Origin of the sequence: Hydrogenophaga sp. ZJX-1, from assembly GCF_048590325.1 — a bacterium.
Classification (GTDB): Bacteria; Pseudomonadota; Gammaproteobacteria; order Burkholderiales; family Burkholderiaceae_C; genus Hydrogenophaga.
This window is the reverse complement of the sequence record NZ_JBMBRA010000007.1, coordinates 55677-111410: the sequence shown is the minus strand read 5'-3', so window position 1 is coordinate 111410 and position 55734 is coordinate 55677. Positions and strand designations below refer to the sequence as shown.

At 67.0% G+C, this 55734-nt stretch carries 52 protein-coding genes (2 of these 52 running past the window's edge); 30 read left to right on the top strand and 22 right to left on the bottom strand.

Features of this window, described 5'->3' with window-relative positions:
• Window positions 1–262: the 5' portion of a tRNA epoxyqueuosine(34) reductase QueG gene (gene queG / locus ACN5W5_RS19300; RefSeq protein WP_420050081.1), read on the bottom strand. Its footprint begins 830 nt before the window's first position; the window shows 262 of its 1092 coding nt (coding positions 1–262); its start codon is at window positions 260–262; its stop codon lies beyond the left edge, outside the window.
• A gap of 54 nt (window positions 263–316) precedes the next feature.
• Between queG and tsaE the strand changes: the two genes are divergently transcribed.
• Window positions 317–850, top strand: coding sequence for a tRNA (adenosine(37)-N6)-threonylcarbamoyltransferase complex ATPase subunit type 1 TsaE (gene tsaE, locus ACN5W5_RS19295; protein ID WP_420050080.1), 534 nt, complete (start codon window positions 317–319; stop codon window positions 848–850).
• Window positions 847–2265: an N-acetylmuramoyl-L-alanine amidase gene (locus ACN5W5_RS19290; protein ID WP_420050079.1), complete on the top strand. Its 1419-nt coding sequence runs from the start codon at window positions 847–849 to the stop codon at window positions 2263–2265. The genes tsaE and ACN5W5_RS19290 overlap by 4 nt, the downstream gene beginning before the upstream one ends.
• Here ACN5W5_RS19290 and ACN5W5_RS19285 read toward each other — a convergent pair whose 3' ends face one another.
• On the bottom strand, window positions 2266–2928 hold the full coding sequence (locus ACN5W5_RS19285; RefSeq protein WP_420050078.1) for a DedA family protein: 663 nt from the start codon (window positions 2926–2928) through the stop codon (window positions 2266–2268).
• Between the two features lie 39 nt (window positions 2929–2967).
• Between ACN5W5_RS19285 and mutL the strand changes: the two genes are divergently transcribed.
• The gene (mutL, locus tag ACN5W5_RS19280; RefSeq protein WP_420050077.1) at window positions 2968–4950 is read left to right on the top strand and encodes a DNA mismatch repair endonuclease MutL; all 1983 of its coding nucleotides are present in this window, start codon (window positions 2968–2970) and stop codon (window positions 4948–4950) included.
• A 16-nt stretch (window positions 4951–4966) separates the two neighbouring features.
• The gene (locus tag ACN5W5_RS19275) at window positions 4967–5674 is read left to right on the top strand and encodes a GNAT family N-acetyltransferase (protein WP_420050076.1); all 708 of its coding nucleotides are present in this window, start codon (window positions 4967–4969) and stop codon (window positions 5672–5674) included.
• Here ACN5W5_RS19275 and ACN5W5_RS19270 read toward each other — a convergent pair.
• The 3 genes from ACN5W5_RS19270 to ACN5W5_RS19260 all read right to left on the bottom strand — a co-directional run bounded on the left by ACN5W5_RS19270 (window position 5646) and on the right by ACN5W5_RS19260 (window position 8848).
• Window positions 5646–6779 (bottom strand): ABC transporter permease, encoded by a 1134-nt coding sequence (locus tag ACN5W5_RS19270; protein ID WP_420050075.1) that lies wholly within the window; start codon window positions 6777–6779, stop codon window positions 5646–5648. The genes ACN5W5_RS19275 and ACN5W5_RS19270 overlap by 29 nt on opposite strands.
• Window positions 6776–7720: an ABC transporter ATP-binding protein gene (locus ACN5W5_RS19265; protein ID WP_420050074.1), complete on the bottom strand. Its 945-nt coding sequence runs from the start codon at window positions 7718–7720 to the stop codon at window positions 6776–6778. The genes ACN5W5_RS19270 and ACN5W5_RS19265 overlap by 4 nt, the downstream gene beginning before the upstream one ends.
• A 135-nt stretch (window positions 7721–7855) precedes the next feature.
• The gene (locus tag ACN5W5_RS19260; RefSeq protein WP_420050073.1) at window positions 7856–8848 is read right to left on the bottom strand and encodes an HlyD family secretion protein; all 993 of its coding nucleotides are present in this window, start codon (window positions 8846–8848) and stop codon (window positions 7856–7858) included.
• Between the two features lie 100 nt (window positions 8849–8948).
• Between ACN5W5_RS19260 and ACN5W5_RS19255 the strand changes: the two genes are divergently transcribed.
• The 13 genes from ACN5W5_RS19255 to ACN5W5_RS19195 all read left to right on the top strand — a co-directional run bounded on the left by ACN5W5_RS19255 (window position 8949) and on the right by ACN5W5_RS19195 (window position 24956).
• Window positions 8949–9791, top strand: coding sequence for an alpha/beta hydrolase (locus ACN5W5_RS19255; RefSeq protein WP_420050072.1), 843 nt, complete (start codon window positions 8949–8951; stop codon window positions 9789–9791).
• Window positions 9792–9976: 185 nt separating this feature from the next.
• Entirely contained in the window at window positions 9977–11320 is a 1344-nt protein-coding gene (gdhA, locus tag ACN5W5_RS19250) for an NADP-specific glutamate dehydrogenase (protein WP_420050071.1), read from the top strand.
• 107 nt (window positions 11321–11427) lie between these two features.
• Entirely contained in the window at window positions 11428–12672 is a 1245-nt protein-coding gene (locus tag ACN5W5_RS19245; RefSeq protein ID WP_420050070.1) for a Bcr/CflA family efflux MFS transporter, read from the top strand.
• Window positions 12662–13648 (top strand): tRNA (adenosine(37)-N6)-dimethylallyltransferase MiaA, encoded by a 987-nt coding sequence (gene miaA / locus ACN5W5_RS19240; RefSeq protein ID WP_420050069.1) that lies wholly within the window; start codon window positions 12662–12664, stop codon window positions 13646–13648. The genes ACN5W5_RS19245 and miaA overlap by 11 nt, the downstream gene beginning before the upstream one ends.
• 61 nt (window positions 13649–13709) lie before the next feature.
• Entirely contained in the window at window positions 13710–14354 is a 645-nt protein-coding gene (locus tag ACN5W5_RS19235; protein WP_420050068.1) for an ABC transporter ATP-binding protein, read from the top strand.
• A 434-nt stretch (window positions 14355–14788) separates the two neighbouring features.
• Window positions 14789–15706, top strand: coding sequence for a carbohydrate porin (locus ACN5W5_RS19230; RefSeq protein ID WP_420050067.1), 918 nt, complete (start codon window positions 14789–14791; stop codon window positions 15704–15706).
• Window positions 15707–15881: 175 nt separating this feature from the next.
• Window positions 15882–16967 (top strand): LacI family DNA-binding transcriptional regulator, encoded by a 1086-nt coding sequence (locus ACN5W5_RS19225; protein WP_420050066.1) that lies wholly within the window; start codon window positions 15882–15884, stop codon window positions 16965–16967.
• 274 nt (window positions 16968–17241) lie between these two features.
• The gene (locus ACN5W5_RS19220) at window positions 17242–18522 is read left to right on the top strand and encodes an ABC transporter substrate-binding protein (RefSeq protein WP_420050065.1); all 1281 of its coding nucleotides are present in this window, start codon (window positions 17242–17244) and stop codon (window positions 18520–18522) included.
• A 71-nt stretch (window positions 18523–18593) separates the two neighbouring features.
• Entirely contained in the window at window positions 18594–19502 is a 909-nt protein-coding gene (locus tag ACN5W5_RS19215; RefSeq protein ID WP_291188574.1) for a carbohydrate ABC transporter permease, read from the top strand.
• Window positions 19503–19504: 2 nt separating this feature from the next.
• Window positions 19505–20341, top strand: a complete 837-nt coding sequence (locus ACN5W5_RS19210; RefSeq protein WP_177139395.1) for a carbohydrate ABC transporter permease — start codon at window positions 19505–19507, stop codon at window positions 20339–20341.
• 39 nt (window positions 20342–20380) lie between these two features.
• Complete coding sequence (locus ACN5W5_RS19205; protein ID WP_420050064.1) at window positions 20381–22018, top strand: alpha-glucosidase; 1638 nt, start codon at window positions 20381–20383, stop codon at window positions 22016–22018.
• A gap of 29 nt (window positions 22019–22047) precedes the next feature.
• Window positions 22048–23187, top strand: coding sequence for an ABC transporter ATP-binding protein (locus ACN5W5_RS19200; protein ID WP_290972518.1), 1140 nt, complete (start codon window positions 22048–22050; stop codon window positions 23185–23187).
• Between the two features lie 125 nt (window positions 23188–23312).
• Complete coding sequence (locus tag ACN5W5_RS19195; RefSeq protein WP_420050063.1) at window positions 23313–24956, top strand: alpha-D-glucose phosphate-specific phosphoglucomutase; 1644 nt, start codon at window positions 23313–23315, stop codon at window positions 24954–24956.
• A 22-nt stretch (window positions 24957–24978) separates the two neighbouring features.
• On the opposite strand, the gene ACN5W5_RS19190 is transcribed toward ACN5W5_RS19195, so the two are convergent.
• Complete coding sequence (locus ACN5W5_RS19190; RefSeq protein ID WP_420050062.1) at window positions 24979–26004, bottom strand: phosphotransferase enzyme family protein; 1026 nt, start codon at window positions 26002–26004, stop codon at window positions 24979–24981.
• Between ACN5W5_RS19190 and ACN5W5_RS19185 the strand changes: the two genes are divergently transcribed.
• The 3 genes from ACN5W5_RS19185 to ACN5W5_RS19175 all read left to right on the top strand — a co-directional run bounded on the left by ACN5W5_RS19185 (window position 26003) and on the right by ACN5W5_RS19175 (window position 30737).
• A complete protein-coding gene (locus ACN5W5_RS19185; RefSeq protein WP_420050061.1) occupies window positions 26003–26311 on the top strand; it encodes a hypothetical protein in 309 nt (102 codons plus the stop codon). The genes ACN5W5_RS19190 and ACN5W5_RS19185 overlap by 2 nt on opposite strands.
• A gap of 86 nt (window positions 26312–26397) precedes the next feature.
• On the top strand, window positions 26398–28812 hold the full coding sequence (locus ACN5W5_RS19180; protein ID WP_420050060.1) for an AAA family ATPase: 2415 nt from the start codon (window positions 26398–26400) through the stop codon (window positions 28810–28812).
• The gene (locus ACN5W5_RS19175) at window positions 28809–30737 is read left to right on the top strand and encodes a UvrD-helicase domain-containing protein (RefSeq protein ID WP_420050059.1); all 1929 of its coding nucleotides are present in this window, start codon (window positions 28809–28811) and stop codon (window positions 30735–30737) included. Before ACN5W5_RS19180 ends, ACN5W5_RS19175 begins: the two co-directional genes overlap by 4 nt.
• Before the next feature lie 427 nt (window positions 30738–31164).
• On the opposite strand, the gene ACN5W5_RS19170 is transcribed toward ACN5W5_RS19175, so the two are convergent.
• The 7 genes from ACN5W5_RS19170 to ACN5W5_RS19140 form a co-directional block, all read right to left on the bottom strand.
• Window positions 31165–31452, bottom strand: coding sequence for a hypothetical protein (locus ACN5W5_RS19170; protein ID WP_420050058.1), 288 nt, complete (start codon window positions 31450–31452; stop codon window positions 31165–31167).
• Between the two features lie 555 nt (window positions 31453–32007).
• The gene (gene fusA, locus ACN5W5_RS19165) at window positions 32008–34068 is read right to left on the bottom strand and encodes an elongation factor G (protein ID WP_420050057.1); all 2061 of its coding nucleotides are present in this window, start codon (window positions 34066–34068) and stop codon (window positions 32008–32010) included.
• A gap of 182 nt (window positions 34069–34250) precedes the next feature.
• Entirely contained in the window at window positions 34251–35408 is a 1158-nt protein-coding gene (locus ACN5W5_RS19160) for an ROK family protein (RefSeq protein WP_420050200.1), read from the bottom strand.
• Window positions 35409–35536: 128 nt separating this feature from the next.
• On the bottom strand, window positions 35537–35989 hold the full coding sequence (locus tag ACN5W5_RS19155) for an RbsD/FucU family protein (RefSeq protein ID WP_420050056.1): 453 nt from the start codon (window positions 35987–35989) through the stop codon (window positions 35537–35539).
• A gap of 9 nt (window positions 35990–35998) precedes the next feature.
• Complete coding sequence (locus ACN5W5_RS19150; protein WP_420050055.1) at window positions 35999–36805, bottom strand: ATP-binding cassette domain-containing protein; 807 nt, start codon at window positions 36803–36805, stop codon at window positions 35999–36001.
• A complete protein-coding gene (locus tag ACN5W5_RS19145; RefSeq protein WP_210828063.1) occupies window positions 36805–37764 on the bottom strand; it encodes an ABC transporter permease in 960 nt (319 codons plus the stop codon). The genes ACN5W5_RS19150 and ACN5W5_RS19145 overlap by 1 nt, the downstream gene beginning before the upstream one ends.
• 242 nt (window positions 37765–38006) lie before the next feature.
• On the bottom strand, window positions 38007–39011 hold the full coding sequence (locus tag ACN5W5_RS19140) for a sugar ABC transporter substrate-binding protein (RefSeq protein ID WP_420050054.1): 1005 nt from the start codon (window positions 39009–39011) through the stop codon (window positions 38007–38009).
• 139 nt (window positions 39012–39150) lie between these two features.
• On the opposite strand from ACN5W5_RS19140, the gene ACN5W5_RS19135 reads away from it, so the two are divergent.
• The 7 genes from ACN5W5_RS19135 (at window position 39151) to ACN5W5_RS19105 (ending at window position 47128) form a co-directional block, all read left to right on the top strand.
• Complete coding sequence (locus ACN5W5_RS19135) at window positions 39151–40164, top strand: PfkB family carbohydrate kinase (protein ID WP_420050053.1); 1014 nt, start codon at window positions 39151–39153, stop codon at window positions 40162–40164.
• Between the two features lie 115 nt (window positions 40165–40279).
• Complete coding sequence (zwf, locus tag ACN5W5_RS19130; RefSeq protein WP_420050052.1) at window positions 40280–41755, top strand: glucose-6-phosphate dehydrogenase; 1476 nt, start codon at window positions 40280–40282, stop codon at window positions 41753–41755.
• Window positions 41755–42447, top strand: a complete 693-nt coding sequence (gene pgl, locus ACN5W5_RS19125; RefSeq protein WP_420050051.1) for a 6-phosphogluconolactonase — start codon at window positions 41755–41757, stop codon at window positions 42445–42447. Before zwf ends, pgl begins: the two co-directional genes overlap by 1 nt.
• 14 nt (window positions 42448–42461) lie before the next feature.
• Window positions 42462–44297 carry a phosphogluconate dehydratase gene (gene edd, locus ACN5W5_RS19120; protein WP_420050050.1) on the top strand — a complete coding sequence of 612 codons (1836 nt, stop codon included), beginning with the start codon at window positions 42462–42464 and terminating at the stop codon, window positions 44295–44297.
• A 14-nt stretch (window positions 44298–44311) separates the two neighbouring features.
• A complete protein-coding gene (locus ACN5W5_RS19115) occupies window positions 44312–44947 on the top strand; it encodes a bifunctional 4-hydroxy-2-oxoglutarate aldolase/2-dehydro-3-deoxy-phosphogluconate aldolase (protein WP_420050049.1) in 636 nt (211 codons plus the stop codon).
• A gap of 116 nt (window positions 44948–45063) precedes the next feature.
• Window positions 45064–46704: a glucose-6-phosphate isomerase gene (gene pgi / locus ACN5W5_RS19110; protein WP_420050048.1), complete on the top strand. Its 1641-nt coding sequence runs from the start codon at window positions 45064–45066 to the stop codon at window positions 46702–46704.
• A 55-nt stretch (window positions 46705–46759) separates the two neighbouring features.
• Window positions 46760–47128: a methylglyoxal synthase gene (locus tag ACN5W5_RS19105; RefSeq protein WP_420050047.1), complete on the top strand. Its 369-nt coding sequence runs from the start codon at window positions 46760–46762 to the stop codon at window positions 47126–47128.
• Between the two features lie 48 nt (window positions 47129–47176).
• Here ACN5W5_RS19105 and ACN5W5_RS19100 read toward each other — a convergent pair whose 3' ends face one another.
• The 6 genes from ACN5W5_RS19100 to ACN5W5_RS19075 all read right to left on the bottom strand — a co-directional run bounded on the left by ACN5W5_RS19100 (window position 47177) and on the right by ACN5W5_RS19075 (window position 50360).
• On the bottom strand, window positions 47177–47605 hold the full coding sequence (locus tag ACN5W5_RS19100; protein ID WP_420050046.1) for an ACT domain-containing protein: 429 nt from the start codon (window positions 47603–47605) through the stop codon (window positions 47177–47179).
• Window positions 47606–47627: 22 nt separating this feature from the next.
• The gene (locus ACN5W5_RS19095) at window positions 47628–47915 is read right to left on the bottom strand and encodes a hypothetical protein (protein ID WP_420050045.1); all 288 of its coding nucleotides are present in this window, start codon (window positions 47913–47915) and stop codon (window positions 47628–47630) included.
• Between the two features lie 184 nt (window positions 47916–48099).
• Window positions 48100–48651: a DUF4256 domain-containing protein gene (locus ACN5W5_RS19090; RefSeq protein WP_420050044.1), complete on the bottom strand. Its 552-nt coding sequence runs from the start codon at window positions 48649–48651 to the stop codon at window positions 48100–48102.
• Window positions 48652–48945: 294 nt separating this feature from the next.
• The gene (locus ACN5W5_RS19085; RefSeq protein ID WP_420050043.1) at window positions 48946–49626 is read right to left on the bottom strand and encodes a glutathione S-transferase family protein; all 681 of its coding nucleotides are present in this window, start codon (window positions 49624–49626) and stop codon (window positions 48946–48948) included.
• The gene (locus tag ACN5W5_RS19080) at window positions 49623–49883 is read right to left on the bottom strand and encodes a hypothetical protein (RefSeq protein ID WP_420050042.1); all 261 of its coding nucleotides are present in this window, start codon (window positions 49881–49883) and stop codon (window positions 49623–49625) included. The genes ACN5W5_RS19085 and ACN5W5_RS19080 overlap by 4 nt, the downstream gene beginning before the upstream one ends.
• Before the next feature lie 48 nt (window positions 49884–49931).
• Window positions 49932–50360, bottom strand: a complete 429-nt coding sequence (locus tag ACN5W5_RS19075) for a DoxX family protein (protein ID WP_420050041.1) — start codon at window positions 50358–50360, stop codon at window positions 49932–49934.
• 79 nt (window positions 50361–50439) lie between these two features.
• Between ACN5W5_RS19075 and ACN5W5_RS19070 the strand changes: the two genes are divergently transcribed.
• The gene (locus tag ACN5W5_RS19070; RefSeq protein ID WP_420050199.1) at window positions 50440–51324 is read left to right on the top strand and encodes a LysR family transcriptional regulator; all 885 of its coding nucleotides are present in this window, start codon (window positions 50440–50442) and stop codon (window positions 51322–51324) included.
• Window positions 51325–51436: 112 nt separating this feature from the next.
• Here the strand turns inward: ACN5W5_RS19070 and ACN5W5_RS19065 are convergent, their stop codons facing one another.
• The 3 genes from ACN5W5_RS19065 to ACN5W5_RS19055 all read right to left on the bottom strand — a co-directional run bounded on the left by ACN5W5_RS19065 (window position 51437) and on the right by ACN5W5_RS19055 (window position 54212).
• Window positions 51437–52795 carry an MATE family efflux transporter gene (locus tag ACN5W5_RS19065; protein ID WP_420050040.1) on the bottom strand — a complete coding sequence of 453 codons (1359 nt, stop codon included), beginning with the start codon at window positions 52793–52795 and terminating at the stop codon, window positions 51437–51439.
• Entirely contained in the window at window positions 52792–53499 is a 708-nt protein-coding gene (locus ACN5W5_RS19060) for an SDR family oxidoreductase (protein ID WP_420050039.1), read from the bottom strand. The genes ACN5W5_RS19065 and ACN5W5_RS19060 overlap by 4 nt, the downstream gene beginning before the upstream one ends.
• Window positions 53500–53618: 119 nt before the next feature.
• On the bottom strand, window positions 53619–54212 hold the full coding sequence (locus ACN5W5_RS19055) for a TetR/AcrR family transcriptional regulator (protein ID WP_420050038.1): 594 nt from the start codon (window positions 54210–54212) through the stop codon (window positions 53619–53621).
• A gap of 158 nt (window positions 54213–54370) precedes the next feature.
• Between ACN5W5_RS19055 and ACN5W5_RS19050 the strand changes: the two genes are divergently transcribed.
• Window positions 54371–55033, top strand: coding sequence for a TetR/AcrR family transcriptional regulator (locus tag ACN5W5_RS19050; RefSeq protein ID WP_420050037.1), 663 nt, complete (start codon window positions 54371–54373; stop codon window positions 55031–55033).
• Window positions 55030–55734: the 5' portion of a Bug family tripartite tricarboxylate transporter substrate binding protein gene (locus tag ACN5W5_RS19045; RefSeq protein ID WP_420050036.1), read on the top strand. The gene runs 273 nt beyond the window's last position; 705 of the gene's 978 nt are visible here — the first part of the coding sequence; the start codon lies at window positions 55030–55032; the stop codon falls past the right edge of the window. Before ACN5W5_RS19050 ends, ACN5W5_RS19045 begins: the two co-directional genes overlap by 4 nt.

The window sequence follows — 55734 nt, the reverse complement described above, 5'->3', positions numbered from 1 at the left end:
GCGTGTCGCGCGGCAGGTAGTCCATGCGCGCGGTGATCACGCTCACGGTGCCCGGCACCAGCTCGGCCGGGCGCGCGCGCCTGAGGCCGTGGCTGGCCATGTAGCCCATGTCACCGTGAAATCCGGCCTGCAACCAGGCGTTCAAACCCGGTTCGGCCGCAGAAAGATCCACCCCGGTCACGCCGATTTGTGAAAATGCAAGCTCTTGGCCCCAGGCCTGAATCTGTGAGACGAGTTGAGCAGCAACAAAACCGGTTTTCATGTTCCGCCCATTGTAGAAACGGGTTCGGGAACGCCGCACGTCTCGCCAGCGGAGATGGGTGGGGCTGTGCCCGTGCTGCAGCTTCACTGGGACAGCGAAGAAGACACATTGGCTTTTGCCAGCCGCCTGGCCACCTGCCCGGCCCTGGCCCACGCCACGATCACGCTGCACGGCGACCTGGGCGCGGGCAAGACCACCTTCGTGCGCCACCTGCTGCGTGCCCTGGGTGTGAGCGGGCGCATCAAGAGCCCGACCTATGCGGTGGTCGAACCGCACAGCAGCATCGACTGCCCTTTCATGCCCGACGACGAAGTCCTGCACATCTGGCATTTCGATTTTTACCGTTTCACCGACCCGCGAGAATGGGAAGATGCGGGTTTTCGCGAACTTTTTGCCAGCCCCGGCCTCAAGCTGGTGGAGTGGCCCGAGCGTGCGGCCGACACCCTGTCCACCGTGGACGCTGACATCCAGATCGAGCCCGACGCCATGAACCCCGCATTCAGCGACGAAGCCGACAGCGCACGCCGCGTTCGTTTCACCGCCTACACCCCCACTGGCCGGCACCTGCTGGAAACACTGAAGGCATGACACAGAGCAAAAACGGCCCGAACCGCCGCGCCCTGCTGCAGGCCGGCTCGCTGGTGCTGCTGCTGGGCACGCAGCAGATCGCGCGAGGCGCCAGCGTGGTGGCGGTGCGCATCTGGCCCGCACAGGACTACACGCGCGTGACCATCGAGTCCGATGGCGAACTCAAGGCGCGCCAGACCACTGTGAACGTTCCTCCACGCCTGACGCTGGACATCGAGGGCATCGACCTCGTGAACGGCATGCGCGAGCTGGTGGGCAAGCTCAAGCCGGACGACCCCAACATCGCGGGCATCCGCGTCGAGCAGCGCAAGGGCAAGCTGGTGCAATTGCACATCGATCTCAAGCAAGCCATCCAGCCCCAGGTGTTCAATTTGCAGCCGGTGGCGGCCTACCAGCACCGCCTGGTGTTCGACCTGTACCCGGTCCACGCGCCCGACCCGCTCGAAGAACTGATTGCCCAGCGCATGAAGGAGCTGGACGAAGCCAGCGCACGCGCCGCGCGCCTGCTGGGGATCGAAACCGATGCGCTGGACAGCCCGGCCGGCACCGATGATCCCCTGGGCGAGCTGCTCGCGCGCAACGGCCATGTGCCGCTGGACAAGCCAGCAACCGCCACGTCCAACATCCCCCCGACCACCACCGGGAAAGCGCCCGCAAAGGCCGCTCCGCGGCCAGCCCTCGGGAGCATCACCGACCGCCTGATCATCGTCGCGCTCGACCCCGGCCACGGGGGCGAAGACCCCGGTGCCATCGGCCCCGGTGGGACCAAGGAAAAGGACGTGGTACTCAAGGTGGCCCATCGCCTGCGCGACCGCATCAACGCCACCCGTGTCAACGGCAACCCCATGCGCGCCTACCTCACGCGCGACGCCGACTTCTTCGTGCCCCTGGGCACGCGGGTGAAAAAGGCGCAGCGCGTCAAGGCCGACCTGTTCATCAGCCTGCACGCCGACGCCTTCATGACACCCCAGCCCCAGGGCGCCAGCGTGTTCGCGCTCAGCACCAAGGGCGCAAGCAGCGCCGCGGCGCGCTGGATGGCGAACAAGGAAAACGCGGCCGATCTGGTGGGCGGCATCAACGTCAAGGCCAAAGACGCCACCCTGCAGCGCGCCCTGCTCGACATGAGCACGACTGCCCAGATCAAGGACAGCCTCAAGCTCGGCAGCGCGATGCTGGGCGAAGTGAAACGTGTGGGCAAGCTGCACAAACCGCGCGTGGAGCAGGCGGGATTTGCCGTGCTCAAGGCGCCCGACATCCCGAGCGTGCTGGTCGAAACCGCCTTCATCAGCAACCCGGACGAAGAGCGGCGACTCAACAGCGATAAATACCAGACCGACCTGGCCGAGGCCCTGCTCAAGGGCATCGTCAAATACTTCAGCGCCAACCCGCCGCTGGCGCGGTCGCGGCAGTTCTGATCAGGGCGCCGCAGCGGCCCGCGCTTTTTCGGCCCGCGCTGCCCGCCAGCCGCCGAAGATCGCGATCAGCCCCGGCACGAAGATCAGCGCCCAGATGATCTTGGACAGGTTGGCCTGCACCCAGGGCAGGTTGCCAAAGAAGTAGCCGGCGGCGGTCAGGCCGATCACCCAGACCACCGCGCCCACCACGTTGTAGGCGGTGAACTTGCTGCGCGTCATCTCGGCCACGCCCGCCACAAAAGGCGCGAAGGTGCGGATGAAGGGCATGAAGCGCGCCAGGATGATGGTCACGCCGCCATAGCGCTCGTAGAAGTTGTGCGCCTGGTTGAAGGCGTTCTTGTTGAAGAAGCGCGAGTTCTCCCACTGGAACACCTTGGGACCGAAATAGCGCCCGATGCTGTAGTTGGTCTGGTCACCCAGGATGGCCGCCAACAACATCAGGCCGGCCGCCAACGGCCAGTCCATCACCCCGGCGCCGCACAGCGCGCCGACGATGAACAGCAGCGAGTCGCCCGGCAGGAAAGGCATGACCACCAGGCCGGTTTCCACAAAGATGATGGCAAACAGCAGCGCGTACACCCAGGCGCCGTAGGTTTGCACGAAGACCTGCAGGTGTTTGTCCACATGCAGCACGAAGTCGATCAGGGTCAGAACAATTTCCATGGGGATGGATTATCCAGTCCCGACGCCTACAATTTCCGAGTGAACGCATCCATCTCCCTCCCGACCCGCCGCCCGATCCTCGAACTCCCCGACGAACTGATCAGCCAGATCGCGGCCGGCGAGGTGGTCGAACGGCCCGCCTCGGTGGTGCGCGAACTGGTGGACAACGCGCTGGACGCCGGCGCCACCCAGGTCACCGTGCGCCTGCAGGCCGGTGGCGTGCGGCTCATCAGCGTGGAAGACAACGGCTGGGGCATCCACCGCACCGAGCTGCCCACCGCGCTCAAGCGCCACGCCACCAGCAAGATCGCCAGCCTGGGCGACCTGGAATCGGTGCACACCATGGGCTTCCGTGGCGAGGCGCTGGCCGCCATCTGCTCGATCGCCGAGGTCTCGGTGCTCACGCGCACGGACAGCGGCGACGAACCGCACGGCTGGCTGCTCGACGGCCGCAGCGGCGAGCTGCAGCCCACCGCGCGCGGCCCGGGCACCACGGTCGAGGTGCGTGAACTGTTTTTCGCCACGCCGGCGCGGCGCAAGTTCCTGAAAACCGACGCCACCGAACTCGCCCACTGCATCGAAGCCGTGCGCCGCCATGCGCTGGCGCGGCCCGAGGTGGGCTTTGCGATCTGGCACGACGGCAAGCTGGTGGCGCAGTGGCGCGCCGTGGCGGCCGACCTCGCCGGTAGCGGGCTGCTGGACGCGCTTCGCCAGCGCCTGGCCGACGTGCTGGGCGAAGACTTCATTCAGCAGGCGGTGGCGGTCAACTGGCCGGCCGACGCCGTGCCGGGCGAAATGGCCCTGGCCGATGGCGTGCAGCGCCTGCGCGTCTGGGGTTTTGCCGGCGTGCCCGACGCGGCGCGCTCGCGCAGCGACTGGCAATACGCCTACGTGAACGGCCGCTTCGTGCGCGACAAGGTGATCGGCCACGCCGCGCGCAGCGCCTATGAGGACGTGCTGCACGGCCACCGCCAGCCGGTCTACGCGCTCTACGTGAGCCTGGACCCGACGCGGGTGGACGTGAACGTGCACCCGACCAAGATCGAGGTGCGTTTCCGCGACAGCCGCGAGGTGCACCAGGCCGTGCGCCACGCGGTGGACGCTGCGCTGGCCGTGCCGCGTTCGGCTGCCGCTGCCAGCGCGCAAGCTGCGTTGCCGCATGGCGAAGCCGGCGCGAGCCCGTCCCCTTCGGCAGGCGCGTGGACGCCACCCGAGCGCCTGCCCTCCACGCTGGGGGGGGCGCAGAATGCGCTGCCGTTCCAGCGCCACGCGCCACCCGACGCCATCGGCCAGCGGGTGAGCGACCTCGGGGCTTTGTGGGGCAACAGCGCCCAGGGCGCCGCTCCCGGGTTCGATGCGACGAGCACGTCGACCCGCATGTTGCAGGCAGACGGAATACGCAGCGAGCCGGCCGAAATCCCTCAACTGCCCGATGGCGACTGGCCGCTCGGTCGCGCCATCGCGCAGCTGCAAGGCATCTACATCCTGGCCGAAAACGCCCAGGGCCTGGTGGTGGTGGACATGCACGCTGCGCACGAGCGCATCGTCTACGAACGCCTCAAGCAGCAGATGGACAACGAGCAACTGGCCAGCCAGCCGCTGCTGATCCCGGCCACCTTCGCCGCCACGCCCACCGAAGTGGCGACCGCCGAAGACAGCGGCGTGGTGCTGGCCATGCTGGGTCTGGAGGTGGTGCCGTTTTCACCCAGGACGCTGGCGGTGCGCGCCGTGCCGACCACGCTGGCACAAGGCGACCCGGTGGAGCTGGCGCGCAGCGTGCTCGCCGAGCTGGGCCAGCACGACGCCAGCACCGTGGTGCAACGCGCCCGCAACGAGTTGCTGGCCACCATGGCCTGCCACGGCGCGGTGCGCGCCAACCGACGCCTGACGCTGGACGAGATGAACGCGCTGCTGCGCCAGATGGAAGTGACCGAGCGTTCCGACCAGTGCAACCACGGCCGCCCGACCTGGCGCCAGGTCAGCATGCGCGAGCTGGACGCGCTGTTCCTGCGCGGACGCTGAACCCAGGACATCCCCGATGCACCCACTGCTCGACAACGTCTTCTGGCACGCCATGGTCGGCCCGCAAGCGCATTGGGCCGTCGGCTCGGGCAACGCGCGCCGTTACGCTCCGGGCTTTTCGCCCATCGTCGGGTTTGCCGACCCCGAGCGCCCCGACTTCGACGCCTTGGCGCCCCACTGCGGCCCCGACGAACATTTCTACTGCGCCGGCTGGTCAGGCCCTGCGCCCGCGGGCTGGGCGGTCGAGGCCGAGACCACCATGCACAAGATGGTCTGGGCCGGCGAGGCCCCCGCGCGCGACGAAGCGCCCGACGCCCGACCCATCACCAACGAACACCTGGACCAGGTGCTGGCGCTGGCCGATCTCACCCGCCCGGGACCGTTCGGCCCGCGCACCATCGAGCTCGGCGAGTACTTCGGCCTGTTCGACGGCGAACGCCTCATGGCCATGGCCGGCGAACGCAGCTTTGCCGGCGCGCTGCGCGAGGTCAGCGGCGTCTGCACCCACCCGGACTTCCAGGGTCGCGGGCTGGCCAAACGCCTGATGCTCAAGCTCGTCGCGCACCAGATCGCGCGTGGCGAAACCCCGTTCCTGCATGTGATGAGCGACAACACCGGCGCCCTGGGCCTGTACCAGCGCATGGGTTTTCGCACCCACCGCGAAGTGGTGGTCCGCGTCATCGCGCGGCATTCAGTCAATCCAGGGTCTGCCGGTAGCGTTTGAGCGCCACCGCGCCGGCGATCGCCAGAAACAGCAACATGGGCCAGAGGTCGGCCCAGAGCTGCGGCGCCTGGTTGCCCTTGAGCATGATGCCGCGCACGATGCGCAGGAAGTGCGTCAGCGGCAGGCCCTCGCCGAGCCACTGCGCCCAGACCGGCATGCCGCGGAACGGGAACATGAAACCCGAGAGCAGCATGGACGGCAGGAAGAAAAAGAAGGTCATCTGCATCGCCTGCAGCTGGTTGCGCGCGATGGTCGAAAAGGTGAAACCCACCGCCAGATTGGCCACCATGAAGACACCGATCATCGCCATCAGCAACACGAAACTGCCCACCATGGGCACCTCGAACAGCAGCCAGGCCGCGCCCAGGATCACGCCGAGCTGCACATAGCCGATCACCACGTAGGGCAGGATCTTGCCCACCATCACCTCCAGCGGCCGCACCGGTGTGGCGAGCAGGTTTTCCATCGTGCCGCGCTCGCGTTCGCGCGTCATGGCCAGCGAGGTCAGCATCACCATGGTCATGGTGAGGATGGTGCCGATCAGGCCAGGCACGATGTTGTAGCGCGACAGGCCCTCGGGGTTGTAGCGCCGGTGGATTCTCAGCTCGAACGGCGCCGCGCCCTTCTGCAGCGTCTGCAGCGGGCCGGTGAGATCGTGGCGCAGGGCCAGGTTCGTCATCTCGCCGAGCGCGGCGATCGCGTTGCCCGAGGCCGAGGGGTCGGTGGCGTCCACCGAGACCAGCACCGCCGGGCGCTCGCCGCGCACCACGTCGCGCGAAAAACCGGGCGGGATCACGATCATGAACTGCACCTCGCCCGCGGCCACCAGGGCGTCGGCCTCGGCTTGGCTGGTGCCCTGGTGCACCACCTTGAAATAGCCGGTGTTCTGCAGCGAGGCCACCAGGCTGCGCGCCAGCGGGCCGGCGTCGGCCGCGACCACCGCCGTGGGCAGGCCCTTGGGGTCGGTGTTGATGGCGTAACCGAACAGCACCAGCTGCATCACCGGCACGCCCACCGCCATGGCGAAGGTGAGCCGGTCGCGCAGCATCTGCTGGAATTCCTTGATGAACACGGCCCAGGTGCGCGCGGGCGAAAACCACTTCATGGTTGATCCGTCCGATCGTTGCCGAAGTTGTCCTGCGCCTGGTCGATCAGGCTGATGAACACGTCCTCCAGGTTGGCCCGAGCCTCGCGCAGCACCACGCCGCTCTCGCCCTGGAAAGCGCCCAGCGACTGCGCCAGCAGCGCGGCGTCGCGCCCGGCCACGTGCAGCGTGTTGCCGAAGGCGACGACGTTCTGCACGCCCGGCAAGGCGCGCAGGCGTTCGCTCAGGTCCTGCACGGCAGCGCCTTCTAGCGCCCAGACGCTCAGGCCCGCCGCGTCCACGATCTCGCGCTCGTTGCCGCGCGCGAGCACCTTGCCGTAGGCGATGTAGACCAGGTCGTGGCAGCGCGCGGCCTCGTCCATGTAGTGGGTGGACACCAGCACCGTGATGCCCTGCGCGGCCAGGCGGTGGATCTGGTCCCAGAAGTCGCGCCGCGCCTTGGGGTCCACACCGGCCGTGGGCTCGTCGAGCAGCAGCAGGCGCGGCCCGTGGATCAGGCAGGCGGCCAGCGCCAGGCGCTGCTTCCAGCCGCCCGAGAGCGTGCCAGCGAGCTGGCGCTGGCGCGCCTGCAGGCCCAGCTGCTCCAGCGCCCGGTCCACCGCCGCGCGGCGCCCGGGCAGCTCGAACAGGCGGGCCACGAAGTCCAGGTTTTCGCGGATCGAGAGGTCGTCGTAGAGGCCGAACTTCTGCGTCATGTAGCCCACCTGGCGCTTGATGGCGGCGGCCTCGCGGCGGAAGTCCAGCCCCAGGCACTGCCCCTCGCCCGCGTCGGGGCGCAGCAGACCGCAGAGCATGCGGATGGTCGTGGTCTTGCCGCTGCCGTTGGGGCCGAGGAAACCGCAGATGCGGCCCTGGCCCACCTGCAGGGTCACGTCGTCCACCACGGCGCGACCGTCGTAGCGCTTGGTCAGGCCGCGCACGTCGATGGCGAGCGGGTCCATCTCAGCGGTCCATCCTGTCGGAGCGCCGTCCGTGGCGCCGGAGAAGGTGCAAGCCAAGGACACCGCCGGGCCGGCTTTGCCGGACGGCTGGTGTCGCCCCCTGGAGGGGGTCGCGCGCAGCGCGGCGGGGGAGTTTCATCGCGATTCCAGGCGGGTCACGTCCAGCGGCTGGCCGGGGTGCAGGCGGTTGGCGTCGGCCGGGCGTGGCGCCGCTTCCACCAGGAACACCAGCCGGGCGCGCTGGGCGTTGGAGTAGATCACCGGCGGCGTGAATTCCGGGCCACTGGCGATGCGCGTGATGCGCGCCGGAATCGCCTCGCCGCAGCCGTCGCAGGCCAGGGCCACCCACTGCCCGGTGGCGAGCGCGCCGACCTCGGTCTCGGGCACGTAGAACCGGGCCTTCACGCCGCCCGGCGGCAACAGCGACAGCACCGGCTGCCCCGGCGCCACGGTTTCGCCGACGCGGAAAAACACCTCGGCCACCTGGGCATCGGTGGGCGCGGACTGCTGCTTCTGGGCCAGCCGCCAGTCGCTCTGGCGCAGCACCTGGCGCGCGGCCTCGGCCTGGGCCTCGGCGGCGTCGGTTTCGTCGCTGCGCGCCGGCAGGGCCGCCACGCGCAGGGCGGCCTCCAGTTCGGCCACCCGGCCGTTCGCCTGGTCGAGTGCGGCTTTGGCGGCGTCCTGGCTGGCCTGCGATACAAAACCCTGGGCCACCAGATCCCGCTGGCGCGCCCAGGCGGTCTGCGCCAGCGCGGCCTGCGCACGGGCCTGCGCCAGCTGGGCGCGGGTGACGGCCACCTCGTCGCTGCGCCGGCCTTTGGTGGTGTTGGCGGCCTGGGCCAAGGTGCCGGCCAGGCGCGCCCGGGCTTCGGCCTGCGCCGCCTGTTCGGCCTGCGCGTCGAGCGCGAACAAGGTGTCGCCCTGCCGGACCCGGTCACCCGCCCGCACGGTCAGTGTGTCGAGCCGCCCACCCACCGGGGACGACACGTGCACATAGTCGCCCTCGACATAACCCGACCAGCCCGCCGGCGGCGCCTCACCGCAGGCCAGCAGCCCGGCAACCAGGGCCAGCGCCGCGGCCAGGCCCGGTGCGCGGCGGATGAAACGGGGAAACACGCTGTCGGTCATGGGCTGGTCGTCCGTTGGGGTCCAGGCGGAGGGTAGGCGCTCCGCGGGCTTTGTTCATTCTGCCTTGAACTTTTCGGGTCGGGTCGCATCACTCCTTGCCATGAAGCGCCTGCTGATCGTCCTTTTTGCTGCGGCCGCTGTGCTGACCGGCTGTGCCACCCTCGACCAGCGGCAGCGCGCCTGGATCTTCCAGCCCTCGGACCGCAGCTGGTGGCGCGGGGACGAGGCCGCGGCCGGCATGGACGATGTCTGGATCAACTTCCAGTCGCAGGAAACCGGGCAGCCGGTGAAGCTGCATGGCCTGTGGCTGGCCCACGAAAACTTCACCACGCGAGCGAATGCCCCCGTGCTGCTCTACCTGCACGGCGCGCGCTTCAACGTCACTGGCTCAGCCTTCCGCGCGCGCCGCATGCAGGAACTGGGCTTTTCGGTGCTGGCGATCGACTACCGGGGCTTCGGCAAGAGCTCGTCCGGGCTGCCCTCGGAAACCATAGCCTACGAAGACGCCCGGGCCGCATGGGACTGGCTTGGACAACAGTACCCCGGTCGACCGCGCTACATCTTCGGCCACTCGCTGGGGAGCGCCATCGCCATCGAACTCGCGGCCCAGGTGGGCGACGAAGCAGGCACGCTGGTCGAGGGCGGTTTCACGTCCATCCCCGACGTGGTCAGCACCTTCAAGTGGGGCTGGCTGCCGGTGGGGCCGCTGATCACCCAGCGTTTTGAAGCGGTCAAGCGCGTGCCGGTGATCGGCTCTCCGCTGCTGGTGGTGCACGGCGGGGAGGACCGGCTGATCCAGCCCGAACTGGGGCGCCGCCTGTTTGAGGCCGCCACCGGACCCAAGGCCTTCGTGCTGGTGGAAGGCGGCTCGCACCACAACACCAACTCGGTGGGCCAGCCGCAGTACCGGGTGGCCCTGACCGACCTGTTCGGACTCCCCTAGCGCTGCACCGCCGGCCGCACAGGCCGGAACCCACGGGTCCATGCCAAGGCACCAAATCAGTGCCTACGGTTATATCGACCATGGCACGCACCAATACAGCACTCAAAGCACCCAATCAGTGCCATATCACTGGGCGAAATACCGATTTCGCATAATTCAACGCACTTTTTTGGAGCATTTAACGCATGAAGTACGCCTCGGTCCACGACTTTCTGTCCCACGTCGCCCTGCGCAATCCCGGCCAACCCGAGTTCCTGCAGGCCGTCACGGAAGTGATGGAAAGCCTCTGGCCCTTCATCTCGGCCCACCCGAAGTACGCCGAACAAGGCCTGCTCGACCGCCTGGTTGAACCGGAACGCATCGTGATTTTCCGCGTGTCCTGGCTGGACGATCACGGCCGCGTGCAGGTCAACAAGGGCTACCGGATCCAGCACAGCATGGCCATCGGCCCCTACAAGGGCGGCCTGCGCTTCCACCCCTCGGTCAACCTGTCGGTGCTGAAGTTCCTGGCCTTCGAGCAGACCTTCAAGAACGCGCTGACCACGCTGCCCATGGGTGGTGGCAAAGGCGGCTCGGACTTCGACCCCAAGGGCAAAAGCCCGGCCGAAGTGATGCGTTTCTGCCAGGCCTTCGCCAGCGAGCTGTTCCGCCACGTGGGCGCCGACACCGACGTGCCGGCCGGCGACATCGGCGTGGGCGGTCGTGAGGTCGGCTTCATCGCCGGCATGGTCAAGAAGCTGAGCAACCGGGCCGACTGCGTCTTCACCGGCAAGGGACTCGCTTTCGGCGGCTCGCTGGTCCGCCCGGAAGCCACCGGCTACGGCACGGTGTACTTCGCGCAGGAGATGCTCAAGACCCAGGGCAAGTCGTTTGACGGCCTGCGCGTGAGCGTCTCCGGCTCGGGCAACGTGGCCCAGTACGCGGTCCAGAAAGCCCTGGAGCTCGGGGCCCGGGTGATCACCGTGTCCGACTCCAGCGGCACCATCGTGGATGAAGCCGGCTTCACCGCCGAGAAGCTCGCCATCCTGATGGACGTGAAGAACCACCACTACGGCCGCGTGAGCGACTACGCCGAACGCACCGGCGTGAAGTTCGAAGCCGGGGTGCGGCCCTGGCATGTGCCGGTGGACGTGGCCCTGCCCTGTGCGACCCAGAACGAGCTGGACGGGAACGATGCCCGCACGCTCATCGGCAACGGCGTGCTCTGCGTGGCTGAGGGCGCCAACATGCCTTCCACCATCGAGGCCGCCAAGGCCTTCGAGGTGGCCGGTGTGCTGTACGCCCCGGGCAAGGCCAGCAACGCCGGCGGCGTGGCCACCTCCGGTCTGGAGATGAGCCAGAACGCGCTGCGCCTGTCCTGGCCACGCGAGGAGGTGGACGGTCGCCTGCTGCAGATCATGCAGGGCATTCACGCCGCCTGCCTGGCCCACGGCAAGCGCGCCGACGGCAGCGTGAGCTACATCGACGGCGCCAACATCGCCGGCTTCGTGAAGGTGGCCGACGCCATGCTGGCCCAGGGCGTCATTTAGCGCGTCCCGCGGCGGGTGAAACGCCGGCCCGTCCAGGCCCCTGGCTGCCGCGCTCTGACACCATTGCTTCTGCTACCCTCGACTGGATGTCCGCCAAGCCCTCTTCCATGTCGCCAGGCCTGATCGTGCTGGTGCTCTCGCTGCTGCTGGGTCTGCAACCCGTCACCACCGACCTTTACCTGCCCGCCCTGCCCGCCATGACCCAGGGCTTTGGCGCGGCGATGTCGCAGGCCCAGCTCACGCTGACCGCGCTGCTGCTGGCTTTCGGCCTGTCGCAGATGGTGTGGGGGCCACTGTCGGACCGCTTCGGCCGCCGGCCGGTGCTGCTGGTGGGCATGCTGCTCTACGTGGTGGCCTCGGTGGGCAGCACGTTTTCCGCCTCGATGGACCAGCTCATCGTCTGGCGCGCGCTGCAGGGCGTGGCGATGGGCGCGGGCGTGATGTGCGCACGCGCCATCGTGCGCGATCTCTACGCCCCGGTGGACGGTGCCCGCATCATGTCCAAGGGCCTCACCGGTCTGGGTGTGATCGCCTGCGCGAGCGCGCCGCTGGGGGGCCTGCTGGCGCAGTATCTGGGCTGGCGCGTGGCGCTGATGGCGGTGGCCGTGTTCGGCGCCGGCACGCTGCTGCTGGTGGCCCTGCGCTTCGAGGAAACCCTGGCACGGAAGAACCCGCGCGCGCTGGAGCCGATCACGCTGCTGCGCACCTGGTGGACCATCCTGCAGAACCCCACCTTCTGGGCTTTCACGCTGCTGGCCACCACGTCCTACGGCGGCCTGTTCACCTTCCTCGCCGCGTCTTCGTTCGTCTTCATCCAGGTGCTGGGGCTGTCGCAGCCGGCCTATGGCCTGGCCATGTTCACCATGTCGCTGAGCTACATCCTCGGCACCTTCATCTGCCGCCGCCTGCTGCCACGCCTCGGCGTGCGCAAGACGGTGGCGCTGGCGGGCGCCTGCACCCTCACCGCCGGCACCAGCATGGGCCTGCTCGCGCTGGCGGGCGTGCAGCACGTGGCCGCCATCATGGTGCCGTTCTACCTTTTCATGCTGGCCCACGGCGTGCACCAGCCCTGCGGCCAGAGCGGCGCCGTCGGGCCGTTCCCGCAGGCCGCGGGCGCGGCCTCGGCGCTGAGCGGTTTCATGATGATGATCGCGGCCTTCTTCATGGGCGGCTGGTTGGGCAGGAGCCTGGCGGCCATCGCCCAGGGCCAGGGCAGCGTGCTGCCGCTGACCAACGGCGTCTGGTTCTGGAGCGTGCTGATAGCGGCCACGGCCTGGACGCTGGTGCAGCGCTTTGGTGAGATGAAGACGCCACCGGTGCGCACCACCGCCGGAGCAACGAATGCCAGCTGAACGGCCGCGTTGCCTGGCCATTGCCGGGCCCACCGCCAGCGGCAAGAGCGCCGCTTCGCTGGCCATCGCACAGCGCTGGCCGGTGGAGATCATCAGCGTCGACTCGGCCCTGGTCTACCGCGGCATGGACATCGGCACCGCCAAGCCCACGCCCGCCGAACGGGCCCAGGTGCCGCACCACCTGATCGACACCACCGATCCATTGGAGTCCTACAGTGCCGCCGGCTTCGTGGCCGACGCCACGCGGATGATCGGCGAGATCCAGGCGCGCGGGCGCACGCCGCTGCTGGTGGGCGGCACCATGCTGTATTTCAAGGCGCTGATGCAGGGCCTCAACCAGATGCCGCGCGCCGACGCCGCCGTGCGCCAGGCCATCGAGGCGCGCGCCGCCCAGCTCGGCTGGCCCGCGCTGCACGCCGAACTCGCGAGCGTGGACCCGGTGACGGCGGCGCGCCTGTTCCCCAACGACTCGCAGCGCATCCAGCGCGCGCTCGAAGTTTTCGAGGTCTCGGGCCAGCCGATCTCGGCCTTCCAGACCGGGCCGGACGCGTCCACGCCGACCAGCCCGATCGCGCCCGGCGCCCTGCTCTCGCTCGAACCGCAGGACCGCGCCTGGCTGCACGCGCGCATCGCCCAGCGTTTCGACGCCATGCTGGCGGCGGGCTTCCTGGACGAGGTGCGGGCGCTGCGCGCGCGCGGCGACCTGCACCCCGATCTGCCGTCCATGCGCTGCGTCGGTTACCGCCAGGCCTGGGAGGCGCTGGACGCCCACGGTGAAACACCCAGCGCGCCCCAGCTCGCCGAGCTGCGCGACCGCGGCATCTTCGCCACGCGCCAGCTCGCCAAACGCCAGATCACCTGGCTGCGCTCCATGCCGGAACGCGTGGTCGTGGCCTGCGACGCGCCCGATGCGCTGGAACAGGTGCTGCAATGGGCCAGCCGCTGGCTGGACGCACCAGCCGGGGAAGTCGCATGAGCGCCGCCCGGCCGCTCCGAAGGCGCTCAGCCCCGCAGTGCGCAGCACGGAGGGCCGTCCAGTGAGCCTCGTCATCCACAACCTGAGCAAACGCTATGGCGACACGCCCGTGTTCAGCCAGGTGAACCTGCGCGTCGAGCCGGGCGAGTTCATCGCCATCGTCGGCGAATCCGGCGTGGGCAAATCCAGTCTGTTGAACTGCATGGCCGCGCTGGACGACTGGAGCGAGGGCACGATCACGCACGACGGCGTGGACCTCGGCACGCTGGGCGAGGTGCAGCGGGCCCACTGGCGGCGCGAAAAGCTCGGTTTCGTGTTCCAGGCGTTTCACGTGTTGCCGCACCTGGACGTGGCGCAGAACGTGGGGCTGCCGCTGCTGCTGCTGAAGCGCCCGGACCCGGCGCGCGTGGCGCAGATGCTCGAAGCGGTGGGCCTGGGCGGACTCGGCGAGCGCCTGCCGGCCCAGCTCTCCGGCGGGCAGCTGCAGCGCGTGGCGATCGCGCGCGCCCTGGTGCACCGCCCCAGCCTGCTGCTCGCCGATGAGCCCACCGGCAACCTCGACCCTTCCACCGCAGCGCAGGTGATGGGCGTGCTGCAGCAGCAGGCGGCCGACAGCGGCGCGGCGCTGGTGCTGGTGACGCACTCCGAGACGGCCGCTGCGCGGGCGCAGCGCGTGCTGCAACTCACCGCGACAGGCTGCCACTGAGGCCGACCCGGTCGCCTTGACCACGTCGCGCTCAGCGACCTCACAGGCTCCCGTCCCCGCTGTCGCCAGCCACCAACCCGCACGGGCGCGGCGCGGCGGCCCTCGCGCTGCCGTGCCCCATCGGTCGGGGTTTTCCAGCGCCCCTTCCCGTTTCACCCCCTTCATCGCCCAAATACATCAAGTGCATTGATGTACCTTTATTGCATTGCAAACCATTGCACCACTGGGGTTTACCTTGCTGTTGCGAGTCCGCTTCAAATCGAGTTACGTACCTGGAACAAGCACATTTCAAGGGTTAATACCAAATTGCAAACGTTTGCATCGATGCTCGAATAACGCCACTTTCCAGTTGGGTTTTGTTCTATTGATATGAAACTCAGATACCGGAAAGGTGTTTGTCTGTTCACCCCATTCCTACATCCGGAGCCAAGTCCATGCACAACGTTTTCAAACTGGCCGCTGTTGCCGCCCTCTGTTCCTCCGCCGTTGCGGCCCACGCCGAGCTGTCGCTCGATGCCAACCTCGAGCTCGACACCACCTACACCAACGCCGTCGATGCTCCGGCCAGCAACGCCCGTGAAAGCGACCTGGGCATGGGTGGCCGCGTGGAGTTCAACGTCGGCGCCAAGGCCACCAACGGTGACGCCTTCGTGGCCGCCCGTGCTTCGCTGCTGTTGAAGAAAGACGGCGACACCGGCATGGACGACATGTGGGTGCAGTTCGGCAACGCCGGCATGGACCTCAAGCTCGGCCGCTTCGAAGCCTACGACCTCTTCCCCGTGGGCAAGGACACCGTGGTCGAATACGCCGGCTACACCCCCTACCAGGCCAACATGCTGCGCGGCCGCAAGGGCCGCGACGTCGCCCACGGTGCCCTGGGCGTGAACGCAGCGCCCGGCCTGCGCTTTGAACTGGGTCTGGTCTACAGCAAGGACGAGGGCGAAGCCCGCGGCATCCGTCCGGCTGTGGGCTACACCACCGGCCCGCTGACCCTGCGCGCCGGCGTGGAGTCGGTCAAGGTCGTGGGCAGTGACGCCAGCACGGAAAACGGCGTCGGCCTCTCGGTCGGCTACGCCCTGAGCAAAGACAGCAACATCAATGTCAACTTCGCCAAGAAGGAAGACGACAAAACCATCGGCATCAACGCCATCATCGGAGCCGCCGGCATCGGCCTGATCCACGGCAAGGGCGCCACCTCGGCCGACAAGGTCACCACCGTCTACGCCGCCTACAGCCTGCCGCTGTTCGGCGTGAAGGGCGCCACCATCACCCCCGCCCTGAGCTACTCCAAGGGTGGCACCGGCACCGACGACCAGGTGGCCGTCCGCGCCCGCATCAACTACGCGTTCTGATCGGGGGGGATCCCCGTTTTTTTTCCGGTGGGCCGGGTCGGCATGGCGCCGGGCCGCCCACCGCCACCGTTCTCTCAGGCAATCAGTTCGCCCGGACGCCGCAAGGCCTCCGGGCTTTTTTGCGCCCTCTGGTCCGGCGGGCCGGTGCTGGCGAACGCAATGGAATAATCGGTCCATGCCCACCCCGCCCCGCGCCAAGCCGCCCGCCAGCCCGCTGCCCACCGTTACCGCCGCCCCGGCCACACCCGGCGCCGACAAGGGACGCCGACGCATGCAGATGACCGACATCGCCCGCATGGCCGGCGTCTCCGCCTCCACCGTCTCGCGTGCGCTCAGCGGCAGCCCGCTGATCCCGGAAGCCACGCGCACCCGCATCACCGAACTCGCCCGTTCGCTGAACTACCGCGTCAACGCCGGAGCCGCCAGCCTGCGCAAGGGCGATGTGCAGACCATCGGGGTCGTGCTCCTGAGTGACAGTGCGCAGATGATCTCGGACCCCTTCCTGCTGGGCATCCTGGGTTCGCTCACCGACGCGGTGAACGAACAGGGCATGAACCTGCTGCTCTCGCGCCTGCACGAGGACAGCAAGGACCGCATGCGCTCCATGGTCGAGTCGGGCCAGGTGACCGGCCTGATCGTGATCGGCCAGCTGATCCTGCACGAACACCTCAACGAGCTGGCGCATCTCGGCATTCCCATGGCGGTCTGGGGTGCGGCCCTGCCCGACGCGTCCTACCCGGTGGTCGGCAGCGACAACCGGCTGGGCGGCTACCTCGCCACCCGCCACCTGATCGAACAGGGTTGCCGGCGCATCGCCTTCTTTGGCGACACCAGCCACCCCGAAGCCGGCCAGCGCTTCCAGGGCCACGCCCAGGCGATGGAAGAAGCCGGTATCGAACTCGACCCGCGCCTGCGGCAGCACTTCCTGTTCGGTGACGCGCGCCTGCGGGAATCCATTGACGGCTGGCTCAACCAGCGGCTGGATTTCGACGCCATCTTTGCCTGCAGCGACGTCACGGCCATCTCCCTCATGGGCGCGCTGCGCGAGCGCAACATCGCCGTGCCCTCGCAGGTGCGTGTGGTCGGCTACGACGACATCCTGCTCGCCTCCCACGTCCACCCACCGCTGACCACTGTCCGCCAGCCCATCGAGCAGGCGGGCCGCGCGCTGGTCGACCTCATGTTCGAGTCCGTCGCCGGCGCCCCGCGCCGCAACATCGTGCTGCCGACCGAACTGATGGTGCGCGAGAGCAGCCTCTAGGTTCATCCCGCTGACCCGCGGGACCGACCGACCACCAACATCCTCGCCGTCCTCGCCGTCCCCGGCGCCGACGGCGTCTCTGCGCACGCCGATCGCCCCGCGCCGGGCAACACGCTCTGTTACCGCGTTACGTACCCCACACGACGCGCTGGACTAGGGAAATCCCCATCATGCAATCGATTGCATTGATGATCCAATGACCCCACTGCCCATGAAACATGTGAACGGCACAGCGGCAGTTCCACCGAGACACAACCATCTACGAGGCAAGCCCATGAAACCATCTTTCCGCTCCTTGACCGCCACGGCCGCTGCCCTGGCCCTGACCGCCCCGCTGTGGATCTCGGGCGCCCACGCCGCCACCGTCACCATCTCCTGCGGTTCGGTCGGCCAGGACTATGAAAACTGCAAGAACATGACGGCCGACTGGGCAAAGAAGACCGGGCACGAAGTCAAGCTCTTCACCATCCCGAACTCCACCACCGACATCCTGGCCCTGTTCCGCCAGCTGTTCGCCGCCAAGTCGCCGGACCTGGATGTGGTCAACGTGGACGTGGTGTGGCCCGGCGTGATCAAGGACCACCTGCTGGACCTCAAGCCCTACAGCAAGGGGATCGAGAAAGAGCACTTCCCGGCCATCGTGGCCAACAACACCGTGGACGGCAAGCTGCTGGCCATGCCCTGGTTCACCGACGCCGGCCTGCTGTTCTACCGCAAGGACCTGGTCGAGAAGTACGGCGCCAAGCCCCCGACCACCTGGGAAGAGCTGGCCGCCACGGCCAAGAAGATCCAGGACGGCGAGCGTGCCGCCGGCAACAAGGACTTCCACGGTTTCGTGTTCCAGGCCAAGGCCTATGAAGGCCTGACCTGCGACGCCGTGGAATGGGTGCACAGCTACGGCGGCGGCAACATCGTCAACGACAAGGGCGAGATCACCATCAACAACCCCAAGGCCGTGCAGGCGCTGAAGACCGCGGCCTCCTGGATCGGCACCATCGCCCCGCAGGGCGTGCTGAACTACGCCGAAGAGGAAGCCCGCGGCGTGTTCCAGAACGGCAACGCCGCCTTCATGCGCAACTGGCCCTACGCCTGGTCGCTGGGCAACGCCAAGGACTCGAAGATCTCCGGCAAGATTGGCGTGTCGGCCCTGCCCAAGGGTGGCGCGAGCGGCCAGAACGCCGCCACGCTGGGGGGCTGGCAGCTCGCCGTGTCCAAGTACTCCAGGAACCCGGCCATCGCCGCCGACCTGGTGATGTTCATGACCAGCGCCGAATCGCAAAAGTACCGCGCCATCAACGGCTCGTACAACCCGACCATCGCCGCCCTGTACAAGGACAAGGACGTGCTGGCCGCCAACCCCTTCTTCGGCAGCCTGTACGAGGTGTTCACCAGCGCCGTGCCGCGCCCGGCCACCGCCACCGGCGCCAAATACCCCGAGGTCAGCTCGGCTTTCTGGAACGCCACGCACGACGTGCTCTCGGGCCAGGCCACGGCCGAAGACAGCCTGAAGAAGCTCGAAGGCAAGCTCAAGCAGGTCCAGCGCGGCAAGTGGTGAGGACATGCCCTCCACGCGCCGCCTCCGGGCGGCGTGGGGGGATCTGAAGCGCAACCCGAGGGACCCCACCCATGAACAGCAAGACGCGCACCGCCTGGACCTTTCTGGCTCCCATGCTGCTGGTGCTCATCCTCGTGGCCGTGTGGCCGCTGGGCCGCACCATCTGGTTCAGCTTCACCGACGCCAACATCAACGACCTGTCGGCCACGAAGTTCGTCGGTTTCGAGAACTACTTTGGTGAATACGGCCTCTTCGCCAACCCCAACTACACCGACGGCTTCTTCGCCAGCGACTGGGGCTTGTCCATCCTCAACACGCTGAAGTTCAGCATCGTCTCCGTCACGCTCGAAACCCTGATGGGCCTGGGCGTGGCCATGCTGCTCAACCAGGACTTCAAGGGCCGCACCTTCGTGCGCACCGCGGTGCTGGTGCCCTGGGCCATCCCGACCATCGTGTCGGCCAAGATGTGGGGCTGGATGCTGCACGACCAGTTCGGCATCATCAACCAGTGGCTGGTCGACTTCGGCCTGATCGCCGACAAGATCGCGTGGACCGCCCAGCCCGAGTACGCGCTCTGGACCGTGGTCGCGGTGGACGTGTGGAAGACCACACCCTTCATGGCCCTGCTGATCCTGGCCGCGTTGCAGACCCTGCCCAAGGACTGCTACGAGGCCGCCGAGGTGGACGGCGTGCACCCGCTGCGCGTGTTCTGGAAAGTGACGCTGCCGCTCATCCGCCCCGCGTTGATGGTGGCCGTGATCTTCCGACTGCTCGACGCGCTGCGCGTGTTCGACCTGATCTACGTGCTGACCTCGAACAACAACAGCACGATCTCCATGTCCGGCTTCGTGCGGCGCGAAATGGTCGACAACGGCTACATGGGCTACGGCTCGGCCGCCTCGACCGCTCTGTTCCTGATCATTGGCCTTTGTACGGTTGCAGCGATCAAGCTCAGCCGCATGAAACTGGGGGAGGACTGATCATGAAATCCGCCTGGTACTGGCGCGTCGCGCTTTATCTTGCCGCCACGGTGGTGGTGGCCATCTCGGTGTTCCCCTTCATCTACGCGGTGTCCACTTCGTTCAAGTCGGGCTCGGCCCTGTTCGAGCCGGTGCTCTGGCCGTCGAGCGTGACGCTGGCGAACTACGTCTCGCTGTTCTCGCTGGCCGAACAGCCCTTTGGCCGCCACATCCTGAACTCGATCATGGTGTCGGTGCTGGTGGTGGCGATCTCGCTCTTCATCGGTGTGACCGCGTCCTACGCGCTGGGCCGCATCAGCTTCAAGGGCCGCGGTCTGCTGCTGACCGCCGTGCTGGCCGTGTCCATGTTCCCGCAGGTCGCGGTGCTGGCCGGCATGTTCGAGCTGATCCGCTTTCTGGGCCTCTACAACAAGGCGCTGGGCCTGGTGTTGCCCTACATGATCTTCACCCTGCCCTTCACCGTCTGGGTGCTCACCACCTTCATGAAGCAATTGCCCAAGGAGCTGGAAGAGGCCGCGATCATGGACGGCTGTGGTCCCTGGCGCATCATCAAGGACGTGTTCATGCCGCTGCTGTGGCCCGCGCTGGTGTCCACCGGCCTGCTCGCCTTCATCGCGGCCTGGAACGAGTTCCTGTTCGCGCTCACCTTCGTGCTCGACAACAACGAGCGCACCGTGCCGGTGTCGATCGCGCTGATCTCCGGCGCCAGCAAATACGACATCCCCTGGGGCAACATCATGGCCGCCTCGGTGCTGGTGACCATCCCCCTGCTGGGCCTCGTGCTCGCCTTCCAGAAAAAGATCGTTTCGGGCCTGACGGCTGGAGCCGTCAAGGGCTGACCTCTCTTTCTCTTTCCCTTTCTCCTCCCTTCCCTTCCCATGACACAGAAAGCACCCAACAACGGCTGGTGGCGCGGCGGCGTGATCTACCAGATCTACCCGCGCTCCTTCCAGGACAGCAACGGCGACGGCATCGGCGACCTGCCGGGCATCACGCAGCGGCTCGAGCACATCGCGGCGCTCGGTGCCGACGCCATCTGGCTCTCGCCCTTCTTCAAGAGCCCGATGAAGGACTTCGGCTACGACGTCAGCGACTACTGCGACGTCGACCCCATGTTCGGCACGCTCGACGACTTCAAGGCGCTGGTGCAGCGCGCCCACGCGCTGGGCCTGAAGGTCATGATCGACCAGGTGCTCTCGCACTGCTCCGACCAGCACCCCTGGTTCACCGAAAGCCGCGCCAGCCGCGACAACCCCAAGGCCGACTGGTTCGTCTGGGCCGATGCGCGGCACGACGGCACCCCGCCCAACAACTGGCTGTCGGTCTTTGGCGGCAGCGCCTGGCAATGGGACACGCGCCGGCGCCAGTACTACCTGCACAACTTCCTCAGCAGCCAGCCCGATCTGAATTTCCACAACCCCGCCGTGCAGGACGCACTGCTGGCCGCCGTGGAATTCTGGCTGGAGCTGGGTGTGGACGGCTACCGCCTCGACGCCATCAACTTCTGCTTTCACGACGCGGCCCTGCGCGACAACCCGGGGCGTGGCGCGCCACTGATCGAGGACCCCACCGCCCCGTCGTCCAACCCCTACTCGTGGCAGCACCACCGCTACGACAAGAGCCAGCCCGAAGCGCTGGGCTTCCTGCGCCGCCTGCGCAGCCTGGTCGATCGGTACGATGACACCACCATGGTCGGCGAGATCGGCGACGAGGCCGGCCTGACCATGGTGGCCGACTACACCGGTGGCAGCGACAAGCTGCACATGGCGTATTGCTTCACCCTGCTCGGTGCCGCCCACGACGCGCCCTTCCTCCACGCCACGATCCAGCAGTTCCATCAGGTGGCGGGCGACGGCTGGCCTTGCTGGGCGCTGTCCAACCACGACGTCGCGCGGGTGGCCACGCGCTGGGGTGGCGAGCACCCCGACCCGCGCCTGCTGCGCCTGGCCGCGGCCTTCCAGCTGAGCCTGCGCGGCACCGTCTGCCTCTACCAGGGCGAAGAGCTGGGCCTGCCCGAAGCCACCATCGCCTTTGAAGACCTGCAGGACCCTTACGGCATCAGCATGTGGCCCGAATTCAAGGGCCGCGACGGCTGCAGAACCCCGATGCCCTGGGCCGCCGATGCGCCCCACGCGGGTTTCTCCACCGGTGAGCGCAGCTGGCTGCCCGTGCCACCGGAGCACCGGCCCCTGGCGGTGGACCGCCAGCAGGCCGACGCCGGTTCGCTGCTGAGCTTCTTCAAGCAGTTGCTCCACTGGCGCCGCGAGCAGCCCGCGCTGGTGCATGGCGAGCTGCACCTGCGGCCCGTGGATGCGCAGGTGCTGGCGTTCGAGCGCCACCACAGCGCGCAGCGCGTGCTCTGCGCCTTCAACTTCAGCGACACGCCGGCCACGCTGGCACGGCCCGAGGGCTGGTCGCAGGCCCGCGCGCTCGACGGCAGTGGCCTGAGCGGCGCGCACGTCGAAGGCGACACCCTCGTTTTCGAACCCTGGGGCGGCCTGTTCCTTCAGGCCTGACACCCACCACACCGCAGGAGACCCGCACCATGTCCCGGATCGACTTCAAGAACGTCTGCAAGCGCTATGCGCCCAACGCACCGCTCACGATCAACAACGCCAACCTCACCATCGAGAACGGGGAGTTCTGCGTCTTCGTCGGTCCCTCGGGTTGCGGCAAGTCCACGCTGCTGCGCATGGTGGCCGGCCTGGAAGACATCAGCTCGGGCGACGTCTCCATCGGCGGCGAACGCGTCAACGACCTGCCGCCCGCGCGCCGCGGCGTGGCCATGGTCTTCCAGAGCTACGCGCTGTATCCGCACATGACCGTGCGCGAGAACATGGGCTTCGGCCTCAAGGTCTTCGGCTCCAACGCCGCGGAGATCGACAAGAAAGTGCGCGCGGCGGCCGACATCCTGCAGCTCACGCCGCTGCTGGACCGCCTGCCCAAGGCGCTCTCGGGTGGCCAGCGCCAGCGCGTGGCCATCGGCCGCGCCATCGTGAAAGAGCCGCGCGTGTTCCTGTTCGACGAGCCGCTCTCCAACCTGGACGCCGCGCTGCGCGTGCAGACCCGGCTCGAGATCGCCAAACTGCACCACGACATCGGCACCGCCAGCATGATCTACGTGACGCACGACCAGGTCGAGGCCATGACCCTGGCCGACAAGATCGTGCTGCTGCGCGCGGGCGAAGACGTGCAGAAGAAGGGCTCCATCGCCCAGATCGGCACGCCCATGGACCTCTACCACCGGCCCAACAGCCTGTTCGTGGCCGAGTTCATCGGCTCGCCCAAGATGAACATCCTGCCCGCCACCTTCGAGTCGGCCAGCCACGGCTCGGCGCAGATCCGCGTGGCGGGACACCGCTTCGACGTGGCGGTCAACGCCGATCAACTCAAGGCCGGCCAGGCCGCGACCATGGGCCTGCGCCCCGAACACATGCGCCTGGCCGATTCGGATCACAGCCCCAACAGCCTGCCGGCCCGGGTGGTCCACATCGAGAAGCTCGGTGAAGCCTCGCTGCTGTACCTGGAGATCACCCCGGACACGCCGACCATCACGCTCAAACTCGAAGGCACCACCGGCATCCGGACCGGCGAGAACATCCGCCTGCAGGTGGATGCGGCCGACCTGCACCTGTTCGACGACCAGGGCGAGGCGCTGACGCGCACCGTGTCGCTCCCGGTCTGAAGGTCTGAAGGCAGCACCCGCATCGCGGCGGGCCGCGTTCTGGGCGACACTGGTGTGTGTGACCGGGGCAACACCGCCTCGGCAAAATCAGGGCTTTTGTCCCACGGAAGAACCCAGGAACCGCCATGACCCTCCAGTCCCTGCCCACCACCCCGTTTGCCGGCCAGCTGCCCGGCACCTCCGGCCTGCGCAAGAAGGTCACGGTGTTCCAGCAGCCGCGCTACCTCGAGAATTTCGTGCAGGCGCTGTTCGATGTGCTGCACGGCGAATACCAGCTGGCCACCGGCCAGACCCTGGTGCTGGGTGGCGACGGGCGCTTTCACAACCGGGCCGCCGTGCAGACCATCCTGAAAATGGCCGCGGCGCGCGGCTACGCCCGTGTGCTGCTGGGCCAGGGCGGCATCCTGTCGACCCCCGCCGCGAGCGCGGTGATCCGCCGCCACCAGGCGAGCGGCGGCATCATCCTCTCGGCCAGCCACAACCCCGGCGGCCCCGACGGTGATTTCGGCATCAAGTACAACGCGGCCAATGGCGGCCCCGCGCCCGAGAAACTGACCCAGGCGATCTACGAGCGCACCCAGGTCATCGAGCGCTACCAGATCAGCGATGCCGCTGACATCACGCTCGACATGCTGGGCACCCAGCAGATCGAGGACATGACCGTCGAGGTGATCGACCCGGTGGAAGACCACGCCGCCGTGCTGCGCAGCCTGTTCGACTTCGACGCCATCCGCGCCCTGTTCGCGCGCGGCTTCCGCCTGCGCTACGACGCCATGTGGGCGGTCGGCGGCCCCTACGCCAAGGCCATCATCGAAGGCGAACTCGGCGCGCCCGCCGGCACCGTGGTGCACGCCGAGCCGCTGGAAGACTTCGGCGGCCTGCACCCCGACCCCAACCCGGCCTACGCCGAGGACCTCGTGGCCCACCTCATGGCCGCCGACGCGCCCGACATGGGGGCCGCGTCCGACGGCGACGCCGACCGCAACATGATCCTCGGCCGCGGCTTTCTGGTCTCGCCCTCCGACAGCCTGGCCGTGCTGACGGCCCACGCGACACAGGTGCCCGGCTACGCCCGGGGCCTGGCCGGCGTGGCGCGCTCCATGCCCACCTCCACCGCGGTGGACCGTGTGGCGAAAGCGCTGGACATCGCTTGCTACGAAACGCCGACCGGCTGGAAGTTTTTCGGCAACCTGCTGGACGCGGGCAAGGTCACGCTTTGCGGTGAAGAGAGCTACGGCACCGGCTCCGACCACGTGCGCGAAAAAGACGGCCTGTGGGCCGTGCTGTTCTGGCTCAACCTCGTGGCCGTGACAGGCAAATCGGTGGAAGAGCTGGTGCGTGGCCTCTGGCGCGCACACGGCCGCTGCGTGTACTCGCGCCACGACTACGACGGCATCGCCACCGAGAAGGCCAACGCGCTGATGAGCGAACTGCGCGCCCAGCTGCCCACGCTGGGTGGCACGGCGGTGGCGGGCCAGCCCGTCGCCTGGGCCGACGACTTCGCCTACACCGACCCGGTGGACGGCTCGGTGAGCCAGAAACAGGGCGTGCGCGTGGTGCTCGAAGATTCGTCGCGCGTCGTGTTCCGCCTCTCCGGCACCGGCACCGAGGGCGCCACGCTGCGCGTCTACCTGGAGCGCCACGAACCCGACGCCAGCCGCCACGACGTGCCGGCCCAGGAAGCGCTCGCACCGCTCGTGGCCCTGGCCGAAGCCGTGGCCCACATCCGGCAACACACCGGCATGGACGCACCGACCGTCATGACCTGATACGGGTTCGCCTGTCAGGCCATCAAGCGGGTAATTCAAGGCCTTTCCAGGCGGCGAGCACATCCACTTGCTTTTTCAGCCAGTCCGCAGGCATCGTGCTGGTGCCCCAGTGGTGCAGACGACCGATACCCTCGCCCATGTTCCACAGGTGCCGCAACTGCACAAACATCGGCAGTGCTGCCCTGTCAGCCTTGCTGATCTCGCCGCCGCCCGAGCGGTAGCCGCGCAGGTAGTGTGCCCAGCGATCCAGTAGCAGCGCGTCGGGTTCTTTGAGGACCTTGCGAGTCAGGTATGACCACGGCAGAACGCTCAAGTCATAGGCCAGAAAACCGGGCCCTGCATCATCAAAGTCGAAGAACACGGCCCTTCTAGCACCGGCTGCATCGGTACCCACGTGATTGTTGAAGCCGTGCGTATCGCCATGGCACACGACACGCGTCAGTTCGCACTCAACATGGCCCAGCTCATCAAGCAGTTGAGCCACCCGTTGGTGGTACGTTTCCAGCAACTCCGTATCCAGATCCGGGTAGACGCGCAGGTATTCGAGGGTCCGCCCGGCCAAGTGGTGACCGTTCAGCGCATAGCGGCTTGGCGGACCAGCGTAGTCATGCGCCACCCTGTGGATCTGGCCCAGCACGTTGCCGGTGAGCTCGAAATCCTCCAGCGAATCAGGAAGGCTTCCTTCTGCATGCTGGAACAGCGCCATGGCACGAGGCCCTTCAGGAAACTGCAACAGGACATGCGTACACCCATTCGCAGTCTGCACCGGAGCTGCCACGCCCACCCCATGGGCATCGAGGTGCACCAACAGCGAAACCTCGAAGCTGACATTGAAATCCCCTCGCGGCCGGATCGAATACAGGCGAACAACGTAGCGCTTTCCGTCGATGGAACGCAACGCATAGTTGTCATTCAAGCCCCGACGGATCAGATGGCAGTGCCGCACTTGAATGCCGTAGTGCTGCTCCACCCACCGTGCGATGGACGTGGTAGCGGCCGTCGTGTGGGCGGGAATCAGATCGGGGTCGAGTTTCAGGCGATCGGTCATGGCCCATTTTCCATGCAGTTCTTTGCACGGGCTTGCTCAGGCTTGCATGGGGGAAAAAGGAAAACAGGTCTGCAACAGGCTGGTAGCGGAACTGTACGAACGGCTGGTCTGGGGCGCCTCTTTGCGGTTCAGTGCGTCCAAAGGACCGAGCTCCCATTCGCAGAAAATGCATGTAGATCGTGGTTGTCGGCACAAACGCGTGACCCAAGAGTTCTCGCACGATGCGGATGTCGCTCCACGCCGGAAGCAGGTGCGCGGTTTATGCTTCATGCCGGCTTTTGCCGCAAAATTCCGTTTTATGCAGTGAGGGGGCAAGAGCACCAACGCTCTGAGTAGCGTAGCCGGGCGGCGCGCTCAGAAAGCCTCCCCGGCAACACCTTGAGGGAGGTCATCATGAAGCTACAGGCCTATCGGCTGCAGAACTATCGCCGGCTGCGAGACGTTGTCATCGAGCTCGATGACGAGATTTCCATCTTTGTCGGCGCCAACAACAGCGGGAAGACGTCCGCCGTCCAAGGCCTGTACTCAATGCTCCGCGGCGAAGCGAAGAAGTTAGAGCTCTTCGACTTTAGCGCGGCGCTGTGGGCTGAGATCGACGCTATCGGTAAGACGGCTCCAGGGGACGAGGACGCACCCAAGAGATTGCCGTCCATCTTGTTGGACCTCTGGTTCCGCGTTGGTGAGGATGACCTCGCCACCGCAATGTCGCTGCTTCCGAGCACGGAATGGGACGGCAAGTGCGTCGGGATCCGTGTAGCGTTTGAGCCTCGCGATGCCTATGAACTCGTTCGGAAGTTTCATGAACTGCATGAGAAAGCGAACAACGCGGCGATCGCGCTGGCTGCCAGGCGCAAGACAGGTGGTGAGCCTGCCGCCGAGGTGGGCGCCGATACGGTTGAGGTGATGGCCGAGGCCAGCGAGTACAAGCCCTGGCCGGAAAGCCTGACGAAGTACCTCACCAAAGAGCTGAGCAAGGAATACACCTTCCGCTACTACGTGCTCGATGAGCGAGCTTTTGATGGCTACCTGACAAAGGAGGCCGACTACGAGCCGCTGCTCCTTGGGAAGGAGCCGGGCGGCGCCGCCATCCTAAAGTCTCTGGTGCGGGTGGACTTTCTTCGCGCGCAGCGGCACCTCGATGACCCGGACGCCGGCAGCTCTGACCGTGCCGAGAGCCTGTCGCGGCGACTGAGCCGTTTCTATCACCGCAACTTGGAGAAGCGTGGCGACGACCATGCGGCGCTCAAAGCGCTTGATACCTCCGAGAAGGAGCTGAACTTCCACCTTAAGGAAGTCTTCAGTGACACCCTCAAGCGCTTGGCTAAGCTCGGCTATCCAGGCGTGAACAATCCCGAAATCGTGATTCGGGCGGCCTTGGATCCGACTACCGTTCTGGGGCAGGACGCCAAGGTCCACTACGTGATTCCGGGTGCGGCTACCACTCAACTGCCCGACAGCTACAACGGCCTGGGGTTCAAGAACCTGGTCTACATGGTGGTGGAACTGCTCGACCTGCACGAGCAGTGGAAGGCCGAGGAGGACAAGCGAGCGCCGCTGCATCTGGTATTCATTGAAGAGCCTGAGGCGCATCTACACGCGCAGATTCAGCAGGTCTTCATCAGGAACGTTTTGCGCCTCCTTGAGGATGCCAACGATCACGCGACGTTTTTCCACACGCAGCTCGTCATCACTACGCACTCCCCACACATTCTCTATGAGCGCGGGTTCTCTCCCATCCGGTACTTCCGCCGTGTCAGCGACCAGCTGGACCATCACACCGACGTGCGGAATCTATCGCTATTCAAGACGGGCGCGGCCGACGCTCCTGCGCGCGAATTCCTGCAGCGGTATCTGAAGCTGACGCACTGCGATCTCTTCTTTTCCGATGCGGTCATCTTGGTTGAAGGCAACGTCGAGCGCCTGCTATTGCCAGCCATGATCGAGTCGGCTGCCAAGCGCCTGCGTTCTTCCGCGCTGACCATCCTTGAAGTCGGAGGCGCATTCGCGCATCGGTTCCAGGAACTGATCGCCTTCGTTGGACTCACGACGCTGGTCATCACGGATCTAGACAGCGTGACGGTCAAGACGGATGCCGAGAAGGCTGCCGCGCAAGGCGCAGGCGCTGAGGGCGCCATTGACGGAGATGACGAGGACGACGACCTGAAGCCCTTCGAGCTCGAAGACGACAACGAAGCGGAACCGGGCGGAAAGAAGAAGTCCAAGAAGCGCGGCAGCACCTGCCATGCGCACGTTGAAGGCGCCGTCACGTCCAACCAAACCCTCATTAGCTGGATCCCGAAGAAGCGGTCGGTGGCCGAACTCTGGGACGTGACGGCGGAGCAAAAGACGCTGTCGCTGGCCGAGGGTTCCAGCGCTGAGGTTCGGGTTGCCTATCAGACCAAGGTTTCGGTGACGGTGGGTTCGGCGACCGCACAGCTCTGCGGCCGCACGCTTGAAGAGGCCTTTGGTCTTGAGAACGCCGACTGGTGTCAGGCTGAGGCCAATCGGGCGGTCGGCCTCAAGCTGAAGCGCGCACCGAGCAGCCCCGAGGAACTGGCTGAGAAGTTGCACGACAGGGTGGTCGGAAAGAACTTCGACAAGACTCGCTTTGCCCTGGAAGTCCTCGCAAGCGGGCCTCTCAATGGCTGGAAGGTCCCCACTTACATCGCCGAGGGCTTAGCCTGGCTCGAAGCGAAAGTGGCCTATGAGCTTGAGGCGGATGCGGCCATCGCCACCGAGGTTGCGACGATTGAGCCGACTGCGGCCGGCGCTTTCGCTGTCTTTGCTGGCGCGGAGCAGACGGCATGAGCAGGCGAGTCGATAGCCCGGATACCGACGCCGACCGCGAGATCCACGCGTGCATTGCCGCGACGCCACCGCAGCCTTTCGTGGTTCGTGCCGGCGCAGGTTCCGGCAAAACCACCTCCCTCATCAAGGCGCTGGACTGGGTGATGTCGGAGCACGGCGCCAGCATGAGGGCGAAGAAGCAGAAGGTCGCTTGCATCACCTATACAGACCTCGCCGCCAATGAAATCCTGGGGGACGTCAACGACGACCCGCTGGTTCATGTCTCGACCATCCACAGCTTCTACTGGGCCATTGCCAAGACGTTTCAGGCCGACATCAAGGTTTGGCTGCAGAACGACATCCAAAGGCGGATCTCCGAGCTGGAAGAAGAGTTCAAGAACTACGGCTCGCGTGTTCGGCAAACCACGCGCGACAGGAACAAGGCCGACCAGGAGCGCTATGCCCGAAATCTGGAAGCTCTGGACGGCGTCAAGACGTTCAACTACGGCGTCGGCAGTGACTACGCGAAGGGCATCCTTGGCCACGAGGACATCCTTCAGCTCGCAGACTTCCTGCTGCAAAACCGCCCTCTGTTCCGAAGGGTCGTTGCGCTGAAATACCCGTTCGTGTTCATTGATGAGAGTCAGGACACGTTCCCTGGAGTCGTGAAGTCGTTCAAGGACGTGGAAGCCCAGATGCGGGGCAAGTTCTGCCTCGGGTTTTTTGGCGACCCGATGCAGTCTATCTTCATGAGAGGCGCAGGGGACATTCCGCTCGAAGGCCATTGGCGGGCCATCACGAAGCCGGAGAATTTTCGCTGCGCCAGGCAGATCCTGGACGTCGCCAACGCCGTGCGAGCCCAGGGCGACGGCATGGCGCAGGTCCGCGGGTTGCACGAGAGGGTCGATGGGGTCCTCAAGCCGGTGGAGGGCTCGGCCCGGATGTTCGTCCTGCCGAACACGCTGAACCGAACCGAGGCTCTGGCAAGAGTCCGGGCGTGGAGCGCGGCGACTAACAACGACGAGGGTTGGACGACCCCAGACAACGCGGTCAAGATTCTCGTCATCGTGCACCGCATGGCGGCAAACCGGCTCGGCTTCGGCGGCATCTACTCGGCGCTGAACGACAAAACGTCGGAGGCTATGAAGCAGGGTATGCAGGACGGCACCGGCTGGCCCGTTCGACCTTTCCTGAGTTTCGCGCTGCCGGTCATTGCAGCGATGAAGGCCGGCAACGAGTTCGCAGCGATGAACCTGCTCCGGGAGTTCAGCCCGCTCCTGGCACCTGGGGCCCTGACCGGCCGCCGCGCTGCGGATGTACTGCGGGGGCTGCATGCAGCCGTTTTGATGCTCGTCACCATGCTGGATGAGGCTGGAACCACTGTTGGTGACATTGCCCTTCATCTCCGCGATGCGGGCCTTTTCGAATTCGACGAGCGCTATGCCCGCGTGCTTGGGTTTGTCGGAAATCTTGCCGATGCAGCTCAAGATATCGAGGCTGCCGATGCGGCTCCGACCGAAGGACGATCCTCGGACACGGCAATGGTCAAGTTCTTTAAGTGCTCTGCGCAAGAGCTACTGCCATACGAACGCTATGTCTCTGAAGGCTCACCCTATGCCACGCAGCATGGCGTGAAGGGCGCCCAGTTCGAGCGTGTCATCGTGGTGATGGATGAGGAGGAAAGCGAATACCGAACGTACAACTACGAGCGTGTCTTTGCCAGTGCTGAGGCTCGTGCGGCAGATCGCGAAAGAGCCCAAGGCGGCGATGAAAACACTTGGAGCCGAACGCTGCGGCTGCTGTACGTCTGTTGTACTCGCGCCCAGCGGGGGCTGGTTTTGACGTTCTTTGTTGCCGACCCGGCAGCTACTCTGGAGAACGTCGTGGCGAGTGGGATCTTGCCCCGGAGCGCAGTCTTCACGCTGGAGGCACTGGCCTCTGTGTAGTGTTCAGGGGGTACATGAGACCTGCCTGCTATGGGCATTGCTCGGTGGGCCGAAGGGAATTGCTGGTTCGGTGCCCTCGACTCCTACGGCAGCTTTGGGGCGGCGAGTTTGATGAGATAGAAGACTGCAGTCGCTGCACTGCCGTCATTCACTGGGCCTTGCCGAACTTCAGCAGTGGGTCGCAAGCGCTAGCTCAACAATAAGGCGATCGGACATGAGCAGACATATCGAGCGCCTCCAAAACTTGCCGTTCCGTTGAATGAGAGGAATCCTCCGTACCCCATCCAGATGGCTGCACTGGAGACGGTCGACGATTCAAAGGAAAAAAGGGCCAACTTCTGTCGGCCCCTTGCGAATGCTGCGTGAAACGGTATTCAGCGCGAATCTCGCAGCTTCCCGCCATCAAGGCTACACGCTGGACACGCCTCTAGGACGATGCAAAGACGGCTCCGCGTGTTTCGCCGACCATCTTGATTGGCATGTCCGCGGCTGCCTGCGCGCGCATCGCTTTCTGCTTCTCGGCAGCGGCCGTGGCCGTGGCTTCGTCCGGGTAAATAGTGACCACGTTGAACGTGGTGTCGCCGGTATAAATGAAAAAGGAACTTAGGGCGCCCAGCGCCTTGATTCCAGGAATATATTTTTCTCTCGCCTCGGCTTCCATCGCCGCATCAAACGCGACGCTAGACGTCCATTGTGAAATCACACCATAGGCCATTTGAAGTTTCTCCTGTTGAAGACAAACAAAATTTGCACAACAGGAGGGACGAACCGAGTTGAACCGATCTGAATCCAGATGCTGCCGATGTCACCTTAGCATCCTTGGTCAGATGGGCAACAGGGTAAACCAAGGTGGTACACAACCGCGCTACTAAGCATTAGCGCCTTGCCACCTCTTGGCAGAGCGGTGAGGCTGGGGGTGGAACGTAGATGGCCGAAATGGGTCGACCGTGTGAGTCAGCCCTTCGAGTAGCTGACATTCGACCGCGATTTGAAAGGGTGCCTGCGGCCTGCCAAGCTGGATGACTGCTGCCCCCTCAATACCTGTCATCGATGCTGTTGCGATGCCGGGTAAGCCGATGACGGTTTCGTGCCAGGCACCGTGAACCCAGCTCCAGGCCGCGACCGACGGCACTCGCTGCGTACCGGACATTTGCCACAAGAATTAGGGTGATCGCAATCGCCGGGCGAGGGAGCATTTTGATCCCACGCTACGCCCAAGTCGATTGCTCGGCAACGCGCGTGCAAGCTGAACATCGGCGCTGCGCTTTTCCTAGTCGTCTTCGCGCACCCGGTACCGCCCTATCAACGTCTGTTGGACGGCCGGCGGAACGGCCTCGTAGTGCGACAACGCGACGGTGTAGCGCCCCTGGCCGCTGGTCATCGCATTGAGCCGCGACTGGTAGTCGGCCAGCTCGGCCTCTGGCACCTGACCGCCGATGGCCACGGTGCCGGACCCCAGGCCCGATGTGCCTGTGACCAGGCCGCGCCGCAACGACAGGTCGCTCGTGACGTCGCCCACGGAATGCTCGGGCACGGTGACCTCGATCTGGACAATCGGCTCGAGCACAACCGGCCGGGCCTCGCGAATCGCCGCCATGAAGGCCTTGCGGCCGGCGGTCGCGAAAGCGATGTCCTTGCTGTCCACGCTGTGGTGCTTGCCGTCGTACACGACGACGCGCACGTCGGCCACGGGGAAGCCGGCGATCGCGCCGTACGCCAAAACCTCGCGCACGCCTTTCTCGACCGCGGGAATGAACTGGCCCGGGATCGCACCGCCCCTGACTTCGTCGGCGAACTCGAAGCCCGCGCCGCGCGCGAGCGGCTCGATGCGCAGGAAGACTTCGGCGAACTGGCCGGCACCGCCGCTCTGCTTCTTGTGGCGGTAGTGGCCCTCGGCCGGCACGGTCACGGTCTCGCGGTAGGCGATGCGCGGTGGCCGAGTCTGTACATCGAAACGGTAAACCTCGCGCAGGCGTTCGAGCACGATGCGCAGGTGCAGCTCGCCGAGCCCGTAGAGGACCGTCTCGTTGGTCGCGGCCACATGCTCGATGCGCAGGCACGGGTCCTCGGCCGCGAGCTTGCCGAGGATTTCCCAGGCGCGCTGCTCGTCGCCATGCCGCTTGGGCTCCACGGCCAGGCCGTACACCGGCACCGGGAACGGCAGCGGAGCGAGGTGCACATGGCTGTCTTCGGCCGCATCGTGCAACACGGCATCGAAATGGATCTCGTCGACCTTGGCCACCGCCACGATGTCGCCGGGCAGCGCGTGCGACACCTCGACGTGGTCCTTTCCCTGGAGCATGAACAGGTGCCCGACCTTGAACGGCTTGCGGCCGTCGCCGATGTAGAGCTGGCTGTCGCGCGTGACCGTGCCCTGGTGCACACGAAAGATGCCCATCTTGCCGACATAGGGGTCGATCGTGACCTTGAACACATGCGCCAGCACGTGCAGCGCCGAGTCAGGCTTGGCCTCCATGGGCATGGCCTCAGCGCCCTCACCAACGATGAAGCTCGGCGGGTTGGCTTCGGTCGGATCGGGCATGAGTTTGACGATCACGTCAAGCAACTCGGCCACGCCGGCGCCGCTGCGCGACGAGGCGAAACACACCGGGATCAGGTGGCCTTCGCGCAGCGCCTGCTCCAGCGGCGCGTGCAGCTCCGACGGGTCGACGTCGCCTTTCTCGAGGTAGCGGTCGACGAAGGCCGCGTCGACCTCGACCACCTGCTCCACCAGCGCGCGGTGCGCCGCTTCGACGGGGCCGAAGTCGGAGCGTCCGAAGCGGTTGAAGAAGCAGTCGATCACCTGCCGGTTGATCCCGTCGGGCACGTTCAGCGGGAGGCATTCGCGGCCGAAGGTGGCCTGGATGTCGGCCAGCAGACCCGACAGCGAGACGCCCTGCGCGTCGATCTTGTTGACGATGATCATGCGGGCGAGGCGGCGCGAGGCGGCGTATTCCATCATGCGAACCGCCATCGGCTCGATGCCGGTGGCGGCATTGATGACCACCGCCACCGTCTCGACCGCCTCCAGCGCCGGCAGGCTCTGGCCGAGGAAGTCGGGTCCGCCGGGCGTGTCGATGAGGTAGATGCGCGTGCCGGCATGCGTGAGGTGCATCACCGAGGCATTGAGCGAATGCAGCATGCGGCGCTCGAGCGGGTCGTGGTCGCTAACGGTGCTGCCGCGCTCGACGCTGCCGCACGCGCCGATGGCGCCCGCCTTGTACAGCAAGGCCTCGGCCAGCGAGGTTTTGCCGGCGGCTGCGGCGCCCACGAGCGCCAATGTTCGCACGGCTTTCATTTCGGCCGTGAGGCCGTTCGATCGGCTTGGCATGGTTGGACTCCTTTGCACGTCCGGAAGGCCGGCCCGGCGGCCCGCATGGGCTCGGGCGTTGCGTGTGGACGTCGGGGCAGCGTACGGGATTGACCGCGCTAACGCAAATGGATTGCGCCGCCGATTTCCAATACCTGACCGGCATGCATGCCGCGTTGACCGCCCCCTTGTTGCCTACCGCGTCAGCTCTTCAGAAAGATCTCGTGGTCCGGGGCGAAGCAGGCGTGCAGCGGCAGCAGCGCGCCGCCGAGCGCGCGCGCGTCGGAGCCGATGCTGCCGATCTCCAGCCGGGGCATCTGCTGCAGGCCCTCCCAGTTGTAGGCCTTGAGCGCTTCGCCGGTGCGCGCCCAGAGTTTGCGCAGCAGGTCGGGCGCGACCACGCCGTCGATCACGACCGCCTCCACGTCCAGGAACGCGGTGCCGGCCACGATGCAATGCGCCAGCGCCAAGGCGGCGCGGGCGACCCACTCGCGGGTGTACGGCAGCCAGGGTGCCTCCAGCGCGCGCGCGTCGTAGGCGGCCATGGGGTCGAGCGCGTGCTCGCGAAAGCGCTGCTCCAGATCCCACAGCGAAGCCTGGCTGATCAGCTGCGGCGGCAGCTCCTTCATGTCGGCCGTCGCCACCTGCAGGGGCAGCGAGGCCACGGCCCCGGCGTTGCCGTTGACGCCGCGGTGCAGGTGGGAATTGAGCACCAGTCCACCGCCGACGAACGTGTCGAGGAACAGGTAGAGAAAACTGCGGATGTCCCGGCCCTTGCCCTGCAGCAACTCGGCCACGCAGGCGGCCGAGGTGTCCTTGGCGAAACTGATCGGCAGGTCGGTCAGGGCCTGCACCTCGGCGACCAGATCGATCTGGTTCCAGGCCAGGGACTGGGCTTCGGTCAGGCCCAGCATGCGGTGCCAGCCCCCGAGCTGGTACGGCGCGGCCACACCCACGCCGACCACCCGGTCGCGCAGCGGGCCCAGCCCGTCGAGCAGGCGGTTCAGGTTGGACTTGATGGCCGGCAGCAGCACCGGGATGTCGGGAAAGGCGTAGTCCAGCACCAGGCGCTCGCGCACCCGACCGGTGAAATCCACCAGCAACCAGTCGGCGCTGCGCCGGCCGATCTTGATGCCGATGGCAAACGCGCCATCGGGGTTCAGCCCCAGCGGCACGGACGGCTGGCCCACGCGCCCCCGCACCGGGGCGCCACGGTTCAGCAGCTGGTCTTCGTCGAGCCGGGCGGTGATCAGGCCGATGGTTTGCGCGGTGAGGCCGGTCAGGCGCGCGAGATCGGCCTTGGCCAGGCTGCCGTGCGCGCGCAGCGTCTGCAGCACCACGCGCTCGTTGAACTGGCGCATGCCCACCTGGTTGGAGCCGCGCGGGCGCAAGCGGGACGCGCCCTGGGCATCGGCTGCGGGCGCGTCGGGGGTGTCGGTTTCAGGGGTGTGGTTCACAACCGTTGAGTGTGGCACGTTCAACACCGGTTTCAGGCTCGGAGCACCTCGCCCAGGACGCCTTTGCGCAGGATGAAGTTGCCCCAGGGCTCCAGTTCACCGGTGACGACGATGGCGTAGGCCTTTTTCACGCGCTCGTAGAACGCGTAGCGCTCCACGGCCTCGGCCTGGCCGTCCTGCAGGCCCTCGGCGGCCAGCACCGCCAGCGTTTCGCGCTGCAGGGCCGAGCGGTAGCCGGGCTCGGTACCGCCGACCTGCATGTAGGCAACAGGGTGCGGCACGTCAGCGGCCAGCGGCAGCACGCTGGCAACCGCCTGCACGGTGCGCGCCATGCCGATGCCCGGCAGGCGCAGCACCGGCTTGCCGGCGCCGAGGCTCATGGCGGTGAAGTTGGCGTCGGCCAGCACCACCGCGTCGTCGTGGCCCATCTCGGCCAACAGCTTGAGCAGGTCCGGGCTGAGCAGGGGATCAATGCCTTTGAGCATTTTTTTCTTTCAGTGCGCCAGCGCTTCGGGTGGCAGATCGTCCACCGACTTGGCACCGGTCATCACGGCCACGGTGTCGCTCATGCTGATGTTCTTCGGGTCCACCACCGCCGCGCGTCTGCCCAGGCGGGCGATGTGGATGCGGTCGGCGATCTCGAACACGTGCGGCATGTTGTGGCTGATCAGGATCACGGGCAGGCCCTTGTCGCGCACGCGGCGGATGAGTTCGAGCACCATGTTGCCCTCCTTCACGCCCAGCGCGGCGGTGGGTTCGTCCATGATCACCACGTGCTGCGCGAAGGCCGCGGCGCGGGCCACGGCCACGCACTGGCGCTGGCCGCCCGAGAGCGTTTCCACCGCCTGCGTCATGGAGCGGATGCCGACCTTCAGGTCGTTCATGCGCGCGATGCTTTCTTCCAGCATCTTCTTCTTGTCGATCATCTGCAGCACGCTGCCGAGGAAGCCGGCGCGGCGGATCTCGCGGCCGAGGAACAGGTTCTCGGCGATCGTCATGGCCGGGGCCACGGCGAGGTCCTGGTACACGGTTTCGATGCCGGCGCGGCGTGCGTCGATCGGGCTCTTGAAGTGGGCGCGGGCGCCGTCGAGGTAGATCTCGCCTTCGTCGGGGATCGTGGCGCCGGCGAGGCACTTGATCAGCGAGGACTTGCCGGCGCCGTTGTCGCCGATCACGGCCAGGATTTCCCCGGCACGCAGTTCGAAGTCGGCGCCGTCGAGCGCGGTGACCTGGCCGTAGCGCTTGACGAGGCCCTTGGCCTGGATCACGAGCGGGCTTTGAGCGTTGGGTGCGGTAGACATCAACGGACTCCTTTGCGGGACATCTGGTCGGTCATCACAGCCAATATGACGAGGATGCCGGTAACGAGAATCTGGTAAACGGACGACACGCCCATGAGCGTCAGGCCGTTGCGGAACACGCCCACGATCAGCGCGCCCACCAGGGTGCCCAAAATGATGCCGCGGCCACCGAACAGGCTGGTGCCGCCCAGCACCACGGCGGTGATGGCGTCGAGGTTTTCGGTCTGCCCGGCGTTCGGGTCACCGGCGCCGATGCGCGCCACGGACAGCAGCGAGGCCAGGCCGTAGAACACGCCGGCCAGCACGTACACGCCCAGCAGCACCTTGTCGGTGGAAATGCCGGTCAGGCGGGTGGCCTCGGGGCTGTTGCCCACGGCGTAGATGTGGCGTCCCGGCGCGGTTTCGCGCAGGAACAGCCAGGTGATCAGGTACAGCGCGAGCATCAGCACCACGCCGTAGAGGATGTTGGTTTCACCGATGCGGAACGAGTTGCCGAGCCAGGTCAGGCCGTCGGACACCTCGGTGACGGTCTGCGAACCCGAATACAGCTGGGTGATGGCGAACGCGATGTTCAGCGTGCCCAGCGTGACGATGAAGGGCGGCAGCTTGGCCTTGGTCACGAGCAGGCCGTTGATCAGGCCGAAGCCGGCCGTGGCGGCGATGCCCAGCGTGATCGCGACCGGCGCGGAGAGGCCGAAATCGGCGCCCATCTTGGTCATCACGATGGAGCCCAGCGCCATGATCATGCCGCACGACAGGTCGATGCCGGCGGTCAGGATGATGAGGGTCTGGCCGATGGCGATCGTGCCCACCACCATCACCTGCTGCAGGATCAGCGAGAAGTTCTGCAGCGTCAGGAAGCGCTCGTTCTGCGTGGCAAAAAACAGGCACGCAAAGATCAGGGCGATAAACGGCCCGAGCGTGCCCATGGGCGGAAGTTTGGCTTTGAGGGTGTTCATGGCGGTGGCCCGTCCAATCAGAGAAACAGAGATGCTGCATCACGCTGCATGGGCAGGCGTGGTGCAAACGAAGGCCCGTCTGAAGCAGGCTCTCAAATCAAGCGAATCGAAAAGCAACGAGGCACGAGGTGTCCCCTACCAGGGGCACCAAGGGTCCGGCTCCGCCGGCCCAAGGTGCCGTCCCCCCTCCAAGCCGAAGGCGCCAGAGAGGGGGGAAGCCGCAAAGCGGCGCAGGGGGGGAGTTACTTGTTCCCCCAGCACAGGTCCATGCCGGTCTTGACGTCTTTGCTCTCCACGCCAGCCACCGCCTTGCCCGCGATCAGGGTCACGCCGGTGTCGGTGTAGCCGCTGACCTTCTTGCCGGTCTTGGCGTATTCCACGCCCGCGGCCACGCCCATGGCGGCCATCTTCAGCGGGTACTGCTGGCTGGTCGCGGCGATCACGCCGGCGCCCACGTCCTTGATGCCGGCGCAGCCGCCGTCCACCGAGACGATGACCACGTCTTTTTCCTTGCCGGCGGCCTTCAGCGCCTTGAAGGCACCGGCGGCGGCGGGTTCGTTGATCGTGTAGACCAGGTTGATGCCGGGGTTCTTCTGCAGGCAGTTCTCCATGCCGGTCTGGCCCTTGGCCGCGTCACCGAAGCTGTCGGCCATGCAGACCACGCCCGCGGCGGCGCCGCCGAGGTTGTTGCTCTTGGCATCGGGGGCGGTCAGGCCAAAGCCCTTCAGGAAGCCGTTGTGGCGCTGGGCGCCCACCGGGTGACCCGGGAACAGGTCGAGCGTGGCGATGACCGGCTTCTTGCCCGCCATGGCCACCTTGGCGTACTGACCGATCAGCACGCCGGCCTTGTAGTTGTCGGTGGCGAACAGGCCGTCCACGGCGGTGGCCGGGTCGGTCGGGCTGTCCAGCGCGATCACCTGCACGCCCTGCTGCTGCGCGCGCTTGATGGCGGGGATGATGGCCTTGGCGTCGCTGGGGGTGATCAGGATGGTCTTGGCGCCGGCGGCGATCATGTTCTCCATCGCGGTCACCTGGCCGGCGTTGTCGCCGTCGGTCTTGCCCGCGGCCGACAGCAGCTTGGCGCCGAGCTTGGTGGCTTCGGCGGTGGCGCCCTCTTTCATCTTCACGAAGAAGGGGTTGGACTCGGTCTTGGTGATCAGGCCGATGACGGGCTGCGACTGGGCGGCGGCAACGCCAACGGCCAGCGTCAGGGCGGAAAACACGAAGGCGGGTGCGAGTTTTTTCATGGATGTCTCCTCGAAGGGATGGATGATGAGCGGAAGGTACACAGGCTCGGCAGTCAGTCTCTTGGGGTTTTCACGCTGTCTGCTGCGGAGTGACTGAACTATATTTCGGTTCAGGTTAATAAATCAACTGGATTTAGTTATGGTTTTCCCTAGTTCATCTGCCCCCATTCAAGTCGCCACCGCCGGCGAAGCCCTCATCGACATGATCACGGAATCCGACGGACGGTTGCGGCCCTGCGCCGGTGGCGCGGTCTACAACCTCACCCGCGCGCTCGGGCTGCAGGGCGTGGGCACGCTCTACCTCAACCCGCTCTCGCAGGACCGCTTTGGCCGCCTGATGGCCGACGCGATCCACGAGGCCCGCGTGACGCTGGCGCGTGAGACGCCGGTGCACGAACCCACCTCGCTCGCGCTGGTCGGTCTGGACGCCGAAGGCAAGGCCAGCTACAGCTTCTACCGCGACGGTGTGGCCGACCGCCAGGTCAACGCCGCCGACATGACGGCGCAGTGCGCGGCCCAGCCGGGCCTGAAGGTGGCGGTCACCGGCTGCCTGGCCCTGGTCGCCGACGACAGCCCCAAATACCTGCCCTGGCTGCAGGCGCAGCGCGCTGCCGGCCGGCTCGTGGTGGTGGACGCCAACCTGCGCCCGGCCATCGTGCCCGACATGGCCGCCTACCAGGCCAGCGTGATGGCCGCGCTCGGCCAGGCGCACATCGTCAAGGTCAGCGACGACGATCTGGTCACGCTCGGGTTCACCGCGCCCGATCCGCTGGACGCCGCGCGCGAACTGCTGCAAGCCACCTCGGCCACCTGGCTGGCGCTCACCCTGGGCCCCAAGGGCGCCGTGCTGCTGCACCGCGACGGCCGGGGCTGGAAAGCCGCCGAGTCGGCACCGGTCGCCGTGGTGGACACCGTGGGCGCCGGCGACTGTTTCCTGGCCGGCCTGCTGGTGGCCCTGCTCGAACGCCCGGCCATGCAGAACGCGGCCCGCGCCGATCAGCTGGTGCTCGACATCGACGACGTGCAACACATCCTGGGCCGTGCCGTGGCCAGCGCCAGCCTCTGCGTGATGCAGACCGGCTGCGTGCCCCCCAGCCGGGACCAGGTCGTTGAACGCGTGGCCACGCTGCGACCCATGTTCCGATCGCTTTGAACCTTGTTGGCCAGCACGAACATTGCATGGCTACCGGGGCGCCTGGCGCAGAAAGAAACCCGCTTGTAACTTGATTACATTAAACTCCATCAAATCGCGTAACAAAGTTAGACCCATGGCCACATCCACACCCTCCCAAACCCCTGAGGCCCCGCTCGATCTGGTGATCTTTGGTGGTGTGGGCGACCTCTCGGTGCGCAAGCTGCTGCCCGCGCTGTACATGGCCCACCTGCACAACAACCTGCCCGAGTCCACGCGCATCCATGCCCTGGGCCGCCAGGCCTGGGACCGTGCCGCCTTTCTGGCCTTCATCCAGGAAAAAGTGCCCGGCTTCATCGGCAGCAAGGCCTACAACGACAGCGCCTGGGGCAGCTTCGTGCGCCGCCTGACCTACGTCTGCGTGGACGCCACCGACGCCAGCGACTACCCGGGCCTGGGCGCCGAGCTGCAGGCCGGCTCCGACCGCGTCTATTACCTGGCCACCGCCCCCAGCCTGTTCACCGCCATCTGCGCACACCTCGGTGGTGCGGGCCTGATCGATGCACGCTCGCGCGTGGTGCTGGAAAAGCCGCTCGGCCACGACCTCGAATCGGCGCGCCAGATCAACATCGATGTGGGCCGCCATTTCCAGGAATCGCAGATCTTCCGCATCGACCACTACCTGGGCAAGGAAACGGTGCAGAACCTGATGGTCCTGCGCTTCGGCAACACCATCTTCGAGCCGCTCTGGCGCAGCCCCTACATCAAGAGCGTGCAGATCACCGTGGCCGAAGCCGTGGGCGTGGGCAGCCGGGCCGGCTTCTACGACGGCACCGGCGCGCTGCGCGACATGTTGCAGAACCACCTGCTGCAGCTGCTGTGCATCGTGGCCATGGAGCCGCCGGTGTCGCTCGACCCGGACGCCGTGCGCGACGAAAAGCTCAAGGTGCTGCGCTCGCTGCGCCCCATGGCCATCGCCGACGTGGCGCGCGACACCGTGCGCGGCCAGTACAGCGCCGGCGCCTCCAACGGCGACGCCGCCGTGGGCTACCTGCAGGAAGAAAACATCCCGCCCGACAGCAGCACCGAAACCTTCGTCGCGCTCAAGGCCCATATCAACAACTGGCGCTGGGCCAACGTGCCGATCTTCCTGCGCACCGGCAAGCGCATGGCGGCACGCCAGTCGGAGATCGTGATCGAGTTCGCCGACCTGCCCTTCACCATCTTCGGCGACTCGCCGCACAAGTCGGTCAACCGCCTGATGATCCGCCTGCAGCCCGAGGAACACATCCAGCTGCAGATGATGGCCAAGGAGCCCGGCAGCGGCATGAAGCTGCGCCCGGTCAACCTCAACCTCGACCTCGAAGCCGCCTTCTCCGAGCGCCGCGCCGAGGCTTACGAGCGCCTGCTGATCGACGTCATCAAGGGCCGCCTCACCCACTTCATGCGCCGCGACGAACTCGAAGCGGCCTGGACCTGGGTCGAACCCATCATCAACGGCTGGCAGCAGCTGAACGAAAAACCCAAGGCCTACACGGCGGGCAGCTGGGGGCCGGCGGCGTCGTCGGCGTTGATGGCGCGGGAGGGTTCTTCTTGGGTTGAGGAATCCTGATGGCGGTGACCGAACACCCCAACGCCACCCCCGCCGCCCTCGCGGAGCACATCGCCAACGCCCTGCGCGCCGCCATCGCCGCGCGCGGGCAGGCGAGCCTCGCGGTCTCGGGCGGCAAGTCGCCCATCCCCCTGTTCGAAGCGTTGCGCGAGCAGGACCTGGACTGGTCGAAAGTGAGCATCGCGCTGGCGGACGAGCGCGTGGTCCCGCGCGACCACGCCGACAGCAACACCGCCCTGGTGGTCCGCCACCTGCTGCAAGGCCGCGCCTCGGCTGCCCGCTTCCTGCCGTTCTTCCGCGAACTCGCGCCGACGTTCAACGCCGAGGTGCTGGACGCACTGGTGCGCGACGCTGAAGAACGCATCAGGTCCCTGCCCTGGCCGCTGGACGTGGTCGTGCTCGGCATGGGCGAAGACGCCCACACCGCCTCGCTGTTCCCCGGCGCGCCCGGCTACGCCCGCGCCATCGCCACCGACCAGCGCCTCGCCTGGGTGGTGCCCGACACCGCGCCCCACGCACGCATCAGCTTCACCCTCAGCGCCCTGCTCGCCGCGCGCGAGCTGGTGCTGTCCATCACCGGCGAAAACAAGCTCGCCGTTTACCGCCGCGCCGCCCAAAAGGCCGACGAGGCACTTCCGATCTCGCTGGTGATCAACCAGACTCAGACGCCCTTGAGCGTCTGGATGAATTGAACAGGAACATCCCCATGACCACGCCCCTGCACCCCGCCATCGAACGCGTCACGAAACGCATCACCGAACGCAGCGCCGACACGCGCGGCGCCTACCTCGCCAGCATGGCCGCACAGCGCAAGAACGGCACACAGCGCGGCGGCATGGGCTGCGCCAACATGGCGCACACCACGGCCGCCCTGCCCGCGAGCGACAAGCTCAAGATCCACGCCGAGCGCGCGCCGCACGTGGGCGTGATCACCGCCTACAACGACATGCTCTCGGCGCACCAGCCCTACGAGCACTACCCCGAGCTGATCCGCGGCCACGCGCGCGCACTCGGCGCCACGGCGCAGGTGGCGGGTGGCGTGCCCGCCATGTGCGACGGCGTCACACAGGGTGCGGCCGGCATGGAGCTGTCGCTGTTCTCGCGCGACGTGATCGCGCTGGCCACCGCCGTGGGTCTGTCGCACAACGTGTTCGACGCCGCGCTCATGCTCGGCATCTGCGACAAGATCGTGCCCGGCCTGTTCATCGGTTCGGTGCAGTTCGGCCACCTCAGCACCGTGTTCGTGCCCGCCGGCCCCATGACCAGCGGCCTCTCCAACGACGCCAAGGCCAAGGTGCGCCAGCAGTACGCGCAGGGCCTGGTCGGGCGCGACGCGCTGCTGGAGAGCGAGGCCCAGGCCTACCACTCGCCTGGCACCTGCACGTTTTACGGCACCGCCAACAGCAACCAGATGCTGATGGAGATCATGGGCCTGCACCTGCCGGGTGCGTCGTTCGTGAACCCGGGCACCGAGCTGCGTGAACTGCTGAGCAAGGCCGCGCTGGAGCGCGCGCTGGCCAACACCGGCAAGACCGGCGAGCCCGCCATCTGCATGGCCGACATCGTGAGCGAAAAGACCATCGTGAACGGCATCATCGGCCTGCTCGCCACCGGCGGCTCGACCAACCACACCATCCACCTCGTGGCCATGGCCCGCGCGGCCGGCGTGCTGATCGACTGGGACGACTTCGCCGAGCTCTCGGCGGTCGTGCCACTGCTGGCCCGCGTCTACCCCAACGGCAGCGCCGACGTGAACCACTTCCACGCCGCCGGCGGCATGGGTTTCCTGATGCAGGAACTGCTGACCAACGGCCTGCTGCACGGCGACGTGACCACCGTCATGGGCCAGGGTCTGGGCGCTTACGCGAACGAGCCCTGCCTGCAGGACGGCCAGCTCGCCTGGCGCCCGGTGCCCACCGTGAGCGGCGACACCGCCGTGTTGCGCCCGGTGAGCGAACCCTTCAGCGCCGACGGCGGCCTGCGCCTGCTGCAGGGCAACCTGGGCCGCAGCGTGGTCAAGGTTTCGGCCGTGAAGCCCGAGCACCGCGTGGTGCGCGCGCAGGCCGTGGTGGTGAGCGACCAGCAGGATCTGCTGGCCCTGTTCAACGCCGACAAGATCAACAAGGACCTGATCGCCGTGGTGCGTTACCAGGGCCCGCGCGCCAACGGCATGCCCGAGCTGCACAAGCTCACGCCCCCGCTGGCCGTGCTGCAGGACAAAGGCTTCAAGGTCGCGCTCGTCACCGACGGCCGCATGAGCGGCGCCTCGGGCAAGGTGCCCGCCGCCATCCACCTCAGCCCCGAAGCCCTGGCCGACGGCCCGATCGCGCGCGTGATGGACGGCGACTGGATCACGCTCGACTGCGAGCGCGGCGTGCTGGAGCTGGAAGTGGACGCCGCCACGCTGGCCGCGCGCAGCGCCGTGCACCCCGATCTCAGCCACAACGAACACGGCACCGGCCGCGAGCTGTTTGGCCTGTTCCGCACCCATGCGAGCACCGCCGAATCTGGCGCGTCCCCCCTGTTTGGCGACCGCCCTTGAACTGGACCCCCACCATGACCACCACCTGCTTCACCCGTCCCGCTTTCAAATCCCGCGTCGTGCCCGTCATCGTGCTCAGCGACCCGGCCCACGCCGTGCCGTTGGCCCATGCGCTGCTTGAGGGCGGCATCGACGTGATGGAGATCACCCTGCGCTCCGACGCTGCACTCGCTTCGATCGAAGCCGTGGCCAAGGCCGTGCCGCAGATGCACCTGGGCGCGGGCACCGTGACCCGCGTGGCCGAAGTGCAGCGCGTGATCGACGCCGGCGCCACCTTCGCCCTCTCCCCCGGCGCCACCGATGCGCTGGTCGAAGCCGTCAAGGCCGCCAAGCTGCCCTTCATCCCCGGCGTGATGACGCCCGGCGAGGTCATGCACCGCCGCGAACAGGGCTTCAGCCTCATGAAACTGTTCCCCGCGCAACAGGCCGGCGGCCTGGGCATGCTCAAGGCACTGGGCGCACCGCTCCCGGACGTGATGTTCTGCCCCACCGGTGGTGTCAGCCCCGAGAACCTGAAAGACTTCCTGAAGCTGCCCAACGTGGCCATGGCCGGCGGCAGCTGGCTGACGCCGGCCGAGGCGCTGGCGGCGGGCGACTGGAAACGCATCACCCAGCTGGCGCGCGGAGCGACCGAACTCGCCGCGGGGTAATCCCCTCCCCCCGCGCCGCTTCGGATCACCGCGATGCCAGCGGCCCGGCGAAGCCGGTTCAGCGGCATCCCGGCTCAACGCCTCATGCGAAACTCTGCAGTGAATTGGAAGCCCCCATGAGCACTCTTTCCCCCTCCCCCACCACCCTCCCCGTCTGGCAGCAGCTCGCCACCCTGGCCGCCGCCCCGCAACCCCACCTGCGCGACCGCCTTGCCGAGCCCGGCCGAGAGCAGCAGATGCAGGCCAGCGCCGCCAGCACCGGCATCCGGATCGACTTCAGCCGCCAGGCGCTGGACAGCACCGTGTGGGACGCGCTCATGGACCTGGCCCGCCAGGCCGGCGTGGAGCGCCAGCGCGACGCCATGTTCCGCGGTGACGTGATCAACACCTCCGAACAGCGCGCCGTGTTGCACGTGGCGCTGCGCGGCACGCCCGGCGCCAGCGGCAGCGATGCGCCCTGGGGTGCGGACATCCAGCAGCAGGTGCAAAGCGAGCTGGACCGTGTCTGCGCCTTTGCCGACCGCGTGCGTTCGGGCTCCGTGAAAGGCAGCACCGGCCTGGCCATCACCGACGTGGTGAACATCGGCATCGGCGGCTCCGACCTTGGGCCCCGCATGGCGGCGGACGCACTGGCACCGCTGTGCAGCGACGGCAAGAGCGGCGTGCGCGTGCACTTCGTCAGCAACCCCGACGCCTGGGCGCTGCACAGCACGCTGCGCGGTCTGGACCCGCTGACCACGCTGATCATCGTGGCCAGCAAGACCTTCACCACGCAGGAAACCATGACCAACGCCGCGTCCGCGCGGCGCTGGCTGCAGGACGCCGGTATCGAAGGCGCCGCGCAGAGCCCGCACCTGGTCGCCATCACCGCCGCGCCGCAGAAGTCCGGTGCCGCCGGCTACCCGGCAGAGCACACCTTCACCTTCTGGGACTGGGTCGGCGGCCGTTATTCGCTGTGGTCCGCGCTCGGCCTGCCGCTCGCGATCGCCATCGGCTCGAAGGCCTTCCGCGAATTCCTCGCCGGCGGCCAGGCCATGGACGCGCACTTCCGCTCGGCCCCGCTGGACAAGAACCTGCCCGTCATCCTCGCCATGAGCGGCGTGTGGAACCGCAACTTCCTGCTCTGCCCCACCCAGCTGCTCTCCACCTACCCCAGCCGCCTGGTGCGCTTCGCGCCCTTCGTGCAACAGATGGACATGGAAAGCAACGGCAAGCGCATCCGCAAGGACGGCCAGCCCTGCAACACCGACACCGGCCCCATCATCTGGGGCGGCCTCGGCATCGACGGACAACACGCCTACTTCCAGCTGCTGCACCAGGGCACACACCGCGTGCCGGTGGAATTCGTCGGCGTGCTGAACGAAGACACGCCCCTGCCCCTGGCCGCCGAACACCACCGCGTGGTCAACCTCAACCTGCGCGCGCAGGCCCAGGCCCTGGCCGTTGGCCGCGACGAAGCCTCCACCCTGCAGGCGCTCATGGCCGAAGGCATGAGCGTCGAGCAGGCCGAGGTGTTCGTGAGCCAGCGCAGCTTCAAGGGCGACGTGCCCAGCAGCACCATCTGGCTCGACGCGCTCACCCCGCACAGCCTGGGCGCACTCATTGCGCTGTACGAACACAAGGTCTTCACGCAAGCCGCCATCTGGGGCATCAACGCCTACGACCAGTGGGGCGTGGAGCTGGGCAAGACGATGGCGAAACAAATGGAAACCCCCCGCGGTGCTTCGCACCTCCCCCCTGCCGGGGGCAACGCCTGAGGCACGGCAAAGCCGGTTCCTCGGCGTTCCTGAACCCAATACACCTTTCCCGACCATGCGCATCGCCCTCATCGCCCACGACAAGAAGAAAGACGCCATCGTGGCCCTGGCCAGCGAGTTCGTGGCCCTGCTGCGACAACACACGCTCATGGGCACCGGCACCACCGGCGGGCGTCTTCAATCCGAAGTGGGCTTGAACGTGGAGCGCCTGCTCAGCGGTCCGCTGGGCGGCGACCTGCAGATCGGCTCCCGCCTCGCCATGGGCGAGGTGGACTGCGTGATCTTCCTGCGCGACCCCATGACCGCCCAGCCCCACGAGCCCGACATCAGCGCGCTGCTGCGTGCCTGCGATGTGCACAACGTGCCGTGTGCGACCAACGTGGCGACGGCGCGCTTCCTGCTGGACGATCTGGCGCGGCGCTGAAGACGCTGCAGTTCGACCGCGCAAGCGCTCAACAAAAAGCGTCGGGCGTCAGCCGACCGGCGGCTCGGTGCTGGCGCTGCTGCGCCGTTGAAGCCGCTGCAGCACGGCCAGCGCTTCGCCCCCCGACTCGACGGGTACAAAGAGGTGGTCGTGAAACGCTGCCGCCACGACGTTGCAGCTGATGTGGGCCTGGGCCAACGCGCTGGCGACGGCGGCGGTGAGGCCCACGGCCTGGAGATCGGAATGCACCGTGAGCGTGATCCACGCGGCCCGGAACAGGACGGGCAGCCCCGCCTTCAGCGCCCGCTCTTCCTCAACGATCAGCGTGAGGCCTTCCGCTTCCCGAAACGTGGCCAACGGCTCCAGTGAGCGGGTATCCGTGTCTGGCGAGACAGAAGCGAAGACATAGACCCCCTCGTTCAGCGCGGGCCGCATGGTTTGAAGCAGCTGAGCGAGATTCGTGACGGGGTTGCTCATGGCGCGCGGTTGGGGCCAGGGCCTACCGGGCAATCTTGCGTTCAATCTCGGCCACCACACCCGCCCGCAAGGTCAGGATGGTGATCGTCTGGGGATCCCGGACGTGGGGAAAGTAGGTCCAGGTCTTCTCCTCCGGCTGCCCTTTGAAGTTCTTCACGAAAGCCTCGTGGTCGGGCTTCCCGATCTTGAACAGCACCTCGCCCTCGTGCATGCCCTTGCTGATGAACTTGCGATCCCGTGCGTCCTCTGCTGCGGCCACCACACAGGCGCTTGCCAGCAAAACAAAGACCAGCGCTTTTTTGATGGACATCGATGGCTCCTTGGCAACGAGGCTATGAATCCGTGGAGGACGGGCCGGCGACCTTTGCATCGCCGGTCATGCGGCTGAGTTTAGAGGCCTCGGTGAGCTGTGTTGCCAGCCGCTCAGACAGGCGGTGTATTCACCGGGATCCGTCGCCGATGTCAGGACCGTCTTCATCCTGATCTCCCCGGATTCACACCCGAAGCAGGCCCCGGAAGCCCCGGGCGGCGTAATACGACTGCACGCCGTTGTGATAGACGAACACCCGGCCATAGCGCCGGTCACCGAAGAGCGCCCCTCCGAGCGCCCTGACATCGGGCGGCGTCTGAAGCCAGCTGGACGTCTTCAGATCAAACTCACCGAGCTGTTGAAGCGCCCGGTACTGCTCTTCCGTCAGCAGCTCGATGCCCATCGCGGCCGCCATCTCGCCCGCGCTGCTCTCGGGTTTGTTCTCCTTGCGGGCGGCACGCGCTTCGGCGTCGTAACAGGTGCTTCTGCGCCCTGTGGGGCTTTCCGGGGAGCAGTCACAGAAGACCACCTGACCAGATTCATTGGCATCGCCCCAAACGTCCGGCTCACCGCCGCTGGCCTCCATCGCTTGCAAGGACCTCCGCGCATCGGGATGGTCTTCCAGTCGGGCGCGCACGTCCGACCACGCCGTCCCGGCGTGCCGGTGCATGTGCTTCTCGAAGCGCGTCTCGAGCACCTGGAACAGGGCTTCGCGTTCTGTGGTTTTCATGGTCATGCGCTTTCATGATCAAGGGGGCACCGACGTGTCGCTCTTGCGGCCATCGGGAAGATGGACGCCGCCATCTTCCCGCACGACCCCATGACCGCGCAACCCCACCAATCGGCTGTCAACGCGCTCACCAGTGGCTGACTGAAGTCGGCCAGGAACGGACCTTGCCATTGGGACCTGTTCGCAGCCATTCAGGTTCGGGTCTGTGACTTGATGGCCCGCTGTTCGTGTCGACCTATGCGGTGACATGCAGCGGCCGAGAGCCGACCGCCAACGCCACCGCAACGAGGATCCGGCGGCTCAGGCCGTCTCGGGCGCGGGCAACATGCGCCGTGACAGCGCGCTGTGCCGTGCAAGCAGGAATTGCCGCAGCAAGTCCGGATAGTCCAGACGAACAGCCCCTCTCACCGACGGCCGACTCGAGAGCGAGCTCCGCCATTGCTGCAATCTGGGCAAGTCGTGCCAGAAGCCAAAATCACCGATGCCGTCGAAGACGTCGAAGTAGCGGAAGACCGGTCCAAACACAGCGTCGACGATGCAGAAATGCTCGCCGGCGAAGAACGGGCCATCGCCGAGCGCCGCTTCCATCTGCCCGAAGCGGGCGCGGATCTCGGCGGCGCGGGCACCGAGGGACTGTTCATCGGCGGCGTTGTAGAACGCGCCGATCAGGTTGAGCAGCGCCGACCCGAACTCCATCCACGAACGGTGCTGAGCGCGCAGCACCGCATTGGCCGGGTGCAGACGAGGCAGCGCGGTCTCGTCGAGGTACTCACAGATGACGGCCGATTCGAAGATGGCCTCGTCGCCGACCAGCAGCACCGGTGTCTTGCCGAGCGGTGAAACCTTCAGGAACCACGCGGGCTTGTGGGCGAGGTCAATGTCGCGCCGCTCGAAGGGCGTGCCCTTCTCGGCCAGCACGATGGCGGCACGCTGCACGTACGGGCACAGCGTGTGCGACACGAGGACCAGGGGCGCGCTCATCTCGACAGTCCTTCGGCACGCAGCGCGTCGAGCTCATCGAAGCGCGTCGCCAGCTTGTCCTGGGCGGCCTGGCGCGTGCCGTCGTCTGGCTCCAGCAAGGGCACGCAGCCGCGCGGCGAGCTGCTGAAGTGGTCGATGCCATCGGCGGTGACAGGGCGGGTGAGGTCGGCGATCACAGCTTCGAACGGAACGCCGATCGCCCTGGGCGCGATGTGGACGGCGAGCGAGCAGGCCCCGGGGGCGAGGTAGAGCGTCATGACGATGACTCCTGGATAGATAGGTTCGGAGGGAGGTCGATGGCGGGATCAGGCTGCCTGGAGCCGGGGCGCGAGCCACGCGCTGCGCCGGAGGGCCACGGCCCCGTCCCCCAGCAGCCACAGCGACAGCGAGGCCGCGATCAGAAACACCGGGTATTCCCAGCCGCCGCCGGCGCTGGTGTGGACCCAGCCATTGGGCCAGTGCACCCAGGCCGCCACGGCCATCACTGGCACAAGCGCAAGGGCCGTCTGGCGCGCATAAACGCCCAGCACCAGCGCGATCCCGCCCAGCAGCTCCGTCGCAAAGACCGGGTAGGCGAGGAAGCCCGGGAAGCCGACGCTGACGAAGAACTGCGCCGTACCCGGCAGGGTGAAGACAAGCAGCTTGAGCAGCGCGTGGGCAACCCACATGACGCCCAGGCTGACCCGAAGCAGGGTGACCCCGTAGGCCGCAGGGGATGAGTTTGAGAGATCCATGAAGCGACTCCTGAAATGTTGTGGACGCCGGAAGTGTGTGACTGCGATATCGAAATGAAAATAGACTATGCTGCACACTCTGATTGCGAATATGCAATACAAAATCACACCAAACGATCTGGAAGTGATCCTCGCCCTGGTCCGTGGCGGTTCGCTCGCCCGCGCGGGAGAGCGCTTGGGGATCGATGCCTCTACGGTGTTCCGGGCCCTGCAGCGCATCGAGCGCGGCCTGGGCCGCTCCCTTTTTGAACGCAGCCGCTCGGGCTACCTCGCCAACGATCTGGCGACCGAACTCGCTGCCCAAGCCGAGCAGGTGGAATCGGCCCTGGAGGCCGCACGCTCGAGCGTCGACTCCGCGCCGTCACGAATCTCCGGCACGGTGCGCATCACCACCACCGATACGGTCTTGCATGGTCTCGTCGCCCCGGCGCTGCACGGCCTGCACGAGGCCCACCCGCATCTGGACTTCGAGATCCACACGGGAAACGAACTGGCGAGCTTGACGCGGCGCGACGCTGACATCGCTGTTCGCGCCACCAAGCGGCCGCCTCAGCACCTTGTCGGCAAGAACGTCGGGCCGATTCGCGTTGCGCTCTATACCGCGCGGCGAGGGGCGGTGCGCAGCTTCGACGAGGTCGATTCAGGGAGAGTGGACTGGATCGCGCCGGACGACGCCTTGCCCGAGCATCCGTCCGTGGTCTGGCGCAAGCGCCACTTTCCAAAGGCTGTTCCGCGCTATCGGGTGCACAGCATCCTGTCCGTCCTGGAACTGGTGGCGCTCGGCATGGGCGTGGGCATCGTTCCCCTGTTTCTTGCCGACGGCCGCAAGGACGTCATGCGCCTGACCGACCCACTGGACGAATGCGAGACCGAGCTGTGGCTGCTGACGCATCCGGAGTCGCGGCATCTGAGGCGTGTCGGGGCGGTCTATGCGCACTTGGCCCGGACCTTGGCCATGCCTTGAGCCCTGGGGGTGACCGTTCTCCGTCTCCGAGCCCTCCACGCTCGATGCGGTGCGCCCCGGAAAGCCGAAGTTGGCCTTGACCCACCCCTGGAGGGCACGCCGGGCGCATGCCTCAGCGCGTCCAGCTCCCCATGCGGATCGCGATGGCGAGGGTGGAACCGTAGACCACCAGGCTGAGTGCGACGACGGCAAAGAGGCCGCTCGCGGGGGTCTGGAACACGTGCACACAGAGCCAGCCACCGACCACCAGGATCACGAGGCGGCCCATGCTGCCGGCCAGTGGCCAGAACATGCGGCCCGCCCCCTGCGACGCAAAGAACAGCGCCAGGCCGAGCCCGAAGAAAGCGTAGCAGCCGCCCACGATGTTGAGGTACGTGGCACCCACCGCCAGCACGTCGGCATCGCTCGTGAACAGACCCATCCACAGCGCCGGTGCGATGGCCGTGGCCAGGCCGATGGCGCCCGTGATCGCGGCCACCAGCGCGCCGCCGGCCCAGGCCACGCGCACCGCGCGCACCGCCTGCCCCGCGCCCATGTTGGTCGCCACCATCGCGGTCAGGGCGGTGCCGAAGCCGAAGGCGATCGGCACCAGGATGTATTCGAGCCGCGCCGCCACGCCGTAGCCCGCGAGCGCGGCCGTGCCGTAGCTGCCGACGAAGGCCGTGGTCACGGCGATGGAGGCGTTGCTGATCACCGGACTCAAGGACGCGGGCAGACCCACGCGCAGGATGTCGCGCAGCAGCGGCAGGTGCAGGCGCCAGGGCGAAGCCCGCAGCTGCACGGCGCCGTCGCGGCGCAACAGGTGAATCGCCATCACCAGCGTGGCCACGGCGTTCACGGCCAGCGTGCTGGCGGCGGCGCCCGCCACGCCCAGGCCGGCCACCGGCCCCCAGCCAAACACCAGCACCGGGCACAGCACCAGGTGCAGCAGCGCCGTGCCCAGCAGCATCAGCGAAGGCAGCACCATGTTGCCCGCACCGCGTACCACGGCGGCCAGCACGTTGGTCAACCAGATGAGCAGCGCGCCGCTGAACAGCACGTTCGAATACACGAGCGCGGCTTCAAGCGCCGCACCGCGACCGCCCATGGCGCCGAAGATGCCGCGCCCGAAACCGAGCATGACCAGCATGAACAGCGCAGCCAGCAAGGCCGCGAGCAGCAGCGCCTGCTGCGCCAGGCGGTTGGCGTCCTGGCTGCGCCCGGCGCCCAGGGCACGCGCCACAGCGGCGGTGGTCGCGCCGCCGATGCCGCCGGCCGACATCTGCAGCATCAGCATGGACAGCGGGAACACCAGCGCGATGCCGGCGAGCGCATCCGCCCCCACCCGGCCGAGGATGTAGCCGTCGTAGCCGATCACGATCGTGGTCGCGAACAGGCCCATCACGTTGGGCGTGGCCAGACGCAGCAGCGTGGGCAGCAGCGGCGCGTGCAGCATCTGCTGCAGGCGGGCCTGGGCGACCGCCGCGCTCATGCCCGTGCGTCCCGCAGGTAGATGCCCGGCTCGGCCGACAGGCCGCGCTTGACCTGTTGCGTGAGCTCGTCGGCCAGCACCTCGACGGCGCCCGCCTCCAGCGCGTCGAAGGCGCGGCGCACGATCTCGTCGGGTGTCGATTTGGGCATGTCGATGCCGCGCGTGAGGTCGGTGTCGACAAAGCCCATGTGCAGGCCCAGCACCTGCGTGCCCTGCGCGCGCAGGTCGTTGCGCAGCCCGTTCGTGAGCGCCCAGGCGGCGGACTTGCTCGCGCCGTAGACCGAGAGCATGGGCGAGTTGATCCAGCTCGCGATCGACAACACGTTCAGGATCGCGCCGCCGCCGTGCGACGCGAGCACGGGCGCAAAGGCCTGGCTCACGCGCAGCGGGCCAAAGAAGTTGGTTTCCATCTGGGCGCGCGCCGCGTCGACGCTGCCCTCGGCCAGGAAGCCGCCGAGGTTCGCGATGCCGGCGTTGTTGATCACCAGCGTCACGTCATTGCCGAGCCGGGCGGCCGCGGCCACCTGCTCGGGGTCGTTCACGTCGAGCGCGATCGGCTCGACGCCGGGGAGCGTGACGCTGGCCGGGTCACGCGCGCCGGCGTAGACCTTGCGGGCGCCGCGGGCCAGCGCCTCGCGGGCGAAAGCCAGACCGAGGCCGCGGTTGGCGCCGGTGATCAGGACGGTGGCGTTGTGCAGTTTCATGGTGTGTCGGCTCCGGGGTGGGTGGAAAAAGAAAGGCGGTTCAATTTTTATGACGATCGTCATATTTCTGATCGAACCGATAGGAATGCCCTGGCGGGCGGGTACATGGCGGACATGGTTCAGGCCGCCGGTTGGGAAGTGTCGTAACGCGCCAGCAAGGCGCTTCGGTTGGCGGCCAGCAAGGCCCGGCCTTCGGCGTTGTCACCCAGGGCCCGCGCGAGCTGCAGCGCGCCCACCATCTGGCTGGCGATGGCGGCGGCGCTGTCGGGCGCCGCGTCGGCGGGCAGGGTTTGTGCCACCAGCGCCACCAGGCTGCGCACGCGCTGCACGGCCGCGCTGCGCACCTCGGCCGACTGGCGCGGCATCTCCGAAACCAGCGCCGCGACCGCGCAACCGTTTTCGGTGCCGCTCAGGTGGCGGTCCGAGAGGTAGCTGTCGATGAGCGCGCGGAACGGGCTGGCGCCACGCGCCTCGCGCTGGGCATTGCCCTGGCTCAGGCGCTCGGCGCTTTGCTGCCCGGCGTGGGCCAGGGCCTCGACCAGCAGCGCGTCGCGCGACGGGAAGTGGGCGTAGAAGCCGCCATGGGTCAGGCCCGCCTCTTTCATGATGTCGGCCACGCCGACCCCAGCGAAGCCAGCGCGCCGGATCGCGCGCGCGGCGGTGTCGACGATGCGTTCGTGGGTCAGGGCCTTGCGGCCGGGTGCGGTTGCCATGGCGGAATGGTAGCTCAAATATGACGATCATCATATTCATCCACCCTGTTGCCCCTGGGGGTTTTGTGCCGGGTCCGCATCCACCCCGTGCCCAGGGCGGCCGCCGCAGCGGGGAAACCCCAATACACATTACACCTGTAATGCATATTCTTGTAAGCATGGACCTCCAGCCCGCCCCGACAAAACCAGCCGCCGGCAACCGCCACGCCGAACGCAGCGAAGCCACGCGCGCACAGCTGATCCGGGCGGCGATCCAGGTGGTGCGCGACAAGGGTTACCAGGGTGCCTCGGTGTTCGAAGTGGCCAAAGCCGCCGGCCTCACGCCAGGCGCTTTCCAGCACCATTTCGGGACCAAGGCGGTGCTGATGATGCGGGTGGTGGACGAGCTGGTGGCGGCCAGTGACTACAACGCGCCCGGGTGGCCCGCGGCCGATCTGCCTCTGGCCGAGCGCGCCCGGCAGACGCTGCAACTGCTGTGGCAGCGCATCTACGAGCCCGAGCGTTTTCTGGTGGCCTGGCAGGTCTACATGGGCTGCGGCGCCGACCCCGAGATCACGCGCTACATCGCCGGCCTGCGCCAGACGCAGCAGGAACAGCTCCGCCAGCGCTTCCTCACCGTGTTTCCCGAGCTGTCGTCCTCGGCCGATACCCCGGCCCTGATCGATCTCGTGATGTCCACCCTGCGCGGCATGGGCCTGGTGCGCCTGTTCGGTCCGGCCGACGCGGCCATGGCGGCCCAGCTGGACCAGTTGGCCGGCCTGCTGGTGCAACGCTGCGAGAGCCTGGCTCCCCCACCCACCCCCCGAAGGAAAGCCCCATGAAGCTGATCACGTTCACACGGCGCACCGCGCGCCTGGCCGCCGGCCTGCTCGCCCTGCCGCTGCTGGCGCACGCCGCCTACCCGGAGAAGATCGTCACCCTGGTGGTGCCCTACCCGCCCGGCGGTGCCACCGACACCATCGCCCGCAAGCTCATGGAGCCGCTGGGCAAGCGCCTGGGGCAGAACGTGATCGTGGAAAACCGCCCGGGTGCGGGCACCGCCATCGGCGCCACGCTGGTGGCCAAGGCGCCGGCCGATGGCTACACGCTGCTGATCTCGTCGAACACCACGTTCACGGTGAACGCCGCCATCAAGCGCCAGTTGCCCTACGACCCGCAGAAGGGTTTCGAATCCATCGGCACCATCGGCAGCTCGCCGCTGGTGCTGCTGGCCAACCCCAAGGTGGCGGCGAACAACCTGCCCGAACTGCTGGCCCTGGCCAAACGCGAGCCCACCGGGCTGAACTTCGGCTCTTTCGGCAACGGCACCACCGCCCACCTGGCCGGTGAAATGCTCAAGGTGATGGCCGGCGCGAACCTGGTGCACGTGGCCTACAAGGGCAGCGCCCCGGCCATGACCGACCTGATGGGCGGGCAGATCCCGCTGAGCTTCGACACCAACGTCGCCGCCATGCCGCAGATGGCCGCAGGCAAGGTGAAGGCGCTGGCCGTCACGTCCAAGAAGCGCTCGCCGCAGATGCCC

Excerpts from the sequence above, each read along its gene's own strand:
- tsaE (WP_420050080.1), top strand. The coding sequence starts at position 317 with ATGGGTGGGGCTGTGCCCGTGCTGCAGCTTCACTGGGACAGCGAAGAA.
- ACN5W5_RS19290 (WP_420050079.1), top strand. The coding sequence starts at position 847 with ATGACACAGAGCAAAAACGGCCCGAACCGCCGCGCCCTGCTGCAGGCC.
- ACN5W5_RS19285 (WP_420050078.1), bottom strand. The coding sequence starts at position 2,928 with ATGGAAATTGTTCTGACCCTGATCGACTTCGTGCTGCATGTGGACAAA.
- ACN5W5_RS19275 (WP_420050076.1), top strand. The coding sequence starts at position 4,967 with ATGCACCCACTGCTCGACAACGTCTTCTGGCACGCCATGGTCGGCCCG.
- ACN5W5_RS19270 (WP_420050075.1), bottom strand. The coding sequence starts at position 6,779 with ATGAAGTGGTTTTCGCCCGCGCGCACCTGGGCCGTGTTCATCAAGGAA.
- ACN5W5_RS19265 (WP_420050074.1), bottom strand. The coding sequence starts at position 7,720 with ATGGACCCGCTCGCCATCGACGTGCGCGGCCTGACCAAGCGCTACGAC.
- ACN5W5_RS19260 (WP_420050073.1), bottom strand. The coding sequence starts at position 8,848 with ATGACCGACAGCGTGTTTCCCCGTTTCATCCGCCGCGCACCGGGCCTG.
- ACN5W5_RS19255 (WP_420050072.1), top strand. The coding sequence starts at position 8,949 with ATGAAGCGCCTGCTGATCGTCCTTTTTGCTGCGGCCGCTGTGCTGACC.
- gdhA (WP_420050071.1), top strand. The coding sequence starts at position 9,977 with ATGAAGTACGCCTCGGTCCACGACTTTCTGTCCCACGTCGCCCTGCGC.
- ACN5W5_RS19245 (WP_420050070.1), top strand. The coding sequence starts at position 11,428 with ATGTCGCCAGGCCTGATCGTGCTGGTGCTCTCGCTGCTGCTGGGTCTG.
- miaA (WP_420050069.1), top strand. The coding sequence starts at position 12,662 with ATGCCAGCTGAACGGCCGCGTTGCCTGGCCATTGCCGGGCCCACCGCC.
- ACN5W5_RS19230 (WP_420050067.1), top strand. The coding sequence starts at position 14,789 with ATGCACAACGTTTTCAAACTGGCCGCTGTTGCCGCCCTCTGTTCCTCC.
- ACN5W5_RS19225 (WP_420050066.1), top strand. The coding sequence starts at position 15,882 with ATGCCCACCCCGCCCCGCGCCAAGCCGCCCGCCAGCCCGCTGCCCACC.
- ACN5W5_RS19220 (WP_420050065.1), top strand. The coding sequence starts at position 17,242 with ATGAAACCATCTTTCCGCTCCTTGACCGCCACGGCCGCTGCCCTGGCC.
- ACN5W5_RS19215 (WP_291188574.1), top strand. The coding sequence starts at position 18,594 with ATGAACAGCAAGACGCGCACCGCCTGGACCTTTCTGGCTCCCATGCTG.
- ACN5W5_RS19210 (WP_177139395.1), top strand. The coding sequence starts at position 19,505 with ATGAAATCCGCCTGGTACTGGCGCGTCGCGCTTTATCTTGCCGCCACG.
- ACN5W5_RS19205 (WP_420050064.1), top strand. The coding sequence starts at position 20,381 with ATGACACAGAAAGCACCCAACAACGGCTGGTGGCGCGGCGGCGTGATC.
- ACN5W5_RS19200 (WP_290972518.1), top strand. The coding sequence starts at position 22,048 with ATGTCCCGGATCGACTTCAAGAACGTCTGCAAGCGCTATGCGCCCAAC.
- ACN5W5_RS19195 (WP_420050063.1), top strand. The coding sequence starts at position 23,313 with ATGACCCTCCAGTCCCTGCCCACCACCCCGTTTGCCGGCCAGCTGCCC.
- ACN5W5_RS19185 (WP_420050061.1), top strand. The coding sequence starts at position 26,003 with ATGGCCCATTTTCCATGCAGTTCTTTGCACGGGCTTGCTCAGGCTTGC.
- ACN5W5_RS19190 (WP_420050062.1), bottom strand. The coding sequence starts at position 26,004 with ATGACCGATCGCCTGAAACTCGACCCCGATCTGATTCCCGCCCACACG.
- ACN5W5_RS19180 (WP_420050060.1), top strand. The coding sequence starts at position 26,398 with ATGAAGCTACAGGCCTATCGGCTGCAGAACTATCGCCGGCTGCGAGAC.
- ACN5W5_RS19175 (WP_420050059.1), top strand. The coding sequence starts at position 28,809 with ATGAGCAGGCGAGTCGATAGCCCGGATACCGACGCCGACCGCGAGATC.
- ACN5W5_RS19170 (WP_420050058.1), bottom strand. The coding sequence starts at position 31,452 with ATGGCCTATGGTGTGATTTCACAATGGACGTCTAGCGTCGCGTTTGAT.
- fusA (WP_420050057.1), bottom strand. The coding sequence starts at position 34,068 with ATGCCAAGCCGATCGAACGGCCTCACGGCCGAAATGAAAGCCGTGCGA.
- ACN5W5_RS19160 (WP_420050200.1), bottom strand. The coding sequence starts at position 35,408 with ATGCGCCAGTTCAACGAGCGCGTGGTGCTGCAGACGCTGCGCGCGCAC.
- ACN5W5_RS19155 (WP_420050056.1), bottom strand. The coding sequence starts at position 35,989 with ATGCTCAAAGGCATTGATCCCCTGCTCAGCCCGGACCTGCTCAAGCTG.
- ACN5W5_RS19150 (WP_420050055.1), bottom strand. The coding sequence starts at position 36,805 with ATGTCTACCGCACCCAACGCTCAAAGCCCGCTCGTGATCCAGGCCAAG.
- ACN5W5_RS19145 (WP_210828063.1), bottom strand. The coding sequence starts at position 37,764 with ATGAACACCCTCAAAGCCAAACTTCCGCCCATGGGCACGCTCGGGCCG.
- ACN5W5_RS19140 (WP_420050054.1), bottom strand. The coding sequence starts at position 39,011 with ATGAAAAAACTCGCACCCGCCTTCGTGTTTTCCGCCCTGACGCTGGCC.
- ACN5W5_RS19135 (WP_420050053.1), top strand. The coding sequence starts at position 39,151 with ATGGTTTTCCCTAGTTCATCTGCCCCCATTCAAGTCGCCACCGCCGGC.
- zwf (WP_420050052.1), top strand. The coding sequence starts at position 40,280 with ATGGCCACATCCACACCCTCCCAAACCCCTGAGGCCCCGCTCGATCTG.
- pgl (WP_420050051.1), top strand. The coding sequence starts at position 41,755 with ATGGCGGTGACCGAACACCCCAACGCCACCCCCGCCGCCCTCGCGGAG.
- edd (WP_420050050.1), top strand. The coding sequence starts at position 42,462 with ATGACCACGCCCCTGCACCCCGCCATCGAACGCGTCACGAAACGCATC.
- ACN5W5_RS19115 (WP_420050049.1), top strand. The coding sequence starts at position 44,312 with ATGACCACCACCTGCTTCACCCGTCCCGCTTTCAAATCCCGCGTCGTG.
- pgi (WP_420050048.1), top strand. The coding sequence starts at position 45,064 with ATGAGCACTCTTTCCCCCTCCCCCACCACCCTCCCCGTCTGGCAGCAG.
- ACN5W5_RS19105 (WP_420050047.1), top strand. The coding sequence starts at position 46,760 with ATGCGCATCGCCCTCATCGCCCACGACAAGAAGAAAGACGCCATCGTG.
- ACN5W5_RS19100 (WP_420050046.1), bottom strand. The coding sequence starts at position 47,605 with ATGAGCAACCCCGTCACGAATCTCGCTCAGCTGCTTCAAACCATGCGG.
- ACN5W5_RS19095 (WP_420050045.1), bottom strand. The coding sequence starts at position 47,915 with ATGTCCATCAAAAAAGCGCTGGTCTTTGTTTTGCTGGCAAGCGCCTGT.
- ACN5W5_RS19090 (WP_420050044.1), bottom strand. The coding sequence starts at position 48,651 with ATGACCATGAAAACCACAGAACGCGAAGCCCTGTTCCAGGTGCTCGAG.
- ACN5W5_RS19085 (WP_420050043.1), bottom strand. The coding sequence starts at position 49,626 with ATGAGCGCGCCCCTGGTCCTCGTGTCGCACACGCTGTGCCCGTACGTG.
- ACN5W5_RS19080 (WP_420050042.1), bottom strand. The coding sequence starts at position 49,883 with ATGACGCTCTACCTCGCCCCCGGGGCCTGCTCGCTCGCCGTCCACATC.
- ACN5W5_RS19075 (WP_420050041.1), bottom strand. The coding sequence starts at position 50,360 with ATGGATCTCTCAAACTCATCCCCTGCGGCCTACGGGGTCACCCTGCTT.
- ACN5W5_RS19065 (WP_420050040.1), bottom strand. The coding sequence starts at position 52,795 with ATGAGCGCGGCGGTCGCCCAGGCCCGCCTGCAGCAGATGCTGCACGCG.
- ACN5W5_RS19060 (WP_420050039.1), bottom strand. The coding sequence starts at position 53,499 with ATGAAACTGCACAACGCCACCGTCCTGATCACCGGCGCCAACCGCGGC.
- ACN5W5_RS19055 (WP_420050038.1), bottom strand. The coding sequence starts at position 54,212 with ATGGCAACCGCACCCGGCCGCAAGGCCCTGACCCACGAACGCATCGTC.
- ACN5W5_RS19050 (WP_420050037.1), top strand. The coding sequence starts at position 54,371 with ATGGACCTCCAGCCCGCCCCGACAAAACCAGCCGCCGGCAACCGCCAC.